This is a genomic window from Scytonema sp. NUACC21, from assembly GCF_054684315.1.
Map to the genome: position 1 here is coordinate 115,343 of NZ_BAAFZH010000093.1, position 57,671 is coordinate 173,013.

A 57,671-nucleotide genomic window follows, 5' to 3' on the forward strand; every position below is an offset into this window, starting at 1 on the left:
GGGGAGCGGTTGATATCCAAAGGAGCGTACTCCTCGGTATACACTAATATCAATCGAAGTTTTTGCCAAACAGGGCGAGTTTTTGCCTTCTCATGCCAGCTTCGCAGCAGACCCAAAAATTCTTCAGCAATTTCGGAAAATTGGTAAATCCGATCTACGTCATCCAAGCCTAAGACCAGGGAACCCTGTTTGTCATTTAACAGACAATCCTCAAAATAGTCCATGCATTTTAGTTTGCTGTTACCAAGGTGTTTATCCCAGTGTTGTTTCACTTTGTTGTCTGACTCTAGCTCCAGCATTTGAGTAACGCTACTACAGAACCACTGCAAGAATGTATCCAAATTCTCGAAATCTTCTTTTTCGGCTAACCGCAGTTTTAAATCCACCCCTCTATAACCAGGCACTTTTGCTGTATGATTGATTAATTTAGACAAAAGTAGAGTTTTGCCCATTTTGGGGGAAGCCTTAATCCTTAACAGAGCACCAGGTGTCATAATTTCCTTTCGACATAAAGAATCAATAGGAGGGCGCTCTATATAATAGTTACAATCCAAATCTATCGGCTGCATTGGTGTAGCGCCATCTTGGAAAAACCGCGATTGCGATCGCTCCAACACTGCTCGGAAATTCCTTTTACTAACTGATTCTCCCAAGACTTCTGACAGTTTCTTCCAGAACTTGTGGCCAGCATCGCCCTTGAGGTAATTTGCTTGGTATTGGAAGTTTTTTGCCATGTCGTCATAGGTCATATTTTCCCAAGAGCCACGAAGTATAGCTAATTCAACATCATTCAGGTGCCTGTCCTCATGCTCCTGAAATGCTGCCTCTACAACCTTGATTGCTTCTTCAAATGTCATGTATTTACAAGTTGGCACAAGCTACTATCCATTCAAAACCTTAATTCTATCTTATCGTTTTTTCTTTTTGTAAATTTTAACCAAGTCTTGCAACTTACTCCTTGCCCGCTCTAAACTTACCGACTTTTCCAGCAGAGTACGGCACTAACCATCGTTCGATGTTGGTAACCACTGCCCACCCTACGCTTCTACGCTTCATGGTAATATTCTAGCAGTCCGGGAGTCTTGCATTCTTGGTCACAAGAGATTATATTTTTCATATTACATGAAAAATCATGGTTTTTACTCATGGTTTTTGTGGTTGACACTCATGGTTTTTGTGCTTGAATAGAATACAGAAGAAAACAGCCCGTTTGCGGTCAAACTATATCTCCTTCTCCCTGTGTCTGATACCAATTCTCCGTGAAGCTGCACATTATTTTTACCCCTCCTAACCTTCCCTTGTTAAGGGGAGGTGCCGCAGGCGGTGGGGTTCTTGCGAGGCATCTTGATATTGAAACGGTATTAGTTAGGTGCATCTATCTTCTTACGACTCAAAGGCTGTCCTCTCCAAGGGTCTCTTTCTCTCTGCCTTTAAGTAATCAGAATTGAAAACCTACTAGTGCAATAGTGAAAAATGCTCAAACAAAAGTTACTAATTTGACTTAAGATACGGAATTTTCAAAAAAACTGTTTTGATAAAAAGCGGTCAAAACAGTCTTTTTGGGAAAATTATGACCGCTGTTCACTGCCTTAAATGCTTGTAACAATTTAAGGGCTACAAAATATCTACATCCAATTTATATGAAATTCCAGAAAATCGCAAAAGTTTTTCTGTCTGGTTGCTTTAGTTGCGTATTATGGCTTGGCGTCCAGCAGCCAGAATACATCCCTCTAGTTGCAGCATTAGTACCTGTGCTCCTTCAGGTACTGAGTGATGACAACCGAGGTAACGACGATGATGACAAAAATGGGAGTTGAAAAGCTGAATAAAGCTTAAACTGATATCTTGCACCTTTTTAATAAGTGGTGGGCACTGCCCACCCTACCAAGTCATCAGCTTTTTCAATAAGTGGTGGGCAGTGCCCACCCTACGAAGTCATCAGCTTTTCAGCTTACAATTTTCGATTGGGGGCGGGTGGTGCAAGATACAGCATTTTCAGGTAAATGAAGTACATCGGTAGGGGCGCAAGGCCGCCACGCCCTTACAACGACCTGTACCTCATTTAGTGCAATCTGCTGTATGTATAAACCTAGCAATTTTCGGTTGTACCATTTCACATTAATCTTGATACATATAAATTCTGTTCAGAAGCGTTATGGCGCATCTTTACACTACCGATTTGTATTATCTTTTTCGTGAAACGGTATTGGATACAATGTGCAGTAGGGGAGATGGCATTGTTCCCTACTCGCACATTTGCTCTTGTGCTGCCCCTCCCTCAAAAGGTGCAATTGAAGGTTCGTATCGCAAACTGTCCTACTGCTTCCGTTGGATGGGGAATTTTCTGGAATTTGTTAGAGAGGTAGCAAGACGAAGGCAGTTATCTTCGTAATTGCAGCTTTTCATTTTGTATTAATTCATAAAAACCTTTCATCCTTCAGCACCATGCACTTTTACTGCAGCAAAAATCACGCAAATCAAGAAGGTAACCGCTTTTGCACTCAGTGCGGTGAACCATTACCTCTTGCACAAGGGCAGATTGTAGATAGTCGATACCGAATTCTTCGCCAATTGGGGCAAGGGGGATTTGGACGCACCTATTTAGCGGAAGATTTGAAGCAGTCTCCACAACAGTGCGTGCTGAAGGAATTTGCACCCCAAGTTGACGAACCGCAGGATTTACAAAAAGCAAAGGAACTTTTTGAACGCGAAGCTAGTGTGTTGAAACAATTGCACCATTCCCAAATTCCGCGTTTTCACTCAACGCTGCAGGTGCATTTGGGTAATAAAGATTTCTTTTTGCTGGTGCAGGACTACGTAGAGGGTGACAACTACTGGGATTTGTTGGAAGCTCGTATCGCACAGGGGAAAACCTTTAGTGAGGAGGAAGTTGTCAAGCTACTGCAACAAATACTTCCTGTTTTATCTTACATCCACAGTCTCAATGTTATTCACCGCGATATCTCTCCTGATAATTTGATTTTGCGGCGTACCGATAATCTACCAGTACTTATTGACTTTGGTGGGGTCAAGCAATTACCTGCTTCTAAAGGGTTTTGGTTGACTCAACTCAGTGGCAATCGCACTATTTTAGGGAAAAAAGGATACGCACCAGAAGAACAGTTACGTCAAGGGAAAGCTTTTGCTTGTAGCGATTTATACTCTTTAGCGGTGACGGCACTTGTGTTATTGACTGGCAAAGAACCACAACAACTTTACGACACTTATGACGGAAATTGGCGCTGGGGAACGGAAATTAAAGCCAGCCCCAAATTGGAATCTGTTCTAAAAATTATGCTGGCTTATAAACCAAGCGATCGCTACCAAAAAGCAGATGAAGTTCTCAAGAATTTACAACTATACACCCCTGCCAAACCAGCTGTAAACGCTCCAATAACCAAACTCAAAACAATGGTCGTTTCCCCTGGTAGAAAACCCATCAAAACTATAGTTAGCAAACTCCACAATAAAACTCAAGCAGCTGTTCAAAACCTCCCCGTGCCAGCTTGGCTGCGTCCCTTTGCCTTAAGTCTGGTTGGCACCAGCGTTGTTCTCCTAACGTTTGCCGGAACTTGGGCGCTAGTCAATGCTGTTATTACTACAGTATCATCTATTACCGTGCCAAGCATTTCTTTACCCAAACTTCCGGAGATTTCCACACCTGACATCAATCCCTCAAATAATAATGAAGCAAAACGTATCCTTGAAATAACCAGCCGTCGCCAGCAGCTAGGAATTCAAGATGCATTTTTTACACCAATGGTAGATAAAATTTTTTATACCAGACATCCTGAAATTAACGGACGGGCTTTGACAGGTAATCCAGAAGATGCTTCTTTAAGAAATGATTGGTACCGTATTGCGGAAGACTTGTTAAATAAGTTAGAACAGGCAGAACTCGGCACCCAAGTGCGGAGTAAACTCGGAAGATACAGCGGGCGGGATTACGAAACTTGGAGGAGGCAATTAGAGTCAGGACAATTCGGAGACTACAGCATTGAGCAACTTACTAGTGACACAAATAACAAATTTGATAGATTGTTTCCACAGCAACGGCGTAGAGATGAGAAACTTGACTCCCAAACTTACGGTCAAATCTGGTATGCACTAGCTGCCGATCGAGTGAGTAAACTAGAATCTGCAAACTAGGAATGGTTAGTAGTTAGTAATTACTTTATATGTATCCCGTTTATTGCTCCAAAGGACACGAAAATCCCACAGGTAGTCGCTTTTGTCTTCATTGTGGGGAAAAGTTGGATAACCCGGTGAGTTTTGCTGGTATTCAACCGGGACAAACTTTGGGCAATCGGTATCTTATTAAGCGTCAACTCGGTCAAGGAGGGTTTGGACGTACTTATTTGGCTGAGGATAGCAATCGTTTTCGTGAACTTTGTGTTTTAAAAGAATTTTCCCCTCAAGTTCAAACAGCTTACGTTTTACAAAAAGCTGAAGAACTGTTTCAACGGGAAGCCAGTGTTCTCTACAAACTGCAACATCCCCAAATTCCCCGCTTTCGAGAACTGTTCCGCAGTAATTTAGACGGGAAGGAATGTTTATTTTTAGTTCAAGACTATGTAGAAGGGCTAACTTACCGCTCTTTATTAGAAGCTAGAAAACAGCAAGGTTTGCGGTTTACAGAATTAGAAGTACGCTTTCTGTTGCAGCAAATTTTGCCAGTGTTAGAGTATATCCACTCTCTGGGAGTCATTCATCGAGATATCTCTCCAGAGAATTTAATGCTTCGCACCCTCGACCAACTACCAGTTTTAATTGATTTTGGTGGTGTGAAACAAGTAGCTGCAACCGTTGTTTCACAGTATTACAATCAGCCTGATGCTGTAGCATTGCCTCTTCCACCCACGCTTTTGGGGAAAGCAGGGTTTTCTCCTCCAGAACAGATGCAGACAGGGTTAGTTGAGCCTCACAGCGATTTGTACGCTTTGTCCGCAACTGTGCTTGTTTTACTGACCGGCAAACAGCCACAAGAATTAATTGATACCCTAACTCTCACTTGGCAGTGGCGACAGGAAGTTAATGTCAGCCCGTCTTTTGGGGATATTTTAGATAAAATGCTATCTCCGACACCGGGAATGCGCTACCAAACTGCCAATCAAGTTCTGCAAGCACTCAATCCCCCAGCTGTTAGTTTTCCGCCTCCCCCTCCTTCTCCCCCACCAACACCGCCAAAGCAAACAGAACAAACCCTAGCCGTATCTCCTCCACTCCCCTACTCCCCCACTCCCTCCCTCCCTCCCGCCCCCACTCCCTCAACCAGTTGGTGGTCACCCGGTAAAATCATAATCATCGCAATGGTATTGACTATTACTGCTGGTGTAGGTGTGTGGGGGGTGACTCAATTGTTAAACTCCTATCCCGATGGTTCCCTGTCATCGGATGACCCAAAACTTCCTCCTGAAGAACGGCAGCGTAAGGCAAGATTGGAGGAACGACGCCAGCAATTGGGTATTGAAGTAAAGTTTTTCACTGATTTGGTCAATCAGCTTTTCTGGGAGAAAAATCCAAGTTTACGCAACCGCATTCTTACGGATAATCCCGAAGATTTACAACTGAGGGCACAATGGGATGGTATAGCAGACGAAACTCTTTTAAAACTCTCCGTCCTGAGTTCTGGCGCACGCAGACAACTCGGTAGTTTTACAGTTGCAGAACGCGATCGCTGGAAGGTGCAAGTCAACCAAGTGAATGTTGGGAGCCGCTCTTTATTTGATTTAGGAGATGCGGCTTTCTTTCGGCAATTTCCACAACAGAGGGGCAAAAATTTTATCAATCAACCTATTGGACAAGTATGGTACGGATTTGTCAGCGATAAACTCAACGCTATTCTAGCTGGAAGTGCTCTGACTAGAATTCAATTCGATAACGGGGCTACTAGTACCAGAAGAAACGGCACCTTAAAACCAGGAGAGGGTAAAGTTTTCATAGCAGACCTTAGCAAAGGGCAGTTAATGGAAGTCAAGCTGAATGCTAGCCCCAAAATTTTGCTTTCTGTCTACTCTCCCAGTGGTAAAGTCCAAATTTTAGAAGATTCGCAAAAACGTAATTTGTCCCTGAAACTTCCAGAAAGCAAATTTTATGAGTTTGTCGTTGTGTCTGTGGCTTCTAGAGACAGCTTAGATTATTCACTCACCATTAGGGCAGAAAATCCCACTCCACCCCCATCGCCGACACCAACGCCTACCGAAACGCCTGTCGAAACCCCAACACCCACGCCTACCGAAACGCCTACCGAAACCCCGACGCCAACGCCTACCGAAACGCCTACCGCAACCCCGACACCCACACCCACCGAAACGCCTGTCGAAACCCCGACACCCACGCCTAGCCCATCATAAATGTACCAATCAAACGTCATGGCTTCGCAGTTGCGTTCAAGCTTAACAATGTGTTACATACATAACACAATAGTATAGATAATTGATAAATTTTCCTGCGAGTATTTTTATAAGAAAATACTATACACAAAGCCACTCTAAGTATGCGATAATTGCCGTTCTGTGCATAACTGCATGGCAACCTCTTTAGTACCAAAGCTAATTTAAAAGTAACAAAGTAGCGAGGCGTGCATTTAATCATGCCAGAGGTTCATTTTTTGTCGTCTTCTGTGTTTTAAGGGTCAAACATTGGAAATGCAATCTTACCCGGTGGGGGACACACCTTTGGTTCCAGTTGGCAGACACTGCATTTTAGAGCTTTACAACTGTCCAACACACCTACTCAACAATCCTGTGTTTATTAAGCAGGCTCTTGAGGAAGCGGCTAAAGTCGCCAAGTCTACTCTGCTTTCGGAAGTTACCCACCATTTTGAGCCTTATGGAGTAACTGGTCTAGCATTGTTAGCCGAGTCTCACATTTCAATACATACTTGGCCGGAACATGGCTACATCGCGGTAGATATTTTTACCTGCGGTGAACACGCAGAGCCAGAAAAAGCTTGCAAATACCTGCTGCAAGCGTTCCAAGCCAAAAATCATACTCTCTTGACAATTCCTAGAGGGAGGCTATCTCCAGATATCCAAAAGAGACTGGAAGACAGCTTGTTCCTTCAGGTAGCTGGCGAGCGTTAATCAAATCAGCGAAAACTTATTCAGTTATCAGTGTTTGCTGATAACTGATGGGTAAAAACTGACAACTGTCAAGGAGTAAAGAGGGTAATTGTATGTCAGGTAGCAATGTGGGTGCGGATTTTTGGATGAGCGAGTACATCACACCTTGGGATATCTACTCTCATGGAGTGACTGAGGTACTTGCCCATAAAAAAACTATCTACCAAGAAATGTACATTGTAGAGACCGGTACTTATGGTAAGGCACTGGTTCTAGATGGAAAGTGGCAATCTTGCACTGGTGATGAATTTTTATACCATGAACCTCTGGTTCACCCAGCAATGATTTTTCACGGTGCGCCTCGTAAAGTCTTAATTCTTGGTGGCGGTGAGGGGGCTACAGCACGGGAAGTGCTGCGATGGCATACCGTTGAAAAAGTGGTCATGATTGACATTGATGGCGAAGTTGTGGAAGCATGTCGCCAACACTTGAGTGAGATGCACCAAAATGCATTTGACGATGAGCGTTTCCAAGTTATTATCGCGGATGCCCTCGACTTTTTAGATACCACTCAAGAGCAATGGGATGTGATCGTCTCGGATCTTTCCGATCCTATTGAATCGGGCCCATCATTTCCATTGTTTACCAAGGAATACTTTGAGAAAGTCCGTCGGGTACTCGCTCCCAAAGGATTCTTTGTTATTCAAGCAGGTCCGGTGTCTCCTGGAGAATTAACCCTCCACGCCCGCCTCGTGCGGACTCTAAAAGAGGTGTTTTCTAATGTTCAGTCATATAGCAGTTACACTTCTACCTATGGCAGACCTTGGGGATTTGCCCTAGCTTCAGACGAAACAATTGACACGCGACCTGAACCAGAAGCAACTGACCAACTGTTGAAGGAAAAAACAAGCAGTGGTTTTCGCATGCTAGATGGTGTCACTCTTGTCGGTATGCTGCACTTGCCTTTGCATTTGCGGAAAGCGATCGCAGCAGAAACTCAAGTTTACACCCTCGCGGAACCACCGAAATTCTTTGGGCAAGGAGCGATTAAATAAATTGTCATTCGTAATTCGTAATCAAAATTACGGATTACGATTTCATGGCTGGAAAGATAAAGGAAAACGCCTTTACCCGGATTGCTCAATACGATTTCAAAAAGGCTTGTTGATGGGCTGCACAATTCCCGACTTTTTAAGGAAGGGAGGAATTTAATTAACTGTCAGAGTTCTCTCGTTAAGTAGCGACCCCATGCCTAAAAGGCAGGGGCTTGCTGGTTGACTCCACCTGACCAGACTACTCGTTTAGAGCAAGAGTTAAAGTTCCTACCTTGGGATGCTTGCTAGTCCCAAGCTCTAGAACCAAGCGATTAAACAGGATTACGGAGAATAAACCAGTGTCGTTTGGGCAGTACCGACTCTAAACGTTGTCATTCGCGAAGCGTGCCGACGAAGGAGGCATAGCTAACTTTACCCGTAAGGAGTTGCAGAAATGCAAAATCATGTCTTCGTTCTAGATAGCAACAAACAACCTCTTAATCCCATTCCGCCATCACGAGCTAGGGAGCTACTTACAAAACAAAAAGCTGCTGTGTTTAGAATATACCCATTCACAATTATTCTTAAACACGCAGTTGCTAACCCAACATTAAAACCATTAACGGTAAAATTAGATCCCGGATCTCGATTTTCTGGGATTGCGGTTTTAGATGGAGAAAATGTTATTTGGGTAGCTGAATTAGAGCATAGAGGATGGGATATCAAAAAATCTTTGGATTCTAGAAGAGCATTACGCCGCAGTCGCAGGAATCGCAAAACTCGTTATAGGGAACCAAGATTTAATAACCGCAAGCGTAAAGAAGGTTGGCTACCTCCATCATTGATGCATCGCGTTCTCACTATTGAGACTTGGGTAAAGCGGCTTTGTCGCTATGCTCCTATTACCCAGATAATGATGGAATTAGTTAAGTTTGACACCCAGAAAATGCAAAACCCAGAAGTGGAAGGAATCGAATACAGTCAAGGAACTTTGTGGGGATATGAAGTCCGCGAATATCTTTTAGAAAAATGGGGACGCAAATGCGCTTATTGCGATAAAGTTGGTGTACCACTTCAGATTGAGCATATTCACGCCAAGTCTCAGGGAGGTAGCAACAGAGTCAGCAATTTAACTTTGTCTTGTGAGCGATGCAACCTTAAGAAATCTTCTAAATCTATAGATGAATTTCTCAAAAAAGATGGTTCTAGGTTAGAAAAAATAAAACAACAAGCCAAGCAACCATTAAAGGATGCAGCCGCAGTTAATGCAACTCGTTGGTCATTATTTCGTACTTTGAAAAACATCCTACCCACCACAACGGGAACGGGTGGACAAACTAATGACCAATGACCAATGACCAATGACAAATGACAAATGACAAATGACAAATGACATCCACAAAAGTGTTAAAGTAGCCGCTGTTTGTATTTTTTGATTCTATTATGCCTTTGGATTCTGAATTTGCAGATAAACTGCGTGCTGTCGCCGACCGACTGTTTCATCTTATAGAAAGTTTTTCCCAGTCTAAGGTGTTGATTGTGGGAGATTTGACTTTGGATGAATTTCTTACAGGTCAAGTGGAAAGAGTATCTCGGGAAGCGCCCGTGTTGATTCTCCGTCATGAAAATACCAAACAAGTACCGGGAGGCGGTGCAAATGCAGTCTCTAACTTTGCCCGATTGGGAGGGCAAGTCTTGGCAGTAGGGATTTTGGGCAAAGATGAGCAAGGCAAAGCGCTACATGGTTTGCTAGAATCTGCAGGAATCAAAATGGATGGTGTTTTTTTCGATCCCCATCGTCCGACAGTGACTAAAACAAGGATCTCCGGTCATTCCCGTCAATCAGTTACTCAGCAAATAGTTCGGGTGGATCGCAAATCAGATGGTTTACCCGATTGGGATTTGCAGTTACAATTGTCAGAGTATATTAAAAAACAAATTCCTTCAGTAGATGCCGTAGTCTGTTCTGATTATGGTGATGGGACTTTGACTGAGCCTGTCATTTCCGCAGTACTCTCTGGTTCTCGGATTATTGTGGATGCTCAAAAGCATTTGGAACGGTATCGGGGAGCAACGTTATTTACCCCCAATTTACCGGAAGCTGAACTTGCCGTAGGATATGCAATTACTGATGAAACAACCTTAAATCAAGCAGGGCGAGACTTGCTGAAATTGACTCACGCCAAACATATCCTGATTACTCGTGGGGAACAGGGGATGACTCTGTTTAATGATGATGGTACTCAGGAGCGCATTCCAGCTTTTAATAAAACCCAAGTGTTTGATGTGACAGGTGCTGGGGATACTGTAGTAGCAGCACTAACTCTTGGTTTAACGGCTGGGGCGTCTGTTTGGGAAGCATCTGTTCTGGGTAATTTAGCGGCTAGTATTGTAGTGCGGCAGTTCGGTACAACAACGACAACGCCTGAAGAAATGAAGGTAGCTTTGCGACGGTTGTTGGAAGAAAATGCTTGAACCCGCTATAGATTGCGGAGTAGGGTACTTCCGTGGGAGGGTTACCCCCATTGAGGAAAGTGCTTGTTGACCAGAGCAAAAGAGGAGTGTGTGTGATGAGTCGTAGGTTATTGGTAACTGGTGGTGCGGGATTTATTGGATCGAATTTTGTACATCATTGGTTAAAGGTTTATCCAAATGACCGTGTAGTGGTGTTGGATGCTTTGACCTATGCGGGAAATCGTCGCAATTTGGCGTCAGTTGAGGAACAGGAAAATTTTCGCTTCGTCCGGGGAGACATTTGCGATCGCACTCTCATTACAGACTTATTACAAGCAGAAAATATTAATATCATTGCCCATTTTGCTGCTGAATCCCATGTTGATAGGTCAATTTTAGGACCGGGTGCTTTTGTACAAACAAATGTGGTAGGGACTTTTACCTTACTAGAAACTTTTCGCCAGCATTGGGAAGAGAAGGGTAAGCCATCTGAATACCGTTTTTTGCACGTTTCTACTGATGAAGTTTACGGTAGCCTTGGTTCCAACGATCCTGCCTTTTCGGAAACAACTCCTTATGCGCCCAACAGCCCTTATTCAGCGTCTAAAGCTGGTAGCGACCATTTAGCCCATGCTTATCACCATACTTACGGTTTACCTACGATTATTACAAATTGCTCTAACAATTATGGTCCCTATCAGTTCCCTGAAAAGTTAATTCCTTTGATGTGCATTAATGCTCTTCTAGGTAAACCATTACCCGTTTATGGGGATGGTAAAAATGTGAGGGATTGGCTTTATGTGGGAGATCATTGCCAAGCTTTGGACGTGGTTATTCATTTAGGAAAACCGGGTGAAACCTATAACATTGGTGGTAACAATGAGGTAGAAAATATCAACCTTGTGCAAATGTTATGCACTTTAATGGATGAATTAGCACCCAAGTTACCAGTCCATCCTTCAAAGGAATTGATTACTTTTGTTAAGGATAGACCCGGACATGACCGGAGATATGCTATTGATGCCACTAAAATTAAAACACACTTAGGCTGGACGCCTTCAGTCACGATCGCGGAAGGTTTGCGTCTGACTGTGGAATGGTACCTCACTCACCGCGATTGGTGGGAACCGTTGCTTTCTGAGGAGTATCAAGCTTACTACCGAAAAGTTTACGCTTAATAAAGTTAAGTTTTGGTCGTCCTTTGTCATTCGTCATTGGTAAGGCAATTTCTTCAACACATGATGCCATAGCGAAAACTTACAGCTAGATTAGAAAAATCAGGCTGGTGACAAGCAGGTGCTAGATGCTGCAAGTAGAACAAGTGATACAGAACCGTTACCAACTTCAATGCCAACTTGGTAACAACGGGATTCGTCAAACATGGCTGGCATTAGATTTACAAGCCTCGGATGCAGAAAAAAAGCAAGTTGTGGTAAAATGCCTTGCTTTTGGCGGTACTGTACAATGGGATGACCTCAAACTTTTTGAACGGGAAGCACAAATTCTCCAAAATCTCCATCATCCTCGCATTCCAAAGTATGTTGATTATTTTTGTATCGATGACCAAGCCCTCTGGTTTAGCTTAGTGCAAGAATACATACCGGGGGAATCCCTAAAGGAATTACTAGTTCTAGGTAAAAGATTTACAGAAAAACAAGCACGAAAAATTGCCGTTGAAGTCTTAGATATTCTCACAGAACTGCACGAACTCAATCCTGCTGTCCTGCATCGCGATATTAAACCGAGTAATTTAATTTGGGGTGAAGACGATAAAATTTATTTGGTTGATTTTGGTGCAGTTCAAGACAAAGCTTCACGAGAGGGAGTGACCTTTACGGTAGTGGGAACATATGGTTACGCGCCGATGGAGCAATTTGGTGGTAGGGCGGTTCCTGCATCAGATTTATACGCACTTGGGGCGTCATTGATTCATATACTAACAGGTGTTTCTCCATCTGAGTTACCTCAGCGGGATTTACGAATTCAGTTTGCTGAGCGAGTCAGCCTGAGTCCGAGTTTTATCAGCTGGTTGCAGAAGATGACTGAACCTGCACCAGAAAACCGCTTTTCAACTGCTCGTAAAGCATTGGATGTGCTTAATTCCGGTTTGGTTGTACAAGCCCAAGCTTTGCCCTCCAAAGAAATCATAAATAATTCTGGATGCGGTATTGACAATTATGCAGAACCTGTGCCTGAGGAAATTAAAGGATGGAACTGGGGTGCATTTCTATTGCCTTGGTTTTGGGTGTGGCGCAATAAGGTATGGATTGGCTCATTGTGCCTAATCCCACAAGTTGGTTGGATAATGACTGTTGCTCTTGGTGCTAGGGGCAATGAGTGGGCTTGGAAAAGTAGACGTTGGCGCAGTATTCAACACTTTAAAGAGCATCAAAGAGGCTGGGCAATTGCGGGAATTTTAGTCGGCGCACCTGTTAGCGTTATTTTGTGGATTTTTGCGATCGCCGTGTTGTTTGGCTTTTTTGTTTAATTGTAAAAATACCGATTTTTGTAGGGTAGGCATTGCCGATTTAATGTTGGTGGGCACTGCCCACCCTACGAATGATAACGGAGTACTAATTAGCTTGCACAATTCCAACAGGACAAGCAACGTTGGTTCCGCCTAAGCCACAATATCCATTGGGATTTTTAGCAAGATATTGCTGATGGTATGCTTCTGCGTAGTAAAAAGTAGGAGCATCAAGAATTTCAGTCGTAATTTTGCCGTAACCAGCTTTGTTTAGAGCTTCTTGATAGGCATCTCGTGATGCTTGCGCTAGTTTTCTTTGGTCTTCGGAATAGACATAAATTCCCGAACGATACTGGGTTCCTACGTCGTTACCTTGACGCATTCCTTGAGTGGGGTTGTGGTTTTCCCAAAAGACTTTGAGCAATTGAGAGTAACTAATGACTTTGGGATCGTAAACCACGTACACGACTTCATTGTGACCGGTCATTCCGGTACAGACTTCTTGATAAGTTGGATTGGAGGTTATTCCCGCAGCGTAACCTACACCGGTAGTATAAACTCCTTCTAGTTGCCAAAACTTACGTTCTGCTCCCCAAAAACACCCCATGCCAAAGATTGCCATCTCCATACCCTCTGGAAAGGGGGGTTTTAGTGGGTTACCGTTAACATAGTGACGGTCGGGTACTGGCATTTCTTGTGCCCGTCCTGGTAGCGCCTGTTCGGGAGTGGGCAAATCTAATTTTTTACCAAATCCAAATAACACCATTGCTCTTGATTTTGATTTCTGATAAATTCTTTACTTTACTTAATATTATGGACTACCCCGCCCTATTTGTTGAGTGCGGGTTTCCTACCGTGGAACAGGAACACCACTAGCAACATCAGGTTTACTCGACATCGGCACAGACGCATTGACAAAGGGCAGTAGTGGACCGAGTTGTTCTTGCCCACTGACAGCTAAATCGCTGTGACATAAATAAATTTTCTCAGAAACTCGGGCAAGTAAATCTGCCAAAATTCTCTGCAATCGCTGGTCTTCTGCCAATTTTTCATCTTCTGCTGTCCAGGGTTGTCCCATCCTTTCCTTAAGGAAAAATGGAGCAGCAAACAAAGTCGATGCACCACCTTTTGCCCATAATGGCGAACCAGCATCCAGCCAAAAATGCCAGCGGTGAAATCGTCTTGAAGAACGGTACTGGAAGATTGTTGCTAGGGTGACGGCGTTTGATTGAAGTCCAACAGGACGAACGGGGTACGGGTTAGCAGTAATTGTCCCCCGTCTGAGCAGTTGTATGAATTCAGCAATTGTGGAGTAAAAAGTGGGGATTTGTCTCGATCCCTCATGACTCGTCTCTACAGAAGTGGGGGGGATTTGCCGCAGTCTAGTATCAATTTCCCAATAGTGTTGGGCGGTTTCCAACAGTTCCCGCAGTGCTGCTAATTGGTCGTATGGAAGATTGCTCCCATTCCATAAAAAGCGCTGAATTGCTCTGTCTAAAAGAGAAATAGGGCTGGGAATCAGGCGCATCTCCTGTTGCTTTCTCTGCTCTTCCAACCACTGCAGTATCTCGCTGTAAGCTGTAGTCGCTGCGTATCCCAGTCTATCCCATCGGTCAAACGCTGTTACGGGAAGCAAGTTGGGTCGCTCGGGATGTGGTACAAAACAATGGTCTGCTATCAATCCAGCCCGTACTGGATCGATGTGGGGACTTGGGGATAAGGGAGATGGGGACACAGAAGAATGGTTCTCCTCTCCTCCCCCTCTCGGACTCTCTGCATATCCCCGACTCAATACAACCAACATCTCTGCCACTACATCCCTATCTACCAACCGACCCAAACCAGGGTAAACTAAGGCAAGGACAGTCAGTAAACCTCGGACAATAGGAGAACTAATGAGAGGGCGTTGATCGTTAAGGGATTCTACCGGAATATTTTGCTTGGTGAGTATTTCTACTAGGGTGTAACGGGCGATCGCATCCAACCCCGGTGCAATAATTGCTACTTCTTTTGGCTGCACTTGTCCTTGTTTAATAGCATTGACAATGACCTCTGCCGTTTGGCGCAATAATTGGGCTCGAGAAGTTGTTTGAATCGACTGCACTGCTTCTGGTAAGCTCAACAGCACCATAGGTTCTGTCACCAATTCCTGTATTTGCGTCCCCAAGCTATCTACAAGGCTCAAAAGGGGAAGGGGAGTCAAAGTTTCTTGCTGACAATGTGCTGATAATTGTTCCAAGTAGCTGGGATCTGCCCCCAATCCCAAACGCACTACACTCTCGGGATTGAAACTAAATGCTCCTACAGCATCGCCTTCTAACAGTACCGCAAACAATTGACCTGCTACAGCCGGGTAATCCTGCACGTCATCTGCCAAAACAGCTTGATAACGTGTAAAAAGCGCCTGCTGGTAGCTTGAGTCTGCGAGTAAGTGCTGGCTGTAAAGTTCAGTCATAATACCGTAGGTCAGGAATCCCCTCTCCAAACACCAGTTCCGCCAGTCCAGTAGCAAAGATGCTACGAATTCTGGTTCTAGATTTGCAGGAGTTTCCTGCTGTGCCAAAGCTTGTGCTAGGATTTTCTCTATTTCTTCGCAATTTGTGCTACTATAAGCAGCTAGTTGCAATATATCCAGGATGCGCCGTACCAGACGGTACTCGCTCATTCCCACCTGACGCAATCTCCCCTCATCTAAGTGCGATCGCCAGAGTTTCGTTGCCAATTCCTGCTCTGTTTCTGGGCGTAGTCGTACTGGAAACTGTGCCTTCAATTTCAACAACTCAATCAGCAATGGCCAAAATAAAATGACTTCATCTTGAATGAAACCTAGAGGTGTCTTGCAGCGTACTGGATATTTTCCCTCGGTGGCAGTTACAAGTTTATCTGCCAAAGTCCGTCGATTCTCGTCATTTGCAGCCAAGACTAACACACCTGGTTCTGTTTGATAAAGATATAGGCGTTTTGCTACGCCATTGCTGTGTTTTCGCTCTCTAATTTTCGTATAATACGCTTTCTTGCCAGTTGCACTGAGTACCCAACGACAAAACTGTTCCACCAAGCGAGTTGTCTTACCACTACGGCTAGGACCTGTTATCCAAAGAGAATCATAAACCACAAACCACCTCTGGAGATTTGTTAATAGCCCTTGTACGTTAACTTAAGCTTAAGAGATATAAAACAATGTTAGAGAATTGCTGACAAAAATGATTAACTCTATCTATCGGCAAAAAATTTACCCCCTCCTACTTAAAGCTTACCAATGGTACTTACAAACATCAGAGCGTTCTCTCGATGAAGCATACAAGGCTGCCCTGCAGATCAAGGCAATAGAAGATGAGTACTTTAGTGGTAATAAAATTAACATTGTCTCTACTCATGGTCGCAGTGTCACAGATTATTTTGAGTCAGACCTGAAAAAACAATTAAAAATCATTCGGATGCGGCTAACAGAGTTCAAGTTCAGCCGTTTTTTCCTTAGTGAATCCAATCAAAAAATTGCTAGGAAAATGGGGCTTGAATACTCCCACCCTTCCTTAATCTTAGAAAAACTTAAGTTTATCGACGAAGTTATAGGAAAATACAACACATTTGATTCCGATGAAGTAGCTTCCAAAAGTTTATTGTCTCAAGATAAAGTTGTCAGTTTAGAACTGACGTCAAATCAAACAAAACCGCAAATTGTTCCCAAGAATAAACAGGATAATACTCCACGAAGCAAAACCAATACTACTGGAGTGATACCCCGTTCTATTTTTAACACTATCACTCGCTTACAAGTTGAGTTAGATCCAAATGCCGAACAAGATGTTGTTAAAAATTTCCGCAACAATCAAAAACGAACAATAATATCTGTTAGATTTATCCTACTGCTCATCATAGTTCCTATTTTGACTCATCAGTTGTCAAAAGCTTTATTTGTAGGACCAATTGTTGACAATTACTTTAGGAACCATTCTGAAGAAGCTAAAATTTTTCTGAATTCTGAAATGGAAGAGGAAGCGCTAACAGAGCTAGAAAGGTTTGAAGGACTAATCAAATTTAACAGTTTAATTAGCAATAATGAATCCCTGTCTCACGAGCAGATGGAAGTTGAGATAAAAGAAAAGGCTCAGGCAATTGCTGAAGAATTTCGTCATGAAAGCAATAATGCTATCAAAAACGTTTTTTCAGATATATTATCAGTGACTGCTTTCACGTGGATTTTACTGATGAGCAGACGAGAAATCGCCGTGTTAAAAGATTTTTTTGACCATATTGTTTATGGTTTGAGTGACAGTGCCAAAGCTTTTATTATCATCTTATTTACTGATATTTTTGTAGGCTTCCACTCTCCTCATGGTTGGGAAGTCATTCTAGAAGGTATTTCCCGTCATTGGGGGTTACCAGCCAATCATGATTTCATCTTTTTATTTATTGCTACCTTCCCAGTCATCTTAGATACCATTTTTAAATACTGGATATTCCGCTACTTAAATCGAATATCTCCTTCTGCAGTTGCCACTTATCGTAATATGAATGAATAAGTGGATCGGAAAGTACGCTCCTTTTAAAAAACTGAAGCGCAAATCGAACCAAGAACGGGGGGTGGGCAGCGCCCACCTTTTAGTGCTTTGTTGTTGTTCAGACCTAGCACATTGCTAGGGGTGCTCCTGTGGTATGGCTGTGAGCGTGGCACGCACTCGCGTTCTCCCTGACAACTGGGCAAATTTTCTTTAATTATTCTGAATATATCTATATTTCTAAATTCAATTTGGGAACTATAGACTTGAGTAACTCTCTCTAACGAAAGCATGAAAGCTCAGTCAGAGTGATTTTGCCTTCTCTGAATAGTAATTCTACTTAAGATATAGAGTGTTACAATTCACTACCTCAGTATCAATAACGAGAGTAGCTTTGAGTATGTCATTTTTCTTAGCATTTTCGTTTATGTAAAAATGACAATTTAAATTCTCATAATTTTTTAAGAAATATTAAGGTCAACTAATTATGCTAGATAAGCATCACCAAGAAATTGAAATCAGCCATTTAGAAAAAAAAGAAACAATTTTGGTTATTGATGATAGTAAGGCAAATTTAGATTATTTGTATATCACTTTAAATGATGCTGGTTATAATGTGTTAATTGCAATGGATGGAACCAGTGGAATTGAGCAAGCTCAGAACAAACAAGCAGATTTAATATTGTTAGATATTATTATTCCAAAAATAGACGGATTTGAAACGTGCCGCATACTAAAATTAAATCCAGCAACAAAAGATATTCCAATTATTTTCATGACTGCTCTTTCTGAGACAGTACAAAAAGTCAAAGGTCTGAATCTAGGAGCAGTCGATTACATTACCAAACCCTTTCAACAAGAGGAAATATTAGCCAGGATACAAGTTCATTTAAACTTGAGACGTTTGAATCTGGAGTTAGATAAGCAAAAACAAGAATTAGAACATCGAGTTCAAGAAAGAACTGCTGAACTTTCTGAAACCCTTGAAGAACTAAAAAAAGCTCAATTGCAGCTAGTTCACAGTGAGAAAATTTCTTCTTTGGGACAGTTAGTGGCTGGAGTTGCTCATGAAGTCAATAATCCTTTGGGCTTTATTTTCAGTAATTTACACTATGCGGATCAATATGTTGAAGATCTCATTCATTTAATAAAACTTTACCAAAAACAATTTCCCCAACCGGGAAGTGAGATAGAAGAGGAAATTGAGGTTATCGATCTAAATCATATACTGGAAGATTTGCCCAAGCTGATTTCCTCAATGAAATTGGGAACAGATCGCATTCAAGGAATTATGCAGTCCCTCAGAAATTTCTCCCGTGCAGATGGAAATCAGAAAATAGCTGTGGATATTCATGATGGATTAGAAACAACCCTCATGATTTTGCAACATCGTTTAAAAGCTCGACCTAAGCGTCCTATGATAGAGGTCATTAAAGAATATGGGAGTTTGCCTGTAGTGAAATGTTACCCCGGTCAACTCAATCAAGTTTTTATGAACTTATTAACCAATGCCATAGATGCTCTAGAGGATATGGGTAAATGGGAAGATGGAGAGACAGGAAAAGCGAGAGAAAATTTCATTCAGAATATAAAATATCAACCGGAATCTTGTGAAGATGCTAAAATTACACCACCTGCAGAAATCGGGGGAACCTCTGCAACGACGTGGCAGCAAAACCCTCAAGTTAAGATTAGCACAACTTTAAGGGATAGCGAGGTGATAATTCGGATTGCGGATAATGGACCGGGGATACCAGAGTCATTGCAAAATCAAATATTTAATCCTTTTTTTACAACAAAAGCAAAGGGTAAAGGCACTGGATTGGGTCTTTCTATTAGCTATCAAATTATCACTCAAAAACACCGGGGAAAGTTACAATGTATTTCAGCTTGTGGAAAAGGCACAGAATTTGTCATCAACATTCCAATAAACGAAGAAGATGAATGAATTAGTGAAAGGACTGGACTTGGCGATCGCACGCCAGCTGTACGCCCCAGAATTAAACAAACTGCTTCAGACCTTTGATGCCTGGGTAAACTTCAATCAGGCAAGCTTTGATTATTTGTTACTATTGCTTGCTGTCTGGATAAAGGCATTTGAGGAACTGAAGCAAGAGCTAGTGTATTCCCACAACAAGGGTGAAAAGCTTGAGAACTGGCAGCAATTTCTGCAAGTTTGGAGTAGCATATTTGACCAAACATTTGCACAGAGGTTCCGTTCTGAAGATGCCCTTCAGATTCAGGGAAAATTAGTAAACGCAGCAATGACTTGGCGACTACACCAGCAACAGCTTGTGGAAATGTTTCTGAAGATGAGCGACCAACCGACTCGTAGCGAACTTGACGAGATACATCGCAGTCTCTACGAGTTGCGAAAGGAAGTGAAAAGCATGAGAAAAGCTTTGCTACAACCCCAGAGTGATACATAAATTCAGCAAGCAAACTAAAATATAGTCTCTTTCGAGATTACCCACAAGCTAGTGAAGGGCTTTGATACTTTGGGTCACCTACGTGAAGAAGACATTGAAATAGGAGTGACCCCCAAGGAGGAGGTCTACCGAGAGGACAAAGTGGTACTATACCGCTTCGTATCTTCTGACAAGGAGTTCACCTGCGATCGCATCCCCATCCTCATCGTTTATGCCTTAGTCAACCGTCCGTATATGGTTGATTTACAGGAAGGTCGATCGCTTGTTGCCAACTTACTCAAACTGGGTTTAGATATCTATCTCATTGACTGGGGCTATCCCACGAGAGGCGATCGCTGGCTAACTCTTGACGACTACATCAATGGTTATATCAATAACTGTGTAGATGTGATACGCAAGCGCCACAATCTGGCGCAAATTAACTTATTAGGAATTTGTCAGGGGGGAACCTTCAGCCTTTGCTACACTTCCCTTTACCAAGAGAAAGTGAAAAACCTCATTGTCATGGTCACCCCAGTCGATTTTCATATCAATGAGGGCTTGCTAAATGTTTGGGGTGGATGCACTCTGGGGTCAAAGGCTTTGGATGTAGACCTCATGGTAGATACTTTTGGCAATGTCCCAGGCAACTTCCTGAACTTTGCGTTTATCATGCTCAAGCCCTTTCAGTTGGGGGTTAAAAAGTATATGGATGTTCTGGATATCGTTGACAATAAAGAGAAGCTTGTCAACTTTCTGCGGATGGAAAAATGGATTTTTGACAGCCCCGATCGAGTGGGTGGGGCTTCCCGACAATTTCTCAAGGACTTCTACCAAAAAAATAAACTGATTGCAGGTGAAATCAAGATAGGGGAAAAGCGAGTAGATTTGAGAAATATTCGCATACCTATTTTGAACATTTACGCCGAGATGGATCATCTGGTTCCCGGTGCATCTTCCTTGGCTCTGGAAAAGTATATTGGAAGTGAAGACTACACCGTTCGCTCCTTTCCTGTTGGGCATATTGGGATGTACGTCAGCAGTAAGGTTCAGCGAGATCTACCACCAACTATTGCAGATTGGCTTAAGCTGAGACTCCTCTCAGGTGGGAGGTAAGCCAGCCAACAAATAGCTATTATTTTGTATGCAGGATTGAGATAAGCCTCTTTACCTCGATGGAGACTTGATTTTATGTTTTCTTCTCAAGCTAAAAGCAAAGCCAAACGTATTTTGGTTGTGGATGATATAGAAGATAATTTGTCTCTACTAGAGGCAATTTTGACGGAGGAAGGGTATGAAGTTGATGTTGCGAAAAATGGCAAATTAGCGTTAGCTAAGATAGAAGCATCTCCACCCGATTTGGTCTTGAGCGATGCTATGATGCCAGGAATGGATGGCTATGAAGTTACTCGGCGCATTCGGGAGAATAAAAAACTACCTTTTATTCCTATTCTTTTAATCACAGCTTATATAGAAGCTGATATACCACAAGGATTACATTTAGGAGCCAATGACTTTATCCGTAAGCCAATTGATTATGATGAATTAATGGCAAGAATTCAAGCATTTTTGCCTTTGAAAGACACTATGAATTCTCATTAGCAGTTAACAGTTAAGAGTATGGCAAGATGACAGTGAAGGTAGAGCCAACTCCAACCTGGGATACGAGTTCTATTTTGCCTTGCATGAGTTTGACCAACTGCGAGACAATTGCCAACCCCAAACCAGTGCTATCGGGTACGTTAGTGACAATATTTTCAGCACGAAAGAAGGGGTCAAAGACACGCAGTTGGTCTTCTGGTGCAATTCCGACTCCTGTATCACTGACGGCAACAGACAAATGGCTCGCGTCTACTATGTTGCAGGTTAATTTGACGCTTCCTACCTCTGTGTAGCGAATCGCATTGCTCAGAAGATTAGTGAGAATTTGCTGCAATCGCAAAGGATCTATCAGCACTGTTTTGGGAGCGCGATCGCAATCAACGACTATCTGTATCTCTTTGGCATTTGCTGAAGGCTCCAACATTTTAACGACATCGTCAATCAAAGAGCACACATTTGTTGGCACTGGGTGCAATTCCATCTTCCCTGCCTTGTACCGCGAGATTTCAAGGGCATCATTGATCAAGCGGAGTAATTGTCTGCTATTGCGTACCACTCGTTCAATATGTTCTATGTGGGGAAAGGTGTCCTCAACATCAGTCTTCTTTCGAGAAGAGCGCAAAATCAGTTCCGAGTACCCAATAATTGAATTTAGAGGGTTTTTCAGTTCGTGGGCTAGTTGCGAGACATTTTCCTGATTCGCTTTTAACAAGCGAGTCAGTTCCTGATTGGTGAGTTCTGCTTGACTTTGGAGTTGCTGTAGTTCCCGCAATCGCTCCTCCACATAACTTTTGAAGCACTGGGCTACAGCTTCGTCAATAGTCTCGTCGATCGCACTGTAAACTCGCATCACTTCCCGGACCTGACCCTCTGCTAGGTCTGGCTCTAAGGTAGAAAAGATAACCTGTCGCAGTAGACGGTATTCACGTGCAATTTCTGTTGGAGCAAAACCTTGTGCAGCACGCAGAATGCCATGTTCCAAGCTGTTCTGTACTATCGACTCAATATCGCTTTTCTCGGATTGAGAAACCACGGTTGCCATCGCTTTCAGAACATCAGGTAGGTGATTTCTTATACTTGAGCGTGGTAACTTCTCAGTACTCGAAATCTGTCTATCGAGGCGAACTGCGTCAATCCAGTTTGTTACAATTGTATCTATTTTATCAAGAAGCAATTGACTAAAATTCATTGTAGCTTCGGTGCGGGAAGAAGTGGGTCAGTTTTGCATTTATATTAGGACAAATTTGCCCACAATCCAGCATTGATTTCTTAATTTTTGTATTTGAAGTTACAATTTTGCTTAACATTAAAGCCTTTCTCTAGATAGACGATTTGAAGCCGATCGCAGAGTTAGATTATTAAGGAGTCAAAGGCGTTAAGTTGGTGAAGTAAAACTTTTCATGAACAGCACGGAATAGTAAAGGTTTTCCCTAACGATAGTAGCTTCAAATTTGAAAAACTCCCCAAGATATTTATTGGGGATTTTCTTTATATCGAGTTAATGGTTCACTGTTGAATGTTCACCGGAAACAGCCAACATTCAACTATTTGTTGATTCACTGTCGCAACATATTGAAATAGCTTTCCCAAAATTGCTTCTGGGTTTCGATAGACATACGGGCTAACAAAGCCTGTAATTCCAGAGAACTTGCAACAACGCTTTCCTGGAACTTCAGAGTTTTATCCAAAGGCTCGCGAAAATTTGGTGTGTTAAAGCTCTGCATATTCGGCATCATAAATGTCCAACTATTGTAAATGCCTCTTTGGATTTCGCTAAATTGTCTCAAAGCTTGCTCAAAATTATTAAACAAATCCATTGGTGTTGCTCCTTTTACTTACTTATATGATACAGATTTTACAACCTCAAAAACGACTCAATCGTATTTGCAAATTATCTCTAATGATTGATGTGAAAAAAGAAAAATTTACAAAAATAATTGCGGATAAAATTGTGCCGATAAACCTTTTTATTGGTATAAATTATACGTGGAAAAAATACCCAGAAATTGCCTATTTAGGCAAGCTGCGGATGTTGGTTGAGTAAGTTGTATTTACGAAGGCACAAGTACAAATGGAACAAGCCTATATTGTCTCAGCAATACGCACGCCACTGGGTCGGTTTGGAGGTGCCCTAGCTGGTTTTGCTCCAGTGGATTTAGGTGCATTCGCCATGCGGGAAGCCTTGGGGAGGGCGGGAATACCCGGAGAAGCTTTAGACTTGTACATTTTTGGCAATGTACTCAGGGCAGGTCACGGACAGTCATTGCCCCGTCAAGCAGCTTTCAAGGCAATGATTCCCCAAACGGTGAACGGGTATGCAGTAGACATGGTGTGTTCGTCGGGAATGATGAGCGTCATGAACGCTGCCACCGCTATTCGTTCTGGGGAAGCCGAAATCGTACTTGCTGGTGGAATGGAATCCATGTCCCAAACCGGATTTTTCCTCTCACACCGAGCAAGATGGGGTTACAAAGTCCTCCTAAGTAACCCAGAGCAACTCACGGACATTTTACTTTACGATGGTTTGACCGATCCCACCACAGCTGAAGCGATGGGAGAGCAAGCTGAACGGCTGGCAGCCGCTTACCAAGTGACGCGGGCTGACTTAGACCAAGTTGCCCTCTATTCACAGCAAAGAGCAACCCTTGCTACGGAGCAAGGCTACTTCAAAAAAGAGATTGTACCCTTCTTCCCGGCTTTCTTGAAGCTACTTTATCCTCACTGCGAACACAACTGAATATGTTTGGACAGTACAAGGTGTTGCTCGACTCTTTAACGCAGTTACAGATGCCAACCCTTGTCGTTTGGGGTGCTGAAGACCTGATTTTTCCTATAAAACAGGCTCAAGAAGCAGTCAGTCGTCTACCAAGAGGACAACTTGTTTTGATACCAGACTGCGGTCACCTACCCCAAATCGAGCGTCCGGAAGAATTTACCGAGGCGTTAAACCAATTTCTGGCTGGAGTTAATTTCCAACAGATTGGAGCACGATCGCCTGCTTAGTTAAAATAAAGCCTCCGTGGTGCTTCGGAGGCATTTATTAAATGCTGTGCATGTTTGTTCTACATTGTTACCAATGCTATCTGCGCTTTCTGGACTCTAGTTCCTCCCTCAGTCAGAACCCTAATTAAAAATTAATGTGTTGATGAATACATAGCAGATAAGCCTATTCATCTTTCAGCAAGTTTATAAAATAGATAGCTGGGTACTTGTAAGCATTTGTAAAGCAACAAAAAACCCCCAACATTTGTTCATGGGGGCTAAGAACGGTTGAATTAGGAGAACACTGACTGCTATGTTCAACTTGATACTATCTACCTCATATCTGTAAAAGTCCCTCCCAAAGTTAGAAACTTAGTTACAAATGACCGTGTTAGTGAATACAAAGGGTCAAGCACAAACTTTAAACAATAAAGAAATGGAGAATTAGTTACTATGCAACTGAAGCCAATCAATCAGCAGGTCGTTGCAGTCGTTGGGGCTTCGAGTGGTATTGGACGTGAAACCGCCATCCAATTTGCCAGCCGAGGGGCGAAAGTGGTTGTTTCTGCCCGCAGTGAACCAGGGATCGATTCCCTAATCGAAGAGATTCGGGGCTTTGGCGGTGAAGCAACTGCCGTGCTCGCCGATGTCACGGTATTCGAGCAAGTTCAAGCGATCGCAGACAAAGTTGTGGAAGTGTACGGGCGATTGGATACCTGGGTACATTGCCCTGCTACTGTTGTCTTTGCCACTTTCGACAACACAACACCAGAAGAATTTCACCGAGTCATTAATGTCAGCTTGATGGGGCAAGTGTACGGTGCAATGGCAGCACTTCCCCATCTCAAACGTGAGGGGCGGGGGGCGCTAATTCATATTTCTTCGGTTTTGGGTAGGCGAAGTGTGCCCCTTCAAAGTTCTTATTGTGCAGCAAAGCACGGTATGGAAGGTTTTCTCGAATCCCTCCGCGTTGAGTTGCAACATGAAAAAATACCTATCAGTGTGACGAGTATTTTACCTGCTGCAATCAACACTCCCTTTTACAACAAATGTCGCACCAAGATAGGGGTAAAACCGGTGGGATTGCCTCCCTTGTATAAACCCAGTCTTGTTGCTGACGCTATCCTCCACGCTGCCGAACATCCTACCCGCGACATCTTGGTTGGCGATGCAGCTAGGGTATTGGATTTTCTACAGCGACTCTCGCCTTCATTGGTAGATTCTTTATTGGAGCGTGTCGGCTTCCGGCTGCAGCGTACTTCAGAACCCAAGCATGAAGATGCACCTGACAATCTCTACAGCCCTGTTCCAGAATACGACAGAGTTGAGGGAGACTTTGGCAATTTGGTTATACCGAGTTTTTTGGATTGGGTCGATAAGAACATACTCATTAAGTTGAGTTAATTTTTAGCGCCGATAATAGAAGAAGCTAGGGACTACCAATAATTCTTAAGAAATGTTTTGACCGAAAAAATAGGACGATAGCCGCCTATGTGCTGACTGGCAGATTAACCATGCCAGTCAAATTTTTATGTTGAAAACTTGTATTCACAGTTACAAATAAAATTAATAATAAATGAATTGAGTGGTTAGAGACAAATATGTCGGTTGACAGAAGGTTTAAATAACGAATTAATAGTATTTTCACTGTAGTAAAGGGGAATTGTCTGACATCTTACACCTTCTTTATAAAGGTTGGGTGGGCACTGCCCACCTCTAGATGAAAGGGCATCTCTGTAAAGGTAAATAACCTTTAATTTCTAAGAAGTGAATCAAACAGAAAAGCTTTTTTACTAGATATCGAACTTATTGTGAGTACTAGTAAAAGTAAGCTAAGTAGGTAGGTATGTTTTCATTAAAAAATAAGGAAATTTATGGCACTTAGCATTATTGTTCATGGTGGGGCAAAAACCATTACAAAGAACAAGGTAAAAGCGAATAATGCAGGCTGTTTGGCTGCTGTAGAAGCAGGTTGGACAGTGCTGACAAAAGGGGGTAGTGCAGGGGAAGCTGTAGAAGCAGCTATCCGCGTTTTGGAAGCAGACCCTACATTTAATGCTGGTATAGGTGCGGTTCTCAACCGTCAGGGAGAGGTAGAGCTAGACGCAGCAATTATGGAAGGCGCTACCTTGGGTTGGGGTTCGGTAGCCGCAGTTCAAGGTGTACGCCATCCAATTTCGGTGGCACGCAAGATTATGGATCGAAAATCCATGCTGCTTGTGGCACGAAGTGCAGAACGCTTTGCTGCAGAGAATGGAGTTCAAATGTGTCCCAAAGAAGACTTAATCGCAGATGAGCAAAAGCAACAGTGGGAGGAGAAGTCAGAAGTTATCGATCGCCCAAACACTGTAGGCTGTGTGGCTTTGGATAGTAACGGCACCTTAGTTGCCGGCACCTCAACAGGAGGCACGACGAATCAGCCCGCAGGTCGTGTCGGGGATAGTGCAGTTGTTGGCTGTGGTTTATACGCCGATAATAAACTAGGTGCTTGCTCAACTACCGGTGATGGAGAGTCGATTATCCCAGTGGTATTATCCAAGACTGCTATTGATTTCCTGACTGGAGACAGACACCCAGACGAAGCAGCACAGATGGCGATTAACTTTTTGATATCTAAGGTTGCAGGAGAAGCTGGCTGTATCCTCCTAGATCCTCAGGGACGCGTTGGTTGGGCGCATAATTCATCAGACATGGCGTGTGCTTATATGACCGAGCTACAAGACAAGCCGATGGCGTTTACAAAGAGATAAGCTGAAATTTTTCATCTTGGTCTTTTGCACTTATATTGACAAACCACTTAGCACTTTTCTAAATAAAAACTACCTAACTTCATCTTGTGGGACTAACTTCATCCTGTGAGACTAACTTCATCCTGTGGTCCGGGCGTACGTTTAAATCCTCAACCACGATAATCGCGTGGTTTTTGCATAAGTAGTTGGTGATTTTATGAAGCGTATCTTTGCTCTTGTTGGCTACACGAGCGTGGCATACAATTAGTGAATGCTTGATTGGTGCGGGATGCAAAAGCTTACAAGGTTGTGAAAACCTTTAAACACTTAACACAAACTAATCGTAAAAACTGAATACTGTCTAAGCCTCGTACTGAAAATTGTTTCAGTATCTCTAACTAGGGATTAGTGGTGAGTCAGTGCTGCAGGAGGGTTAGCCCGACCTAGGCGACTGGCTATCCCGTTGGGTCAAGGAAACTGAGTCACGGGACAAGGGAACCAAGCAGCAATGTGCAACGAAATTGAGCCAACTTATACCGTAGAGTTGGGTTTGTCCAGATTTGTTAACGTACTAAAGCCTAAGCCATTCAAACAATTCATCTGCCGCACGGATATTGCGATAAAAGGTCAGGCTATGGCATTTTAAATAGCAACCGCCTCTATGTCCCCGTCGGAGCAAAAACATGTTTCCTTGAGCGATGGATTCATTTGTCTCTTTGTTAATACACATCCATTCAGAGTAGATAAATTCTCCGCGAAACATAACGAGAGGCCAAACCATTCTTACACCTGGTTGAGCGGTAATCGCCCACCAATGTAGCTCTATATTCGTCACTTCTTCTCTGCTATCAAAAGAGCCATCAGCACAGAAGTAGATAAGCGGATCGGTATACTCACCTGCTAAAATATCTCCACGTCCTTGTCGTTGGGCTTCACAATGGGTTGGCCACCAACTCTTATTTTCCTGTTCTATCTGCACTAAACTATAGTTTGGAGTTATTTCAGGCAAAGTTTCTTCACGAAGACAAATATATTCCTCAGCATCATTTAACAGTTTGAGCGCTAGCTCATTGTCAACTAATTCTAACTTTGAATAATTTGCTGACAATTCTTGATAGTAGTTGATTAACTTCATGGGTTCCAAACATTCACCTTATTAATTATTAAGATTTTTTGAACTAAATAACCTCCTTATCAAGTAACTAGAGAATTTAGTAAATCAAGTTACAGGCTCTTGAATGCAAACGTATTACTAAACGCGATCGCGCCACTAACCTTTACTTGTAAGCTAATATGCATATAAGTTACATATTGTCTGATAATGAGCATTATTTGTGTTATCAATAATTAATCACCAAAGACTAAGTATGTCACTTGAACGCACAGTAGCCTAGAAAATAATAAGCTTCTTAGCCTATAATTTCTCTTAGGATAGGTGTGGAAATGCAAAATATGAGCTAATACATTTGCTAGCGTTCTTTGCTTTCCACAGTAGCGAAGCTATCGCTTAAAACCCGTTTTCAATGTCGTTTGGCAATCCATAAGCGAAGAACTCACTCAAAATACCTTCCAAATTAACATCCATATCAAAGGCTGCAAAACCGTATTTTTCAACAAGAGTGTTGATAGAATCTAGGCTTGAAGATTCTTGCTCAGAAATGGTTGTAGCTGTGTTAATACTCATCGTTTTCTCCTTATACTTGTTCTAGATAGTAGAGGTAACAATGTAGTTGGTAAATTCTGTTTGTTGATTACTCAATCAGTTGATAATCAGAAGATGTCATAGTCTCTGCTCAACCAACACATTGTCCGAGGTGCTATGAATTTCAGTTTGCTACTACAAAAGAGCTTTGACAAGAAAAGATAATAAAGTTAGAGAAAAATCAGTCGATGCCTCAAATCGACAATACAGCAGATTGCAACAAGGTAAAGTACAGATTGTTGTAAAGGTGCGCCTACCAACAACCCTTACACCTTTTTCGGAGAGGTCTATTCTAATGTGGGGATTCCCTCCCTACATCCTATACCCGCAGCTTACACCAGATTGTTTCTTGAAAGATAATAAAGAAAATCTTAAAAAATTTATAGATTTAACGGCTGAAAAGCTCTGGGAACGAGGAGTGGCAGAAGTTACCACTCAATATCGGCTTTTTTCTAACTTTATTATCTTTTCTTGTAAAAGCTTGGATGCAGTAGCAAACTAAAGTTCATAACGCGTCTGCCGATGTGTTGGTTCAGCAAAGAGCCTAATCTCTTGCTTAAGAGGATGATTTCATCCACAGTTATAACACGACCCATAACTAGGGCTGGAAATCGGTTTGCCAACCTCACTGGTGTCTAAACTTTATATGGGATAGCATCAAATATCCTGTTTCTCAGATTTTGCACTACCGTCCCCCAAGCGAAAATCATAGGCTAAAAGTTTATTGTTTCGTAGGTAGAGCTATCCCGCACACCCCTTTCCACTTCTGGGCATACAAAGTGTAAAATTTGTTGCTTATTTAACCAGTGAGGAAATTAATTGTAAGTAGTAGACAAGGTTGAGAAGAATTTATGCCATTACCTCAAGGTCCAAAAACTCCTCCATTCGTACAATTGCTCCAATGGATTACCAACCCCTTTGACTACATGGAGTCCTGCGCCCAACGTTATGGTGACATATTTACTCTTAGGATAGGTTTAGGTTTCCGTCCCTTGGTATATGTAAGCAATCCCCAAGCCTTACAGCAAATTTTGACGAACGATATGGATAAGACAATTGGAGCACCAGGGGAAGCCAACACAATTTTTGAACCATTTTTAGGAACTCAAGGAATCATGACCCAAAGTGGCATTCGCCACACCCGTAAACGTCGGTTGTTAATTCCTCCCTTTCATGGCGAACGGATGCGGGAATACGGTAGTTTGATTGAAGAGATTACCAAGCAGGTATTTTTTAGGGGCGAAGTATTTGCTTCTAACAACAAAACTAAAGGAAAAAAACAAGCAGGAAATGTTTCTCGTTTAGAGATGGACAAACCATTCTCCGTCCGAGAATGTATGCAAGCTATCTCCATGAGAGTCATCCTACGCGCTGTGTTTGGTCTGAGTGAGGGAGAACGTTATTGGCAAATTGAACAACTCCTTCATAGCATGATGGATGTTATCAGTTCTCCCCTTCAAGCCAGTCAGCTTTTCTTTCCCATTCTGCAACAGGATTTAGGGGCATGGAGCCCGTGGGGTAGGTTTTTACGCAAAAGACAGCAACTTGATGAACTGCTTTACGCAGAAATTAGAGAACGCCGCGCATATTCTGACCCTTCGCGTATTGATGTCCTGAGCTTACTTATGTCTGCGCGGGATGATGCGGGAGAAGCGATGACAGATTTGGAATTACGCGATGAATTGATGACACTGTTAGTTGGGGGTTACGAAACTACAGGCACAGTTATGACGTGGGCATTGTATTGGATTCACCAGCTACCATCTGTACGGGAAAAGCTCCTTGAGGAACTCGACAGTCTCGGTGACACACCAGATAAAAGCGACATTGTTCGGCTACCTTATCTTAGTGCTGTTTGTTCAGAAACCTTGCGGATTTATCCTGTTGGTCCGCTTCTTTTCCCCAGAGTCGTGCGTTCGCCAATTACACTACTAGGGCACGACTTAGAGCCCGGTACAGAATTACTCGGCTGTATTTATCTCACTCATCAGCGAGAAGATACTTATCCCCAAGCGAAGGAATTTAAGCCAGAACGATTTTTGGAAAAGCGATTTTCTCCCTATGAATATTTACCCTTTGGTGCTGGTGCTAGGCGTTGTGTTGGCGATGCCCTTGCCCAGTATGAAATGAAAATAGTATTGGCAACTATTCTTTCTCAGCTAGAACTATCACTAACCAATAGCCATCCTGCACGGATTACACGGCGGGGATTCCTATCAGCTCCTGATAATGTAGAGATGGTTGTGACTGGACAACGTCAAAAGCAACCACGTCTGCTTGCAATTAAGTAAATCGTAATTCTTCAGACAACTTCGGAAATTAATCACTGGAAGAAAAGCAGAGAGCAGTGGGGTGGGCAAGTCTCTCGCTACTCTCTCCACTGGACAGGTGTTTGAGAACCCTAAAACCTATAAAAAGCAGATTGTTTGTTCGTCAAATTATCGGAGACAAGAAAACATGAGTGCAACGTTGTCACCCAAAACTTCAAATCGCTGGATAATGGGATTGGTGATTGCAACTACCGCTATTATAGGTGGAACTGTTTTTTACAGCATTTCTCAATTTGGACAAGTCAGTCAAAGTTCTTCATCAAAGGTTTTAAAAACAACACCAAGTGTAAAAAAGATTACTGCTTTGGGACGACTGGAGCCAGAAGCAGAGGTAATGAACCTGTCTGTACCCGTAGCACTAGATGGCGATCGCATCTCTCAACTACTTGTCAAAGAAAGCGACATAGTTAAAGCAGGACAAGTTGTGGCAATTTTGGAGTCACATGCTCGGTTACAAGATGCACTACTACTAGCTGAAAAACAGGTTAAAGTGAGTCAAGCTAAACTTGCTCAAGTAAAAGCTGGAGCTAAAACAGGAGAAATTCAGGCACAGCAAGCAGTAATTACCCGTTTGCAGGTAGAGTTAGCAGGAAAGGTAGCTGCCCAAAATGCTGCAATATCTCGTTGGCAGTCAGAAGTCCGAAAAGCTCATGCTGAGTATGACCGCTATAGACGGTTGTATCAAATGGGAGTGATTTCCATTTCTAACTTAGACAGCCAGCGTCTCAATGCGGAAACTGCACAAGCACAGCTTAATGAGGCAAAAGCACTACAGAACCAAACCATAGGAGTACTGAAGGCAGAATTGAGTGCAGCTAGAGCAACCTTAAGTCGCATCGCTGAAGTCCGCCCGGTGGATGTTCAAGCAGCGCAGACTGAAGTAGAGACAGCACAAGCAGCAGTTAAACGTGCTCAAACTTATTTAAAACAGGCTTATATTCGCGCACCAATAGCAGGACAAATTCTCAAGATTCACACGCAAACTGGAGAAAAGGTTGGCAGCGCGGGTATTCTAGAATTGGCACAAAATAACCAAATGGTAGCAGTAGCAGAGATTTATCAAACTGATATTGGTAAAGTTCAGGTTGGACAGCCAGCAATTATTACGAGTCAGGCATTTTCAAAGGAAGTGCGCGGTGTCGTTTCGCAAATTGGCTTACAAGTAAATCGACAAAATGTTTTCAGCACTCAACCAGGGGAAAATTTCGATCGCCGAATTGTTGAAGTCAAAATTCGTTTGAATCGTGAAGATAGCAAGCGAGTCGCAGGTTTAACTAACTTACAAGTCCAAACCACATTGACACACTAATACCTATGTTTTGCAGGTTATTTCGTAAAACCCCATTAGCATGGCTCCAATTGACGAAGAAAAAAACCCGTTTGTTAGTTGCTGTAGCTGGTATAGCCTTCGCTGATTTCCTTATGTTTACCCAAATGGGGTTTGAGGGTGCCCTCTATGACAGCTCTATGGCTCCACAGAAAAGCCTTAATGCAGATTTAGTATTGCTAAACCCCCAGTTTGAAACCGTATATACAGTAAGAAGTTTTGCTAAAGATCGATTGTATCAGGCACTGAACGTTGAAGGGGTAGAATCAGTAAGTCCGTTATATATTGCTTTAGGTGTGTGGACGAATCCTAAAACTCAGCTTAAGCACACAATCTTAGTATTTGGTATAGATCCAGGAACCAAAGCATTAAAATTCCCCGAGGTTAATCAAAACCAAAGTCAGCTTCAGATGTTGAATAATGTTATCTTTGACCAAGCTTCTATACCAGAGTATGGCCCAATTCCCGAATTATTTAAAAAGCAATCAACCGTTGAAACTCAATTAAATGATATTAACGTGCGTGTAAGTGCTTTATTTACAATGGGTGCCTCTTTTGCAGCCTCTGGTAATGTCATTACCAGTGATTCAACTTTTTTACATATATTTCCTGCTCGCAGTTCTAATCAAGTTCAAGTCGGTTTGCTTAAATTAAAACAAAATGCAGATAGAAAACAAGTTGCAGACAATTTAAAACTATATTTACCGAGTGATGTAAAAGTGCTAACTGCTGAAGAGTTTGCTGAGAAAGAAAAGAGTTATTGGGTAAATGTCACACCCATCGGATTCATTTTTGGTCTCGGTGTGATGGTTTCTTTCATTGTCGGTGTCGTCATTGTTTATCAAATTCTTTATTCAGAAGTTGCAGATTACTTGCCAGAATATGCCACGTTAAAAGCAATGGGTTACAAAAACCGCTATTTTTTAGCAGTTCTTGCACAAGAAGCTTTGTTACTAGCTATATTCGGCTACATTCCAGGTTTCATTTTTGCAATAGGACTTTACCAACTAGCAGCCAGTGCTACTATGCTCCCAATTTTTATGACAGTTACACGGAGTTTAACAGTATTTATCTTAACAGTTGTGATGTGTTTTGTTTCGGGAACAGTGGCGATGCAAAAACTGAAATCTGCCGATCCATCTGATATTTTTTAAAAGCCTCCAAGTCGTTAAGAATTTTTCATCTCACCCGTGTCAAATTCAACTGCTCCTAGCGCTTTTAGGGTAGTAATAGACGCTTCGGTTAAACCTGTAACTCCCATAATGTTCATGCGTTCATAAAGTCTTTCCGCTTTGAAAATTTTTAAGCAATCACCTGTTTCTATGTCCCATAATCTGATTGTCTCATCTTCACTACTGCTAGCCAAAGTTTGGTTATCAAGACTAAAGACAATTGACCAAATCTTACCCAAGTGCCCGTGTAAAGTTCTTTTACATTGACCAGTACTAACATCCCACAGCTTAACTATATAATCATGACTGCAACTAGTTGCTAGCGTTTTGCTATCTGGACTAAAGGTAACTAATTGTAATGAACCTGTATCTACAGGCAAAATTTTTAGGCATTCACCAGTGCTGGTACTCCATAATCTTAACGTCTCATCTGAACTGATGCTGGCTAACAACTCACCATCCGAACTAAAAGCAACTGACCAAACCCAACTCGTATGCCCTTCTAAAGTTTTTTTGCACTGACCAGTGCTAACATCCCACAATTTGACTGTCTGATCCCAGGAGCCACTAGCGAGTATCATGCTTTGAGGACTGAAAGCAACTGACCAGATAGCAGCGTCATGCCCCTGGAGAGTTTTCAAAATTCGACCCGTGTTAACATCCCACAACTTAATTGTTTGGTCTTCGCTTCCACTAGCTAGTATCTCGCTGTCGGAAGAAAAGGCAACAGAAAGCACCTGGTTGGTATGCCCTTGGAAAATTTTCAAAACTTCACCGCTGCGACTGTCCCACAATCTCACCGTGTTGTCGTGACTACCAGTTGCAAGTGTCTGACTTTTAGAGGAAAAAACCACTGAACAAACCGCACCTTTATGCCCAGTAAGGGTTTTCAAGATTTGACCCGTTTTGACATCCCACAACCTCACTGAGGAGTCATGACTACCACTAGCTAATATTTGCCCATCCCTACTGTAGGCAATGGAGAGTATTTGATTTGTACATCCCTGAAAAGTTCTGAGACATTGACCACTACTGACACTCCACAACTTCACTGTTTGGTCGTTACTGCCACTTGCTAGAAAACCGCCTTGTGGACTGAATGCAACTGAAAAGACCCAACCAGAGTGCCCCAGAAGTGTTTTGAGGCATTTACCTTTACTAACACTCCACAATTTAACCGATTGGTCATTACTGCCACTTGCCAGAATGTCGCCCTGTGGACTGAATGCAACTGAATAAACTCGATTGGAATGTCCTTGAAAAGTTTTGAGACATTCACCAATCTTAATATCCCACAACATAATTGTGTGGTCATCACTTCCACTTGCTAGCATTGTACCTTGAGGATTAAAGGCAACGGAACGTACTCCATCGTAATGTCCCCGCAATATTCTTTTGCACGCACCAGTGCTAATATCCCACAACATGATTGTGTGGTCATCACTGCCACTTGCTAGTGTTTGTCCATCAGGACTAAAAGTGACTGACAATACCCAATTTGTATGCCCTTGAAGAACTCTTAAACATTCCCCATTTGAAACATTCCACAACCTTATTGTTTGGTCATCACTACCACTTGCTAACATTTTACCATTTGGACTAAAGGCAATTGACCAAACCTCATTATTATGTTCTTGGAAGCTTTGCAGGCATTGACCTGTATTCACGTCCCATAGCATCACGCTATTATCAGTACTGCTGCTAGCAAGGGTTTTGCTATCAGGACTAAAAGCAAGCGAAGTAATCCAATTGCTATGCCCCTTACAAATAAGAATTTGTTTTCCATCCGTAAATTGATACAAGTGGATTTCACCGTTGCTATCACCAATTGCCAACAGTTTGTTATCAGGGCTGAAAGCTACCGACCAAATGCTACCGAAAGTTTCCGCAAAAACAGATTTAGATAGATTGGCATTTTGGAAATTGACATCATGTAACTTTACATTCCTGAAATCTGCTTGCCACACATTTAGCTGAGAAAAATCGTATTTGCTTAAATCTGTTTGAAGTTGACAAAGTATATTGAAAATATTTCCTGCCGTATACCCTGGTTCTAACGGTGATGTTTCTCGCAACGTTACTAGTATTTTATTTAAATGCTTTTCCAGGATTAATTTTCTTTTTAAAGTTTTAACACTCTCATCTATAATTGGTTGAAGAATAAGACGAATTTGACTATCTCTAATATAATCTTTCTCTTGTGCCTTTATTAAGGCATATAAGTTTAAAATTTCAAATTTATTTTCACAAATTCCTTGAGCAATATCACTTATCAATCTCTCAGTCACATACTCCATTACTACAGATTGTAGCGTAAAGAGCGCAGCAGTTTTTTCAATCAGACTTCTCCGTACTAAAGATTCCACTGCTTCCAGTAATTTTGCTTGTGGTACTGGTGATACAATATCTTCTCGTAATTCTAAAAGCGATACTGGCTCACGATTAATGCTAAGCCAGTACATAATCTCGATTTCTAAATTTGACAACCGCTCAAATTGCTGATTTAAAAGTTCGCGGAAATCGCCAAAAATGATGGCACTACATTTCAAAAATTCAGAAATACTGCCATCAAACACGTCTTGAATAGTTGTAGCAACTACTTTTAAGGCTAAAGCGTTGCCTCCATAGTAGTCAATTAGTGCCTTTAATTCCTCTTCTGAGCCAGAAAGCCCCTTAATTTTAAAAATTTTCTCTCCATCTACAGCTTTCAGACCCTTTAGTTGTAATGAGCGAACCAGGAGTTCTTTTCCCTCAAGTGGTACTAAATCCTTAGGTTTTTCCCGACTGGTTAGCAATAAACAACTTTGATGAGGAACTTCTCCCACCCGTCTCAAGAGTTCACCATACTCTTCATAGCCCTCTTTATATTGTCCTGCTTGACTACCACGGCACAAAATTGACTCTGCATTATCTAAAATTAGCAAACAACGCGATGAACGCAGGTAATTGAGCAATAATGCTATTCTCTCGCCTACACTTTCTGGTAAATTAGCTTTTGTTTCTTTTTCTTGGGAAAAGAATTGGATCGCTTGAGCTAGAATCACTTTAACTGGCGGAGTATCTCGTAGCGATCGCCACATAACATACTTGAACTTATTTTGAGTCTGTTTTGCTAGTTTTACAGTTAGAGAAGTTTTACCAATTCCCCCCATACCCAACACTGCAACTATTCGACAACGCTCATTAATAATCCATTGCTCTAGTTTAGCAAGTTCTTCTGTACGCCCATAGAAAGTCGAGACACAAATTGCTTCTCCCCAATCTTGATTTAGAGGGACAACATCCTCTTCAATTATCTCACGCTCGGATTCTGGGTACGAATAGTCGCTTTGATTCAGTTCTAAATCAAACGCCTTAAACAAATAAACAAGTGTTCGTTTATCAACTCCCTCTTTACAACCCAGTATCTTTCGTAGGGTTACAGCAGTTAATCTAGTGCGTTCAGCTAAGTCTTCAAATGTATACTTACGTCCAGAGTTCTCCTCAATTTCTGCCCTAAGTTTCGCATTTTGAAGCTTTTGCCACCCTGAAGGAGTAAGGATCATACCCCGACTGCGTCTTAAGTTATGTTTCTTCATAGGCTAAAGTTTAACTATACATCAGAAAAAATGGCGTTGCTAAATAAAGTTTGAAACTCCAAAACTGATTGTGTGAACTACCCACACTGACCCGGAGTACCGAGTACAGTGTTGGCTTCCAACTTCATAGAAGAATGCCTCATCTTAGGCTTGCGCCCGCGAATTGGTCTGACTTCCTCTCCATTGGCGGAACGCCTCCCCCGTCCCAGAGGAGGACAACATTCTGACACCTTCCGCTCTAATGTTCCGTGCAGCATTACCGTCGCGATCGTCTCGGAGTACCGCAATGAGGACAAGTCCACTGCCTCACATCCAAAGGCAACTCAGCAATTTGATAATGACAATTAGAGCAGAGTTTGGAACTAGGAAACCACCGATTTATCTCTACCAAAACCTTGCCGTCTTTTTCAAGCTTGTAGGCTAAGAAGTTGGTAAAAGTTCCCCATCCTGTATCAGATATTGCTTTCGCTAGTTTGTGGTTGCGAAACATGCCCAAGACGTTAAGGTTTTCGACTACTACAACTTGATTGCTGTCCACAATCTTTCTAGATAGTTTGTGTAAGTAGTCTTGGCGGACATTGCTAAGTTGTTCGTATACCCTAGCTACAATTTTTGTTGCTTTTCTACCACGATTACTACCTTTGACCTTACGAGCAGCAATGCGTTGTTTCTTGGCTAATTTCTTTTCATATTTAGCTAGATGTTTTGGATTTGGATATTTGGAAACCTTTTCGCCATCGTAGGTAACAGCAAAATCCGCAATACCTAAATCAATCCCAATCACCTTGCCATCAGTCTTTGATGTTGGATAATCGCCCGAGTACTCCATAAGCACACAAGCATAGTACTTACCCGATGGGCACTTACTTACAGTGACAGTTTTGATAGTTCCATCGAGAGGTCGGTGTATCTTTGCTTTGACAACACCTAGCGATCCTGGAAACTTCAAACAGTCATTGATTTGTTCTACCTTCTGTGGATACTGAATAGATTGACGGTGGTGCTTTGACTTGAATCGTGGATATTTCGCTCTCCCTTCAAAAAAGTTTTGATATGCACGACTCAGATTCAAACTAACAGATTGCAAAACCTGTGAGTAACATTCTCCTAGCCATTCAGTCTCTTTATCTTTTTTGAGTCCTGGTAATAGAGAATTGAGTCCTGATTGAGACAAGCCTTTGCCAGTTGCCTTATAGGTTTCAATGCATTTATTCAACCCATAATTCCACCACCAACGCGCACAACCAAAGTGTTGTGCAAGTACTTGAACTTGTTTATCGGTAGGGTACAGCCTGACTTTTACAGCTTGTCGTCTCATTTAAACATCTCCCAAACATCGACCTGTTACTATTATATAGTATTTTCAGTAAAATTTATCAAGAAAACATTGGCGACTCCTCATACACCTTTCTCCTTAAAGCAAAGGGCTTGCCTTTGGAGAAAGATGTAATCGTCGTCACCCGCCAGAGCAATCCCGCCACTGATTTGGAGTACCAAATGAGCGTGGGGGACTTACGGCGCACGAGTTAACTTTAAGCTTCCATGACCGATAGCACGCCGTTGTGAGCCACACTCACAATTAACCGTTTTCCTGTAAGGGCATTCAAATCTGAGTAATTCTCAAAAATCCAACGGTTAAGGGGACGTTCAACCAAAGTTTCCAGTAAGGTTTTGATTCGCCGTCCCCCAAAGAGTAAATTGTCACCTTCTTTCATATAAACGTTCAATACTTCTAAGATGACTGGTTGAAACAGTACCTGCAGCTGATATTTATCCCAGGCAGATTCAGCTAGCTGTCGGAGAAACTTCTGCCCAATTTGCCAAACAAACTCCGGACGTAGTAGGTCAAACACCACTATACTGTCACCCAAACGGTTTAATAGTTCCGCACGACCAATACGACTGGTAAAGTGCCAATGAACTTCGGCGCGAAAATGGGCTTCTACCTGAGCATAAATGAAGGAATTGACTCCTTGGTGTTGCACCTCGGTCATAATGCCATTACGAATAATTGCTCCAGTTTGCGGGTCTGTCAGGTCGGAAGCACCGATATTGCTAGTAAAAATAATTATCGTTTGATTGAAGTAGGCTGTTTGTCCTTTGTCATCTGTGAGGCGACCATCCTCTAAAATTTGAAGAAATTTATCTAAAACTCTGGGATGTGCTTTTTCAATTTCATCAAACAGCAAAATACTGTAAGGACGCTGTAAAATCCGGTTTGTTAGTTGTCCTCCCTCTTCATAACCTACAAAACCAGGTGGTGCCCCTGTTAATTTCTCAGCTGCATGTTCTTCTTTGTACTCGCTCATATCAAAACGGGCAAATGCTTGCTCATCTCCAAAAATCAGTCGTGTGAGTGATTTGGCTAACTCAGTTTTACCCACACCTGTAGGTCCAACAAAAAAGAAAATTCCTTTTGGCTTGCTATTGCGACCGCTGACATTACTCAAACTGATGCCTACTTTTGCGCTAGTTAGAAGATTGGTCACAGCTTCTACTGCACGGGGTTGACCGATCACAAATTTGCCGAGTTCTTCTCTGGCATAGGCAATTTTATCAGCACTGATTTGCTCAAAAGGTTCATCGCATTGTCCAAATTTGTAGAAGTCTACTAAGCGCAACACTGTTTTGGCATTTAGGGGAATGCGTTCTCGCCAAGAGGTATGACGGATAGCTTCTAGATCCATCGTTTGATAATCTTCGGTTAAAGCAGCAAATTCCTCGGCGGCAAGTTCTAGATCTGAGGGTTGTTGGAGACTGGGACGTTGGGCGTTTAACAGATGCCCTCCATAAAATCCCTGTTGCCCAAAGCGTAAAACAAATTGCTGGCGTTCTTCTTTGTTGGGACGGGTGACTTGAACTAAAGCTACAAAAGGATTGCTTGTATAAAACCAAGGTGGTACTCGTCTGAGGTCACTGGCTAGGAGAATGAGAGTGTTGCGATAGCCAGTGAGATTACCTTCAGCAATGATGGATGCTTCCAATGTGCATTTTTTGAGCAACATCAAAAGATGACGTTCGTCTGCTGAGTGTCGTTCTGGATCGGCGGTGAGCATATCTCCCAAATCTGCGATCGCCACTACTGAGGTTTTTGGTTGAGAAAGAGCTGCCCGCAGATGACTAAAAGTTATTTCCGGTGACAGATGACTGGTTGTCAGCCGTTGTTGTACCACCGTTCCAGGGTTAGCACGAGACGGCGGCTGCATGGGGTCTGCGATCGCACTGGGAGTGGAGTCATGTCCGAGACGTTCCCGTTGTTGTTCTGCCAGTCGTTGTCGCGCTAATTCTTCAAACATAGGGCGCATTTCTGGCTGAGGAAAAGTCAGACCATCTATCGGATCGTAACGAACAATCAAATCGAATCCCAAACTGAGGAAGTAGCTATTGAGGAAGCTTGCCATGTTCTGATAACTACCCTGCCAGAGAAATTGGTCGTGAATGTTACTGTAAAGAATAAAGTGTTGACGGCGATATAAATGCTTTTCAAAATCTTGAATCCAACGGGCAGAAATCGAGAACATAGCAAATAATACTTAATATACAGTTAAGGCAGAATAGCAGAAAGTGCTTTACAAAGCTTGGATTTTACTCTGAAATCAACTAGAAAACTAAATATTTTAGACTTCTGTAACAATATTAATTTTCTAAAATTCTCCATTCTTTTCAAAATTTCTGCTGTCTAACTGCTGCAAACCCTCCACTTAAAGCTTTTGGTGGGCATTGCTCTCCTGTATTTCCTCATACTTTAATTCCTCCTTGCTTCTGCCTGCAGCCCTGAGCGTTTCGCTTTGACTATCTGTAGAAAGACTTAAATCTTGAGAAACTTCTACTGGAAGCCGTATGAGTATTTCTGTGCCTTTTCCAATTTCCGATTTACAGTGCAATTGACCGCCATGTTGCTCCACAATTATAGAATAACTAATAAATAATCCCAATCCTGTTCCTTTTCCTACTGGCTTTGTGGTAAAAAAGGGGTCGAATATGGAACTTTGATTTTCAGATGCAATACCGATTCCATTATCCGCAATCCGAATTTCAACCCATTTTGTATTCTGGGCTTGAGATTCTTCACTAAAATTGCTTAACTGCGTACTAATTTTTATAACTGGATGAAAGGGTTCTTCCCAAGTTTTTAGCTTTTCTTCTATAGCATCTACCGCATTGCTTAAAAGATTCATAAATACTTGATTGAGTTGTCCTGGATAACAACTTACTAGAGGAATTTTTCCGTACTCTTTCTTCACTTCAATAGCAACTCGGTTGGTTTGTTTTTTGATACTGCTTTGTAAAATGACTAGTGTACTTTCTAAACCTTTGTGAATATCGCCTTGCTTAGTATAGGCTTGGTCGTAACCTGAAAAATAACGCATTGATAAGACAATATCTCGAATTCTTTCCGCTCCCACTTGCATTGACTCAAGTACCTTCGGGAAATCTTTCAGCACAAAATCGAGTTCAGAAACTTGTATTATCTTTAAAATTTCTGGATGTGGTTGAGGATAATACTTTGCGTATAATTTGATAATTTGTATTAGCACTTCCATGTAATCAGAAGCATAATCTAGATTGCCATAGATAAAGCTAATAGGATTGTTGATTTCGTGAGCTATACCTGCAGCTATCTGACCCAAACTAGACATTTTTTCACTTTGTACAAGCTGTGTTTGAGCCAACTTTAGTTCATCTAGAGCTTGCTGAAGTTGTTGAGTTCTCGCTTGTAACTGTGCTTCTGAACGTCGCAGATCTACTTCGGTTTGCTGGCGAATTTTAATTTCTTGTCTGAGTTCGTCATTTTGCTCTATGAGTTGCTGATTTTTCTGTTGAAGCTCAACTTGCAGTCTACGAATTGTCAGTTGATAATCTATTCTTGCCAAAACTTCTTCAAGTTGAAATGGCTTGGTGATATAGTCTGCTCCTCCCAACTGAAATGCTTTAGCTTTGTCTAGCCCTCCAGTTAAAGCACTTAGAAAAATGATAGGAATATCGCAAGTCTGAGAATTCAGTTTCAACTGCTGGCAAACCTGGTAACCATCCATCTCTGGCATCATAATATCAAGAAGAATGAGATCTGGTGGCTGTATCTGCACGGCTCTCAGCGCTATACTCCCACTAATTGCTTGTCTAACTTGATATCCGTGTGAACGGGCAATGGAGGATAAGACTCTCAAGTTATTTGGCTCATCATCAACTATGAGTATGTCAACTTGTGAATCTGTTGCTGGAGATGTGCGTGGCATAGAGAGTAAAGGTTTTCAGCAATTTCTTGTGCTTCCTAATCTCAGAATATAGTATTTTTACTTAATTCCTTGTATTCTTTATCACATTCATAACAGACAATTTTTCATACTCTTGAGTATATATACTCTGAAAAATCAAAAAATAAGATAAAAAATTAAGGCAGAGTTAGGTTTTGACTAAGATACTACGCGATTTAACTAGCTACCTTCTATAAGATTTCATGAAGTTGTTAGGGCGTAATACCTTACACCCGTACTTGAATCGCGGTGCACATCATTTTTCTAAAGATGCGCTTTGGCTCAATTGTGCAAAGACGCGCCATGGCGCGTCTCTACATTACCGTTCCGATCGCGGTTGTGGTTTTCTCAACCCTACGGCTTCATGAGTTGGGCTTACATTTTACCGTTCTGCATGACTTGCTGAAGGTGGTGGCGAATTTCTTGTGCTTGTTGAATGTCAGACTGCCGCAACTTCTGGAACAACTCTACACAAGGCTGAGAACCAGCTTGCTTGGCATCATTGATGTAAGCATCATAAGCTTTGATTGCTTCAGCCTTATTTTGTAAAACGGTGAGGAAATCGTATTCTAGGTTGCTAACGGGATTTTGAGTTTGATTGTTGTTTCCTGCGGTTTGAACCATGAGATTCACCCTCCTTTAATTTTCTTATTCCCTTCTACTTGTATAAAAGGAGATCTTCATCTGTCCAAAAGAGTATACGTAAATACTCCTATCAGTTAAGAGAAATCGCTAATAACTGTCTTCTATCGGCTGCAGGAGCGGCGAAGATGGGCTTTGTTTGTGTAGCCCTACACTACTTTTTCGCTCTAAAAATTATCAATTTTTGAATAGGATGTGTTCTAGAGTATCAGTACAAAAATCAGAAAAACCTAGTTTTTTAAGACGCGCCATGGCGCGTCTCTACATTAACTGATTTCGCTCAAGCAATTTCCTCGTAGCGACGTGAATGCTGAAATTCCCCGCTTTCCTGCTGCCTATTATCTTCACAATATGTAATAGGACAAAGCTTGGTATTAGCACTTATGCAATCCATGTGCGGTGTCTTAGCACACACAATCAATAACCCACCTAATATCAGCAACAAACCACAAATTGCTGCAGCTTGAATCCAAGAAATTTCCAATGCACCATGAACAACAACTTCTCGTAGTAAGGACACGATTGTAACTTCTACTGCAACTCCAACAGAGATACTATGCTCTTGCAAATAAACCATTAGCAATCGGAATAACTCAACCAAAATCAAAATGAATAATATTTTGGCGGTTACTTGTTTGTAGTCGAGTGTTTGTGTGAGGGCGATCGCTATCCCCCACAACTGAATGAGCATGACCGCGAATAAGCCCAAACACAGGACAATCACAATTAGGTCTTGAAAAGCTTCCATGTTGCGAACTATCCAGTGTCGATCCATCCAGCGATTGGAGAATAAGAATTGACTTTTGAGGCGCTTTTTCATGAATATTTCGATTCCAATTGGGAGAACATCAAATCACACCAGCCAGTCTAGCCAATATTTTTATTGTGCCTTGTTGCGCCTTAACGCGGTTGATAATTAGGTTGATAATTAAAGTTCTGTGCCTGTTGCAACAATTGTGCTGCATTATTTGCCCATTGAGAATTCCCTTGAGCTTTGTATAAATCTCTTGCATATTGCAATACTTTTACTGCTTCTAAATATTGCCTTAACTGTATAAAACTCAACCCCGCACCATAATAAGCATTGGCATAACTCGAGTTAGCTTCAGCCGATTTTCTAAAAGCTTCAAGTGCATCTTTAAACTTACTTTGGTTAAATAAAATTGTCCCTAAATGGTAATGAGCTTCTGGATATTTTGGATTGATTCTCACTGCCTTACGAAATGCCTCTTTTGCCTTATCAAATTTACCTTGTTGTAAATAACACCATCCCAAATGATAAGCTGGTTCGGGAGCATTTTTACTATATTCCATTGCTTTTTTAAACGATAAAATGGCTCTGTCCCAATCTCTTTGCTGCTCTTGCACTAGCCCTAAGTTATAGTGAGCAACTCCTAGTTTGGGATCGATTTCTAAAGCTCGTCGCAAGTAATCGTTTGCTTGCTGCAAATTGTATCCTTCCAAAAGCGCTCCACCTAAGTTGGCATAGGCTAGGGCAAATTTGGAATCGGCTTGTGTAGCCTTGTAAAATGCATCTGCAGCTGGTTGAAGTTGTCCTACTTGTCGCAATGCTAGCCCTAAGTTGTAGTGTGCTGCTGCTAAATTAGGATCTATTTCGGTGGCTTTGCGAAATAAGGCGATCGCGTCTGGTACTCTCCCCACTTTTATCGCCTGTAATCCTTGGTCTAAATAATCTGTAGCACTACTATCCACATATTGTGCCAGTAGTGGTGGAGGGGACAAGGGGGTGAGGGAGAGACTGGGGGATGGGGAAAAAAGACTTTCAGCTAAGAATATTAAACCTACTAAGGTAGGAAGGCGATATTGATAGACCAATACTCGCAGAATGTTTCTGTTTTTTAACACTTTTCGTTACTTTTACTTTACAAACTTTTTGTGACCAACAGGGTTATTCATATAAGTTTAATTTTATACAATATTATTTGTAACATTTAACTTTTATTCCGTCAAAGATTACAAGAGAATACGATTTTTATCCGTACCTCTTAAAGAAGAGATAATCTCAGATTAAAGACAGGATAATCTTTGGAATAACCAGCTTGGAACCCTTATATAGCTTACGATAACGCGGCTAGATGTCCCTAGCTGCATGGGAGGATTTATGTAGTAGCCCTGAAGCGTCGGTGCTGAGAGAACAACACAAACGGTTCGAGCCTCCGGGCTGGCTTACGGACAGCCCGGAGGCATTGCTTGTTTTTGAGCTTGAGCGAGATTCAGTTGTTACTTTTCACCGTGAGAACTAGCGCATTTCTACCAAATAAATGGAATCAACCGAGAGCTAGATTGCTCATACTCTGCATACTCTGGGTATTTGAGAGACATTGCCTGTTCTTTTTGAGATATACGCCAGAGATAGATGACAAAAATGTATCCCGGCACTAAATAAGCCCAAAAGGAGCCAGCTACAACACTAAAACTTAAGTACCGCAGTAAATCTGCAAAGTAATTGATGTTGCGAGAGAAACGCCATATGTTATCGCGCACTAACCCAGCTTTATACTGTTTGGCAGTGAGCTTTTGGACATCGGCAGTAGCATTCATCAAACTGCCAAAAATGTAGAGGACAAGTGCAATAGCAGCTGTTGCCATTGATAAGGGAACGGGATTGATAAATGCTAAGTATCCAGGTAAGACGTAAAAAAACCCTACAATCAATAGTGTAAAAATGAGCGTTCCTACTCCAGCTGGCTCATTAAATATCTTTTGTCGCTCTGGAAAAAACCACTGTTCCAGCAACCACCACAGACAGTAGCTAATATGCAGGCACATATATATAACCTGCCGCCAGTCTTGGATACCGAAAACAACAGCAAAAGCTACCAAACAAACAATTGTCACGATCTTTGCAAAATTAATCGCTTTTAATACAGTCACTCCAGGTTTTTCAGCATTGACAGTGTTTTGCATAATTTATTGCAATAAAATTTGTTAACATTTTCCTAATTTTATATAAAAAAGCGCAATGCTGCTCCCGACGGATCGCTTTACTTAATTTTGAATCAAGCACCTGGAATAAAATAGTCCAAAAGACGATCGCCTGAATCAGCACGAATCAAAGCGACAACAATATCAGGTAAAGTTGCGAGGCCCGGATAAATCAGATAGCGTGATTCCCAACGAGGATGGAACTTGTCCTTATATGCATGCAATCCTTGGAAATTATAAAACCTTTCCAAATGATTGTATAGATAGCGCAAGACTTTTTCTAAGCGTCGAGATTCCTGTGTTTCACCTACTCCAGCAAGAGCCGAAAGACCGATGTTAAATCCATCATAGCCTTGCTCTTTGTAGTGCTGAAACATAGAAATAAACAAAAAGTCCATTGTGCCATTCTCCGCAGACTTTCGATGTCGCATTAAATCAAGAGTGATTTCATTAAGCTGATACTCTGACAATATGTTGGCAAAAGCAACTATTTCACCGTGGGAGGTTTGGACTGCAGCAATTTCACACTGTCGTAGATAATCCTCATCAAACCAACCTAGAGAAAACTTCTTTTCTGAACCTTGTACCATTTGCAGCCATTCATCGCTGATTGTTTTTAACTGACGTAATAAGCCATCGGAGATTGGTGGTTGGAAAAACTTGACCTCGTAACCCTGCTTTGTCATTTTATTAACTGCGGCTCTCAGATTTTTTCCTGCTTTCCCCTGTAAGGTAAAAGTATGAAGATCGACTACTGCCTCTTCTCCTATCTTTAATACTTGAAATCCTAAAGATTTATAGATATCTATGTTATCGGGCAAAGTTTGGTAAAATGCAGGATGCCAATCATTTTGTTGGCAAAAAATTTGGAAACTAGTAATAATTTCTTTGCAATCTTCAGGTGGTCCGATAGGGTCGCCTAAAGCAATCGCACCCCGTCCCTTAGGAACATAAGCGATCGCACTCTTACCAGAAGGGCTAAAAAAGTAACTTTTATCGCTTAATAAAGTCAGTGCTGCTAAAGAAGAGCGTCCATATTTTTCTACAATATCACGTGCCTGTTGCCGTTCTCTCAAGGTTGCGGTATCCCTAAGAAAAACAGGTCTTAATAACATAAATAGTGCATAAGTGATGGTACTTGCAGCAATAATATAAATAGAATCAGCAAAAAAGTCACCAAATCTTGTCTTTGGCTGCAACCCTGCATTATCTTCTGTAAAAAACATTGCCAGAGTTTGACCAATGGCTTCACTCCAGTTAAAGTTTTCCGAAAACTTGCCATCTAATAAGTAAAACCCGATAGTTCCATATGCTAAGGTAAACAACAAAGCACCAAATAAGACTTTTATACCCTGTGCTATGGACGGACGATCCGATCTTGCTTTAAAAAGGTGGCGCATCAAGAGTAATTGCACCAAAAGAACTCCTGATAGAAGACTTTCCTCATAGTCCAATCCCTTAATTAAATGGCTGACAATCGAAATCACGAGCAAAGCAATTGTCAATAACCATGCAACACGTTTTCGACGTAATAAATTAGTTGCAAGTGTCAGCAAAATAAACCCGGTTAGTGCCGCAAAGATATGACCACTAGCACGAATATCAAAGGGAAAAAATTCCTTTAACCAGTTTGTGCGAGCGTGCAAATTAGGAGTCACGGCTGACACTAAATTGACCACTCCGACCAAACCTGTCAAGAGCGCTGCACTCCAAAGTCCAATCCGATTTTTTAAATCAGTAGTCATTGTTAGTGGTTAGTAGTTAATGGTTGGTTGTTAGTAGTTAGTGGTTGGTTGTTAGCGGTTATTAGTTATTGGTTATTGCTACTAAATACTAACTCCTAACCAATTCTTTATTAAACTGTGCCCCTACATAGGATAGCGAATCTTTGAGGTGCTTGTGAAAATAGTTCCAACCGACATCCGGACCAGATAAACCGTGCCCTCCAGGGAAGGCATAAAAGACGTTTTGTATACCTAATTTATTTAAAGTTACCTGGAAGGCTTTAGTAGAGGCAAGTAAATTAGTGTCATTTTGACCGGCATCCAGATATATTCTTAATTTCTTTTTATCCTGGACTGGTAACTGTTGCACAATTTGTTCGGGACTGTTTTGAGGACCGCTATCATCAGTAAAATACCCGCTATGGCTAAACAAAATATTAAAATTATCGAGATAGCGTAACCCGATATTAAACGCTCCCCATCCTCCAGAAGATAGACCTCCTATTGCCCAAAACTTAGGGTTGTCTAAAGTACGGTAGCGTGACTTCACAACTTGTACGAGTTCCGAACCAATCAAAGTCCCCAATTTACCGTTAGGTCCATCATAATAATCAGGGTCGAACAAAGGGCTTGAACCCCGTTTATCATTTCCATCTGGTGTAATCACGATTGATGGCGGTAGTTTTCTATTTTGGTAGAGTTCGTGTAAGACATTAAAGATTGCATATTTATCATAGTAAGCACGGGCATCATCATGACCTCCATGTAGAAGGAAGATGACTGGATAGCGCTTTTGGGGATTTGTGTTATAGTTCGGGGGTAAAATCACGCCGTACTGTCTTGCTGTACCCATTGCCTGACTGTTAAAAGTTTTTAACTGAAAACTCAGTCCAGTATCCGCCTGTTCTTGTGGTGGGTCGAATTGTGGCGCACCTAGTATGAATACATACCAGTAACCTACTGCAGTTAGAATGGCAAATGAACTGACAACGCCAATTAAGACTTTAGATAACTTCATGGTTTCTTAAAACCTAAATTATCAGGTGCTTGTTGTATTGCTAAAATTTTAAACTGCTCCCCTACAAATGTTAACGAATCTGCTAAATGTTCGCGCCAGTAACTCCATGTATGGCTTCCGGGAAACTGTCGAAATATATGATAAATTTTTTCTTCGATTAAAACTTGACTAAATTTTTTAGATTCGTCAAGTTCTTCATCGGATTTTCCCGTGTCTAAGTATACTCGTAAACGTTTTTGAGCTTGAGGGGAAATGGTTTTGATATAAGAGATTGGGCTGTTTTCCGGTCCACTCTTATCCTGAAAGTAACCACTATGACTGAATAAAATCGAGAAATTATTCAAGTTATGCAATCCCACATTCACTGCACCCCAACCTCCAGAAGATAATCCACCTATTGCCCAGAAATTTGGGTTTGGTAGTGTACGATAACGGTCTTTAACGACTTTCACAAGTTCGTCACCAACTGCTGTGGAAACCTGTCCGTGAGGACCATCAATATATTGGGGGTCCCAGTAAGGGCTAGAACCACGTTTATCGTTACCATCTGGTGTGATGATAATACTAGGTGGCAACTTACCTTGTGCATAAAGTTGCTGTAGTGTCGTTAAGGCATTTCCCTTTTTCTCTTTAAACCAATCGTAAGGATCTCCATGTCCACCGTGAAGGAGGAAGATCGCAGGATAGCGTTGATTTGGATGTTCCTCATAGCCAGGAGGTAAAGAAACGCCGTAGGTACGATTTCCCCCCATCGCCTGACTACTATAGGTTTCAATTTTATACGTTAAAGGGTTCGCTAAGTCACTATCAGTTGGCTGTGGTGGAATTGGTAAAGCTGGCGTTTGCGGAATTACCTGTTGGGGTGTCTGTGCTTTAACATCTCTTAAGTTATTACAACTTGCTAGAGTAAGTAGTGAAGCTAGCAGTAAAATATTAGTTTGTTTGTGGTTCATAAGGAGTAAACTTGCTCTTGTAAATAATTGGTAATAGCGCGGTTTACCGACTCCCAACACTCTGCCATGACCAAATGTCCTGCTTTATCAAAGTGCAAGTGAGTGGAATTGACGAAACATCGTGCTAATTCGTCTCCCATTTGGCGCGTAAACATTGGGTCAAGACCCCCAGTAATGACTAAGACAGGAATGTGCAAATTCTTAGGTGAAGGGTAACGTGTAAAAAAGTCGTATCCCCAGAAAATTTCGAGGGCTTTGTACGCTTGGAAGTCTTTTGGTGCTGGATTTTCTGCAAAAAACTGTTCCATAACGCTGTGGCGGTAAGAGGTCGATAACAAGTTGGAGATTTTTTGTACCGCAGGCAAATAATAGAGATATCTGCCACCCCAAGCGAAAAACTTTATCAGCGGAATTTCCCACCAAGGTGCTAGGTTGTGAGTTCCACCTGCGATCGCAATTATGCCACTGACGGAGTTATGTTGAGCAAATTCCAAACCAAGAGGAACGCCGTAGCTGTGGCAGCACAATACTGGTGAGTGAATGTCAAATTTGTGTAATAATCTTTGTAAATCCCGACGGTGCCGCCCAATGGAATAGCGAGAGTAAGGGCTAGACTGTCCGTGTCCCGCCAAGTCGTAGGCTAAAACTTCCCAACCCTGGTTTTGAGCGAACTCATACTGACAACGAAAGTTGAAGCGGTTACCTGTTCCTCCATGAAGAAAAACGACAGTGGGGTTTCTTCCCGGACTGTAGCACACCTGCAAATGCACTCCCCGCCTCAGGTGAATTGTAGAACCAGCTAAGGCATCTAGAAAAGAGTCATTGGTCATTGGTTACTTAATCATTGAGTTAGCAATTGTTAATATTTTGTATACAATGTCTCTACAGAGTCAGGCGTTTATTCCTGAAGTTCATATACTATCTGTGTTATGGGATGAAAAATGGTGTGACTCCGGTAATCGCACCATTTGAGTAAATGGACTCTTCAACAATAGATCGAGAAAGTAAAGAAGTCGGAAACAATTGAAGATGTGCTCTAAACGATTGCGACTATTGGGGAATAGCCAACATTAACACTCTATTTTATGAGCAAAAAACTCCAACTCAACCTCAGTTCCCTATTCAGCTTAGTGCTTCTGGTCGTCTGCCTGTGGGCGATCGCAAGCGAACTCCGTGAGTATAATTACCGTGATGTCTTCCAGGCTTTAGCAAGAATACCCAAACAACGCTTAAGTTTGTCGATTTTATTGACAGCTTTAGGCTATGTAGTCATGGTCGGGTACGATATTTTAGGCTTTAGCTATATTGGTCGTTCCCTGAACTGGACAAAAGTTGCCTTCACAAACTTCATTAGCTCTAGTTTCAGTAATACCATAGGTTTTGCGCTGCTAACCGGTAGTGCAATTCGCTATCGTTTCTATTCATCCTGGGGAATCTCGGCACTTGCCATTGCTCAAGTTATTGCCTTCGCCAATTTCACGTTTTGGTTGGGAATGTTTGCTGTTGCTGGAATTATGTTCCTCACCAATCCTCTCAAAATTCCCGCTCAACTACATTTGCCTTTTTTGACTGTGCGTCCTGTTGGTATTCTTTTCTTACTACTGGTGGGTGTTTATCTGTTGGCGAGTTTCTTTATTAGAAAACCAATTCGCATGCGATCGCCTTTGGCGCAAGCTGCACCCAGCTTATCGCAAGAGTTTCGCTTTCCATCTTTCAGGATATCCTTAGCCCAAATAGTTGTTTCCAGCTGTGACTGGATGTTGGCAGCAGCAGTTCTTTACATTTTGCTTCCTCCCAATTCACCATTCTCCTATTTTGATTTCTTAGGTATCTATTTGCTAGCTATGGTTGCTGGTGTCGTCAGTAACGTTCCTGGAGGTTTAGGAGTTTTTGAAACCGTTATTTTGCTAATATTATCTTCTCACGTTTCTGGAGTATCAGTTCTAGGTTCAATGCTTGCTTATAGAGGAATTTACTATTTTTTACCAACACTTATAGCAGGGGGAATGCTGGGATGGTATGCACTTAGACACGGCACTAAAACATTATCAAATAAAAGTAATAATTAAGACCAACATATTCATTCATTATAATTATTGATTTATGAAATGATTTACAAGGTAGGTTGGGTTTCGGTCCTCAACCCAACATTTAATCAAATTGTTAATGTCCTACCTACATCTGACTCAAATTCTTGATATCGTACCTCAAACCCCAAATGTTTGTAGGGTGGGCACTGCCCACCATTTGTTATGCGACATAACCCTACCTACATCAAATCAAATTGTTAATGTCTTACCTCAACCTCCAAATGTTTGTAGGCTGGGCACTGCCCACCATTTGTTATGTGGCATAGCCCTACCTATATATTTAGTGAATCACCTAGAGGTAAGAGAATCATAATGAAATTTTTTTCAACCCATTTAAGACAGTTGATTGAGATAACACATAATTCACTAATGAAGCAGCTGCAGCTGAGGCTAAAGCTTGATGCTTGCCATTTTTTTTCCCATCTGCCCAATCACAAATAGATTTAACTAAAATCCATGCTGTACCCACACGTCCTGATGCCGCACAAAGACCCGCTCCTTCCATTTCTCCACCAATTGCGTCTGGAAAAGTCTGAAAAAGCTTTGCTTTGAAGTCTGGGTTATCTACTAATTTTTCACCCGACAGAATAGAACCAATAATAACCTTAGAATATGAACCATCAGGACGTAAAAATTTCCAATTTTGGGAATTTTCAAACCGATTAAGTAGTATCGTATTACTAGGGGGAATACTGCCCCGATACATTATCTCCTCTCCGATGCGTTGTTGTTCATAAGAAATTATTTTGGCAGCAACTAATACATCTGCAATTTTTTGTGTTTTTGCATCTTTTCCAAATGCAATACCAACCATAATCACCGCCTTCGGCTGCCATAGACGTTGAGCTTGCTCTGTTGCTAGAATAACTGAACCTTCTCCAATTGAACCCATACGGCATTTAGTAACAACCGCTGCAAAAGCCCCAAATTTTCCTAAATAATATGTCTCTGCGCCTGAGTAAAGTAACCGCACTTTCTTTTGGGGAGAAAAAGGTTTGAGATAGCGTGTTACTGACTTTAATTCTACATCTGTTGCAGTGATAATAATAACATCAACTATTTCTCTATAATTTTCTGACTCTTCTTGAGTCATTATTTTAGTTTCTGGAAGAGTTTGAATAAACCAAGGTTGTTCTTCTTCGCGATACTCTAGTAGTTCTTGTTCAGAATTAGACGGGATAGAGCCACTGTCAGAAGGGACAGTAATTATCTGTTGATTGGTTTGTATCCTTAGTAGGTCACAAGCAACTCCGTTCATGACAGACTCAATTATGAGTTTATTAAAAAAGACAGGAGACTGTGATGTCAGCTTGCTTAGGTCTTTAATCCATTGCTTCAAAGAGCTTTGTACTACATTTTGTAACTCAATCAAAATAGTTTCTCTTTGTTTGCGCTCCAGCATTATCTCTAACAAACAAACTAATTCAGCATTACCTGAATGCACCGCAAGATAGACTAATTCCTCAATGCATTCAGCTAAAGCTTTAGCATTCATTGGACTTTTTAAAACATTTTCTAAATTCTCAACTCGTTCTAGTAAACTCTTTCTAAGTAAGGTAGATTTAGACATATCTACCTCTATTTCTGCTTGGGTCATGACAAATGCCAGATGAACAGGAGACCGCCAAGTTAATTTGCGGTGTTTAAGCCTGAGAAAACCTCCCCAAAATGCCTCTTGCCAGATGGTTAAATCGGAAAATTTAGGAATTTGTGGACATTCAAAATCTAATTGGCAGTTTGGAAATGCTTTAGTAGATTCTACAACTAAATTTTTCACAGCTTGTTGAGCATTACCAGACAAGGAGTTCCAACTGTTTTCCAAGGGACCGAAACAACTGGATAAATCTTCAAAATCTTCTACTTCTTGATAAATTAATTCAACCAGAGAAGGAACTCCATCAGCTAAGTCTCTTAATTTTACTGCTTGTTCAATTCCAATTTCATCAAATCTCCCTTGAACTTCCCTATAAGATAGTCCCTGAATAAAATATCGTTTTGCAATATTGAAAGGGGATTCTAAATCAGAGGGTTTATGACAGCAAAGATTCCATAAACGAACGCCTCCAACTACCAGAAATCGCAGTTTTTCACCACCTAAGTTAGGAATTCCTATTTGCTTATGGTATTCGCGCAGTAACAGTAGTAAGTCTTTTAATGGTTGCTCTGAAACATCAGCTAAAGCATGTAAAACAATAACCAAATAATTGGAATCTGAATTTTTTCCCAAGATATCTAAAGCACTTCTGAGGCGAAAGATAACAGGATATTCTGCCTCTTGCTCAAGCATTTGCCGAATTTTGTTGGCTAACTCTGGTTGCGGGGAAATTTGGGTAGATGCATCAATTACGTTGTTGAGAAATATCTCCATGAACTGTTCACTGTTTTGAATTCCTTGTGGAAGAGCTACCGCAAGGAAATTCATACCAGGTAAAGGAGACTCTTTCCTGGTTATTAGGTTAACCAATGTTCTACTACCACTACCACGTTGCCCTAACAAGGCAACATAATCTGATTTTAGAATTTCACATAAATCTTTTCGTAACTGTAGGCGCTCAATTAGGGTTGGCATTAACCTGCCCTCTCTTTATCTAATTTTGATTCCAAAAGGGATTCAGGGTCATTAGCTTTTATAGCATCAACTAAATAACTAGATAATACGCAGTAATGACCATTTCTTAATTTTTGTAAGACACCAAATCTTCTAAGAAAATCCAATGCTCTATCGAGTTGCTCCCTTTTTAAATCAATTCCATGTTGTTGGAAAACTTTAGTAATATCTGTTCTTTGTACCTCTCCTTTCATAGCAGTTAAGACAGTAATCGCCATAGAATCCCATGTTTGACCATATCTGTAATGCTCAAACACAATATCCAGAAAATCAGGAAATTGCTCAACCTCTTCAATCGCTGCATCACTGATTTCCGATGCACCACTTTGACGAAGACCATCTAGCAGTTGAAGACAAAACTCTTGGATTAAGACTGCCACACCTGCTGTACCTTTATAAATACGATTTGCTTGAACATCAGACACATCAAATCCCAATAATTTCATAGGTCTCTGAATCAAGTCTGTGGCAGCTTCTTGTGTGAGTCCTGTCAGTGTAATTTCTTCTGCAAAATTGCGAAATGGTCCACCTTCTATGGCAATTGCTTCCCGCAGTTTGGCATGTCCTGCTAGAAAGAACTCACAGTAACCTTCATTTTGCAATGCCCGCATTGTCTGTCCTAAATTTGCTCCGGTTGTTAGATCCTCCTGAATCATTCTGTCTACTTCATCTAACAGAAAGACGAGGCGGCACTCCTGCTTATTTTTACTGTAGCTTTTCAAAACTAAAGACCAATCTTCTAGAGCCATTCCCGTTGAAGACTCTTTACCCAACGGATCTAATGTGTCTTTAAAGAAGGACTTGAAACCGAAAAAAGTCAGTGGACCAATGACCTTACACGACCGTTGCTGCAATTTCTCCTTAAGCTTCTCCAAAAAGGAGGTTTTGCCACTGCGGTGAGCACCAATAATAATTCCCCCTCTTTGATCGCCACTCGTTATGCGTGCCAGTTCATTCTCACGTCCAAAAAAGAGTTTAGCAATCCCCCTGGTTTTATAGGGTAGCATACCCGGTAAAGCGACTACGTTGATTTGCCCAAATAAAAACCTAGCTAACCAGACAAGTAGCTCGTTTTCTGGGGTTGCAATCATTTCCATCAAAGACGAGGAACTCAACCAAATAACTTGCAATGGCGTTAGTCCATAAGAGCAAGTATCGGTGACTGAGGCAAAAATTAAGAAAGCTCCATCTCGTTGTTGAGTAATTTGTTTGAGTTGGTTATTAAGTGTAGGATTGGTTTCTTGACACAAATAAAAAATTGCATTTTGTGTGGGAAGTTGCAGACCAGTTGAGGGAAGAGAGATTTCCCAAAGACTTCCATTGGGGAAGTGTGGAGATGAAATGGGAGTTGAGTCTGTAGCCCCCATCCGCCGCATAATTGCCAGCGCTAATTGCTGATAATTTCGGATAGATTCATGACTAACAGCTAAACCAATCTCTTTAATATCTTCAACTCGTGTTTCAACGGCTTCTAAATCATCGTCCTTAATTCCCAAAACTGAGCGCAACCACTCCAATCTACGACGAGTTTCCTGACTGAGTGGGTATTCTTGCTGTACTGCTTTTGAAAATTCTTCTTCATACCGCTTTAGAGCTTCGTCATATCCTTCTAACTTCAGTTCACCCTTCTTCACAAGAATTGGAGTTAAGAATTCTGACAAACCTCTGAGTGAAATCTCAACACAGCCAAATTCGTAAGCTTCCTCTATAGAAGATCCAGCAGCTAACGCGTTGTAAAAACCAGTTGCAAACTCTAAAGCAGCAAAGTCGCTTATCTCTTGACTAATGCCAATTACATAGGGAATATGTTGCGCGATCGCCTCAGCTTGTACTTTTGAATAACAACCATTGAGCAGCACACATTCCACCAAATCAGCAAACAATTGAAATAACCCTTCCAAAGCCTCAGGGCTCACTAACTTTGTTTGTCCTGTTTCATCCTCAAGGATAAGTCCGTTCTCTTCTGACCCATGTCCGGAAAAATGAATAATCGTTGGTTGATGGTTTAACAATCCACGACGCAAATCATCAACTCGTACTGCCCACTTAGTGACGACTTCCAATTTTTCTCGCTCTTTCGATCTTTTGTGCGCTGCTACAATTTCCCGAACCTCTTCATCCAGCCGTAGTCGATTAGTGCTTGTAGGATTGGCTGCTACAATCAGAATTTTAATTGGTTTTTTAATCTTCATAAAAATTAATTTTTTAATTAATTTGACTTTTCGACTAGTAAAGTTTTTTCAATATAAGACTTGTGCATTGATAGCAAGCTGGATCTATGATTTTAAGCCCATCTTCTGTATTAACTTTTTTATAGCGATGCTTAGTGGGATATCATTATCTTAATGATACTAATATTGTCTGTGAGTTTGGTTTATTGTCTATATAACTTACTTCATCTGGTTAAGCTATGATTCCGGAACCCAAGCAATCCTAAATCCCCTAGAGAAGTTGAGCAATGGACCCAATTTCTTCAAGAAAGCGGGTTTCTGAGGTCTCACAATTCTCGTAAATCAGATATAGCGATATTGTCACATTACGGTATTTATCTTAGTCTTGGTCTTTTTCTCGCAGTAAAGAAAACTGCTTGAGTAGGTTGTCTATCAACATCAAGTATGTCAAGAGCAGCGCGTGCTTCTCTTAAATTGAGAGAAATTAATTTTTCAAATATACATAATCCAATTTCACGATAGGGTTGCAGGTGCTGACGATGTAGTGTTATGGAGATATTTGTTAGTTTTTCTGCTTGTAACGGTAAATTGCTACTTGAATTATTTATCTCTGAACTAGCAGCTTGCAGAATTGCTTGACAAACTTGCGATACTAATTCAAGTTCCCCAGCCGTTAAAGGTTCTAGCAAATCGACCAAATAATAAGCCGCTTCAAGCAATACAGGGGGGTTATTAGATACTGCTTGAATAATCTGCCTCATTTCTGGATTGGGTTTGAAGTCTTTTCTCTGCCAGCGAAAGATACTGGCTACAGCAGTTTGAACAAAATTTGAGGAATATGAACTGAGAGTACAAAGTATGTTTGTAGCGATTTTTCTACAATTTTTTTGACCCCAATTATAACTTGCTGCATAAG

45 protein-coding genes and 1 pseudogene (2 of these 46 running past the window's edge) are annotated in these 57,671 nt (G+C 41.6%); 24 read left to right on the forward strand and 22 right to left on the reverse strand.

What is annotated here, in order from left to right; genetic code table 11:
* Positions 1 to 857, reverse strand: the 5' portion of a protein-coding gene (locus tag ACYRY3_RS26405; protein WP_460204590.1) for an AAA-like domain-containing protein. Its footprint begins 523 nt before the window's first position; the window shows 857 of its 1,380 coding nt (coding positions 1–857); the start codon lies at positions 855 to 857; the stop codon falls past the left edge of the window.
* Between the two features lie 783 nt (positions 858 to 1,640).
* Between ACYRY3_RS26405 and ACYRY3_RS26410 the strand changes: the two genes are divergently transcribed.
* The 9 genes from ACYRY3_RS26410 to ACYRY3_RS26450 all read left to right on the forward strand — a co-directional run bounded on the left by ACYRY3_RS26410 (position 1,641) and on the right by ACYRY3_RS26450 (position 13,040).
* Positions 1,641 to 1,817 carry a hypothetical protein gene (locus ACYRY3_RS26410; RefSeq protein WP_460204591.1) on the forward strand — a complete coding sequence of 59 codons (177 nt, stop codon included), beginning with the start codon at positions 1,641 to 1,643 and terminating at the stop codon, positions 1,815 to 1,817.
* 628 nt (positions 1,818 to 2,445) lie between these two features.
* The gene (locus ACYRY3_RS26415; RefSeq protein ID WP_460204592.1) at positions 2,446 to 4,149 is read left to right on the forward strand and encodes a protein kinase domain-containing protein; all 1,704 of its coding nucleotides are present in this window, start codon (positions 2,446 to 2,448) and stop codon (positions 4,147 to 4,149) included.
* Between the two features lie 29 nt (positions 4,150 to 4,178).
* Positions 4,179 to 6,353 carry a protein kinase domain-containing protein gene (locus tag ACYRY3_RS26420; protein ID WP_460204593.1) on the forward strand — a complete coding sequence of 725 codons (2,175 nt, stop codon included), beginning with the start codon at positions 4,179 to 4,181 and terminating at the stop codon, positions 6,351 to 6,353.
* Between the two features lie 294 nt (positions 6,354 to 6,647).
* Positions 6,648 to 7,085 (forward strand): adenosylmethionine decarboxylase, encoded by a 438-nt coding sequence (gene speD / locus ACYRY3_RS26425; RefSeq protein ID WP_460204594.1) that lies wholly within the window; start codon positions 6,648 to 6,650, stop codon positions 7,083 to 7,085.
* A gap of 92 nt (positions 7,086 to 7,177) precedes the next feature.
* A complete protein-coding gene (locus tag ACYRY3_RS26430) occupies positions 7,178 to 8,119 on the forward strand; it encodes a fused MFS/spermidine synthase (protein WP_460204595.1) in 942 nt (313 codons plus the stop codon).
* Positions 8,120 to 8,552: 433 nt separating this feature from the next.
* The gene (iscB, locus tag ACYRY3_RS26435) at positions 8,553 to 9,449 is read left to right on the forward strand and encodes an RNA-guided endonuclease IscB (protein ID WP_460204596.1); all 897 of its coding nucleotides are present in this window, start codon (positions 8,553 to 8,555) and stop codon (positions 9,447 to 9,449) included.
* 92 nt (positions 9,450 to 9,541) lie between these two features.
* A complete protein-coding gene (locus ACYRY3_RS26440; RefSeq protein WP_460204597.1) occupies positions 9,542 to 10,573 on the forward strand; it encodes a bifunctional heptose 7-phosphate kinase/heptose 1-phosphate adenyltransferase in 1,032 nt (343 codons plus the stop codon).
* A 95-nt stretch (positions 10,574 to 10,668) separates the two neighbouring features.
* Positions 10,669 to 11,730 (forward strand): dTDP-glucose 4,6-dehydratase, encoded by a 1,062-nt coding sequence (gene rfbB, locus ACYRY3_RS26445; protein WP_460204598.1) that lies wholly within the window; start codon positions 10,669 to 10,671, stop codon positions 11,728 to 11,730.
* Positions 11,731 to 11,855: 125 nt separating this feature from the next.
* On the forward strand, positions 11,856 to 13,040 hold the full coding sequence (locus ACYRY3_RS26450; protein ID WP_460204599.1) for a serine/threonine protein kinase: 1,185 nt from the start codon (positions 11,856 to 11,858) through the stop codon (positions 13,038 to 13,040).
* 85 nt (positions 13,041 to 13,125) lie between these two features.
* Here the strand turns inward: ACYRY3_RS26450 and msrA are convergent, their stop codons facing one another.
* Positions 13,126 to 13,785, reverse strand: coding sequence for a peptide-methionine (S)-S-oxide reductase MsrA (gene msrA, locus ACYRY3_RS26455; protein WP_460204600.1), 660 nt, complete (start codon positions 13,783 to 13,785; stop codon positions 13,126 to 13,128).
* Positions 13,786 to 13,869: 84 nt separating this feature from the next.
* Entirely contained in the window at positions 13,870 to 16,134 is a 2,265-nt protein-coding gene (locus ACYRY3_RS26460) for a recombinase family protein (RefSeq protein ID WP_460204601.1), read from the reverse strand.
* An 88-nt stretch (positions 16,135 to 16,222) separates the two neighbouring features.
* Here ACYRY3_RS26460 and ACYRY3_RS26465 point away from each other — a divergent pair, with 88 nt between their 5' ends.
* The 5 genes from ACYRY3_RS26465 (at position 16,223) to ACYRY3_RS26485 (ending at position 21,528) form a co-directional block, all read left to right on the forward strand.
* The gene (locus ACYRY3_RS26465) at positions 16,223 to 17,542 is read left to right on the forward strand and encodes a proton extrusion protein PcxA (RefSeq protein WP_460204602.1); all 1,320 of its coding nucleotides are present in this window, start codon (positions 16,223 to 16,225) and stop codon (positions 17,540 to 17,542) included.
* 463 nt (positions 17,543 to 18,005) lie between these two features.
* The gene (locus ACYRY3_RS26470; RefSeq protein WP_460204603.1) at positions 18,006 to 19,466 is read left to right on the forward strand and encodes a hybrid sensor histidine kinase/response regulator; all 1,461 of its coding nucleotides are present in this window, start codon (positions 18,006 to 18,008) and stop codon (positions 19,464 to 19,466) included.
* On the forward strand, positions 19,459 to 19,947 hold the full coding sequence (locus ACYRY3_RS26475) for a poly(R)-hydroxyalkanoic acid synthase subunit PhaE (protein ID WP_460204604.1): 489 nt from the start codon (positions 19,459 to 19,461) through the stop codon (positions 19,945 to 19,947). The genes ACYRY3_RS26470 and ACYRY3_RS26475 overlap by 8 nt, the downstream gene beginning before the upstream one ends.
* 36 nt (positions 19,948 to 19,983) lie before the next feature.
* Entirely contained in the window at positions 19,984 to 21,042 is a 1,059-nt protein-coding gene (gene phaC, locus ACYRY3_RS26480; RefSeq protein ID WP_460204641.1) for a class III poly(R)-hydroxyalkanoic acid synthase subunit PhaC, read from the forward strand.
* 75 nt (positions 21,043 to 21,117) lie between these two features.
* A complete protein-coding gene (locus tag ACYRY3_RS26485) occupies positions 21,118 to 21,528 on the forward strand; it encodes a response regulator (protein WP_460204605.1) in 411 nt (136 codons plus the stop codon).
* A 10-nt stretch (positions 21,529 to 21,538) separates the two neighbouring features.
* Here the strand turns inward: ACYRY3_RS26485 and ACYRY3_RS26490 are convergent, their stop codons facing one another.
* The gene (locus tag ACYRY3_RS26490; protein WP_460204606.1) at positions 21,539 to 22,717 is read right to left on the reverse strand and encodes a sensor histidine kinase; all 1,179 of its coding nucleotides are present in this window, start codon (positions 22,715 to 22,717) and stop codon (positions 21,539 to 21,541) included.
* A 367-nt stretch (positions 22,718 to 23,084) separates the two neighbouring features.
* Entirely contained in the window at positions 23,085 to 23,345 is a 261-nt protein-coding gene (locus ACYRY3_RS26495) for a hypothetical protein (protein WP_460204607.1), read from the reverse strand.
* A gap of 254 nt (positions 23,346 to 23,599) precedes the next feature.
* On the opposite strand from ACYRY3_RS26495, the gene ACYRY3_RS26500 reads away from it, so the two are divergent.
* The 4 genes from ACYRY3_RS26500 (at position 23,600) to ACYRY3_RS26515 (ending at position 27,260) form a co-directional block, all read left to right on the forward strand.
* Entirely contained in the window at positions 23,600 to 24,265 is a 666-nt protein-coding gene (locus tag ACYRY3_RS26500) for a thiolase family protein (protein ID WP_460204608.1), read from the forward strand.
* A 2-nt stretch (positions 24,266 to 24,267) separates the two neighbouring features.
* Positions 24,268 to 24,531 (forward strand): alpha/beta fold hydrolase, encoded by a 264-nt coding sequence (locus ACYRY3_RS26505; protein ID WP_460204609.1) that lies wholly within the window; start codon positions 24,268 to 24,270, stop codon positions 24,529 to 24,531.
* Between the two features lie 432 nt (positions 24,532 to 24,963).
* Positions 24,964 to 25,914, forward strand: a complete 951-nt coding sequence (locus ACYRY3_RS26510) for an SDR family oxidoreductase (protein WP_460204610.1) — start codon at positions 24,964 to 24,966, stop codon at positions 25,912 to 25,914.
* 470 nt (positions 25,915 to 26,384) lie between these two features.
* On the forward strand, positions 26,385 to 27,260 hold the full coding sequence (locus tag ACYRY3_RS26515) for an isoaspartyl peptidase/L-asparaginase family protein (RefSeq protein ID WP_460204611.1): 876 nt from the start codon (positions 26,385 to 26,387) through the stop codon (positions 27,258 to 27,260).
* A 550-nt stretch (positions 27,261 to 27,810) separates the two neighbouring features.
* Here ACYRY3_RS26515 and ACYRY3_RS26520 read toward each other — a convergent pair.
* Positions 27,811 to 28,374, reverse strand: coding sequence for a hypothetical protein (locus tag ACYRY3_RS26520; RefSeq protein ID WP_460204642.1), 564 nt, complete (start codon positions 28,372 to 28,374; stop codon positions 27,811 to 27,813).
* Between the two features lie 372 nt (positions 28,375 to 28,746).
* Positions 28,747 to 28,923, reverse strand: coding sequence for a hypothetical protein (locus ACYRY3_RS26525; protein ID WP_460204612.1), 177 nt, complete (start codon positions 28,921 to 28,923; stop codon positions 28,747 to 28,749).
* A 166-nt stretch (positions 28,924 to 29,089) separates the two neighbouring features.
* On the opposite strand from ACYRY3_RS26525, the gene ACYRY3_RS26530 reads away from it, so the two are divergent.
* From ACYRY3_RS26530 to devC, 4 genes are all read left to right on the forward strand, one after another.
* Positions 29,090 to 29,443 carry a hypothetical protein gene (locus ACYRY3_RS26530; RefSeq protein ID WP_460204613.1) on the forward strand — a complete coding sequence of 118 codons (354 nt, stop codon included), beginning with the start codon at positions 29,090 to 29,092 and terminating at the stop codon, positions 29,441 to 29,443.
* 349 nt (positions 29,444 to 29,792) lie between these two features.
* On the forward strand, positions 29,793 to 31,232 hold the full coding sequence (locus tag ACYRY3_RS26535) for a cytochrome P450 (RefSeq protein ID WP_460204614.1): 1,440 nt from the start codon (positions 29,793 to 29,795) through the stop codon (positions 31,230 to 31,232).
* Positions 31,233 to 31,398: 166 nt separating this feature from the next.
* Positions 31,399 to 32,580 (forward strand): ABC exporter membrane fusion protein, encoded by a 1,182-nt coding sequence (locus ACYRY3_RS26540; RefSeq protein WP_460204615.1) that lies wholly within the window; start codon positions 31,399 to 31,401, stop codon positions 32,578 to 32,580.
* A 5-nt stretch (positions 32,581 to 32,585) separates the two neighbouring features.
* Positions 32,586 to 33,752: an ABC transporter permease DevC gene (devC, locus tag ACYRY3_RS26545; protein ID WP_460204616.1), complete on the forward strand. Its 1,167-nt coding sequence runs from the start codon at positions 32,586 to 32,588 to the stop codon at positions 33,750 to 33,752.
* Positions 33,753 to 33,766: 14 nt separating this feature from the next.
* Here the strand turns inward: devC and ACYRY3_RS26550 are convergent, their stop codons facing one another.
* From ACYRY3_RS26550 to ACYRY3_RS26580, 7 genes and pseudogenes are all read right to left on the reverse strand, one after another.
* Positions 33,767 to 37,348 (reverse strand): WD40 domain-containing protein, encoded by a 3,582-nt coding sequence (locus ACYRY3_RS26550; protein WP_460204617.1) that lies wholly within the window; start codon positions 37,346 to 37,348, stop codon positions 33,767 to 33,769.
* A 77-nt stretch (positions 37,349 to 37,425) separates the two neighbouring features.
* A pseudogene (locus ACYRY3_RS26555) lies at positions 37,426 to 38,666 on the reverse strand (RNA-guided endonuclease InsQ/TnpB family protein).
* A 214-nt stretch (positions 38,667 to 38,880) separates the two neighbouring features.
* Positions 38,881 to 40,869, reverse strand: coding sequence for an AAA family ATPase (locus ACYRY3_RS26560; protein ID WP_460204618.1), 1,989 nt, complete (start codon positions 40,867 to 40,869; stop codon positions 38,881 to 38,883).
* 180 nt (positions 40,870 to 41,049) lie between these two features.
* A complete protein-coding gene (locus ACYRY3_RS26565; protein WP_460204619.1) occupies positions 41,050 to 42,585 on the reverse strand; it encodes a hybrid sensor histidine kinase/response regulator in 1,536 nt (511 codons plus the stop codon).
* A gap of 393 nt (positions 42,586 to 42,978) precedes the next feature.
* Positions 42,979 to 43,227: a hypothetical protein gene (locus ACYRY3_RS26570; protein ID WP_460204620.1), complete on the reverse strand. Its 249-nt coding sequence runs from the start codon at positions 43,225 to 43,227 to the stop codon at positions 42,979 to 42,981.
* 298 nt (positions 43,228 to 43,525) lie between these two features.
* Complete coding sequence (locus tag ACYRY3_RS26575) at positions 43,526 to 44,065, reverse strand: phosphate-starvation-inducible PsiE family protein (RefSeq protein ID WP_460204621.1); 540 nt, start codon at positions 44,063 to 44,065, stop codon at positions 43,526 to 43,528.
* An 80-nt stretch (positions 44,066 to 44,145) separates the two neighbouring features.
* Positions 44,146 to 45,090, reverse strand: coding sequence for a tetratricopeptide repeat protein (locus tag ACYRY3_RS26580; RefSeq protein ID WP_460204643.1), 945 nt, complete (start codon positions 45,088 to 45,090; stop codon positions 44,146 to 44,148).
* A 251-nt stretch (positions 45,091 to 45,341) separates the two neighbouring features.
* Here ACYRY3_RS26580 and ACYRY3_RS26585 point away from each other — a divergent pair, with 251 nt between their 5' ends.
* On the forward strand, positions 45,342 to 45,509 hold the full coding sequence (locus tag ACYRY3_RS26585; protein WP_460204622.1) for a hypothetical protein: 168 nt from the start codon (positions 45,342 to 45,344) through the stop codon (positions 45,507 to 45,509).
* Between the two features lie 7 nt (positions 45,510 to 45,516).
* Here ACYRY3_RS26585 and ACYRY3_RS26590 read toward each other — a convergent pair whose 3' ends face one another.
* The 5 genes from ACYRY3_RS26590 to ACYRY3_RS26610 form a co-directional block, all read right to left on the reverse strand.
* Complete coding sequence (locus ACYRY3_RS26590; RefSeq protein WP_460204623.1) at positions 45,517 to 46,173, reverse strand: methyltransferase family protein; 657 nt, start codon at positions 46,171 to 46,173, stop codon at positions 45,517 to 45,519.
* Positions 46,174 to 46,265: 92 nt separating this feature from the next.
* Positions 46,266 to 47,936 carry a phosphatidylglycerol lysyltransferase domain-containing protein gene (locus ACYRY3_RS26595; protein WP_460204624.1) on the reverse strand — a complete coding sequence of 557 codons (1,671 nt, stop codon included), beginning with the start codon at positions 47,934 to 47,936 and terminating at the stop codon, positions 46,266 to 46,268.
* Between the two features lie 88 nt (positions 47,937 to 48,024).
* The gene (locus tag ACYRY3_RS26600; protein ID WP_460204625.1) at positions 48,025 to 48,933 is read right to left on the reverse strand and encodes an alpha/beta hydrolase; all 909 of its coding nucleotides are present in this window, start codon (positions 48,931 to 48,933) and stop codon (positions 48,025 to 48,027) included.
* Complete coding sequence (locus ACYRY3_RS26605; RefSeq protein WP_460204626.1) at positions 48,930 to 49,886, reverse strand: alpha/beta hydrolase; 957 nt, start codon at positions 49,884 to 49,886, stop codon at positions 48,930 to 48,932. The genes ACYRY3_RS26600 and ACYRY3_RS26605 overlap by 4 nt, the downstream gene beginning before the upstream one ends.
* Positions 49,883 to 50,716, reverse strand: coding sequence for an alpha/beta fold hydrolase (locus ACYRY3_RS26610; protein WP_460204627.1), 834 nt, complete (start codon positions 50,714 to 50,716; stop codon positions 49,883 to 49,885). Before ACYRY3_RS26610 ends, ACYRY3_RS26605 begins: the two co-directional genes overlap by 4 nt.
* A gap of 255 nt (positions 50,717 to 50,971) precedes the next feature.
* Between ACYRY3_RS26610 and ACYRY3_RS26615 the strand changes: the two genes are divergently transcribed.
* Positions 50,972 to 51,955, forward strand: coding sequence for a lysylphosphatidylglycerol synthase domain-containing protein (locus ACYRY3_RS26615; protein ID WP_460204628.1), 984 nt, complete (start codon positions 50,972 to 50,974; stop codon positions 51,953 to 51,955).
* Between the two features lie 328 nt (positions 51,956 to 52,283).
* Here the strand turns inward: ACYRY3_RS26615 and ACYRY3_RS26620 are convergent, their stop codons facing one another.
* From ACYRY3_RS26620 to ACYRY3_RS26630, 3 genes are all read right to left on the reverse strand, one after another.
* Complete coding sequence (locus ACYRY3_RS26620) at positions 52,284 to 54,545, reverse strand: 5'-methylthioadenosine/S-adenosylhomocysteine nucleosidase family protein (protein WP_460204629.1); 2,262 nt, start codon at positions 54,543 to 54,545, stop codon at positions 52,284 to 52,286.
* On the reverse strand, positions 54,545 to 56,776 hold the full coding sequence (locus ACYRY3_RS26625; RefSeq protein WP_460204630.1) for a CHAT domain-containing protein: 2,232 nt from the start codon (positions 56,774 to 56,776) through the stop codon (positions 54,545 to 54,547). The genes ACYRY3_RS26620 and ACYRY3_RS26625 overlap by 1 nt, the downstream gene beginning before the upstream one ends.
* A 353-nt stretch (positions 56,777 to 57,129) precedes the next feature.
* On the reverse strand, positions 57,130 to 57,671 hold the 3' end of the coding sequence (locus tag ACYRY3_RS26630; RefSeq protein WP_460204631.1) for an AAA family ATPase. It continues 3,781 nt past the right edge of the window; only the last 542 of its 4,323 coding nucleotides appear in the window; its start codon lies off the right edge, out of view; its stop codon occupies positions 57,130 to 57,132.

Coding starts and splice junctions, on each gene's coding strand:
- ACYRY3_RS26575 (WP_460204621.1), bottom strand. CDS start 44,065: ATGAAAAAGCGCCTCAAAAGTCAATTCTTATTCTCCAATCGCTGGATG.
- ACYRY3_RS26470 (WP_460204603.1), top strand. CDS start 18,006: ATGCTAGATAAGCATCACCAAGAAATTGAAATCAGCCATTTAGAAAAA.
- msrA (WP_460204600.1), bottom strand. CDS start 13,785: ATGGTGTTATTTGGATTTGGTAAAAAATTAGATTTGCCCACTCCCGAA.
- ACYRY3_RS26550 (WP_460204617.1), bottom strand. CDS start 37,348: ATGAAGAAACATAACTTAAGACGCAGTCGGGGTATGATCCTTACTCCT.
- ACYRY3_RS26430 (WP_460204595.1), top strand. CDS start 7,178: ATGTCAGGTAGCAATGTGGGTGCGGATTTTTGGATGAGCGAGTACATC.
- ACYRY3_RS26615 (WP_460204628.1), top strand. CDS start 50,972: ATGAGCAAAAAACTCCAACTCAACCTCAGTTCCCTATTCAGCTTAGTG.
- ACYRY3_RS26510 (WP_460204610.1), top strand. CDS start 24,964: ATGCAACTGAAGCCAATCAATCAGCAGGTCGTTGCAGTCGTTGGGGCT.
- ACYRY3_RS26590 (WP_460204623.1), bottom strand. CDS start 46,173: ATGCAAAACACTGTCAATGCTGAAAAACCTGGAGTGACTGTATTAAAA.
- ACYRY3_RS26605 (WP_460204626.1), bottom strand. CDS start 49,886: ATGAACCACAAACAAACTAATATTTTACTGCTAGCTTCACTACTTACT.
- ACYRY3_RS26610 (WP_460204627.1), bottom strand. CDS start 50,716: ATGACCAATGACTCTTTTCTAGATGCCTTAGCTGGTTCTACAATTCAC.
- ACYRY3_RS26565 (WP_460204619.1), bottom strand. CDS start 42,585: ATGCCACGCACATCTCCAGCAACAGATTCACAAGTTGACATACTCATA.
- ACYRY3_RS26515 (WP_460204611.1), top strand. CDS start 26,385: ATGGCACTTAGCATTATTGTTCATGGTGGGGCAAAAACCATTACAAAG.
- ACYRY3_RS26520 (WP_460204642.1), bottom strand. CDS start 28,374: ATGAAGTTAATCAACTACTATCAAGAATTGTCAGCAAATTATTCAAAG.
- rfbB (WP_460204598.1), top strand. CDS start 10,669: ATGAGTCGTAGGTTATTGGTAACTGGTGGTGCGGGATTTATTGGATCG.
- ACYRY3_RS26525 (WP_460204612.1), bottom strand. CDS start 28,923: ATGAGTATTAACACAGCTACAACCATTTCTGAGCAAGAATCTTCAAGC.
- ACYRY3_RS26600 (WP_460204625.1), bottom strand. CDS start 48,933: ATGAAGTTATCTAAAGTCTTAATTGGCGTTGTCAGTTCATTTGCCATT.
- ACYRY3_RS26420 (WP_460204593.1), top strand. CDS start 4,179: ATGTATCCCGTTTATTGCTCCAAAGGACACGAAAATCCCACAGGTAGT.
- ACYRY3_RS26490 (WP_460204606.1), bottom strand. CDS start 22,717: ATGAATTTTAGTCAATTGCTTCTTGATAAAATAGATACAATTGTAACA.
- ACYRY3_RS26475 (WP_460204604.1), top strand. CDS start 19,459: ATGAATGAATTAGTGAAAGGACTGGACTTGGCGATCGCACGCCAGCTG.
- ACYRY3_RS26500 (WP_460204608.1), top strand. CDS start 23,600: ATGGAACAAGCCTATATTGTCTCAGCAATACGCACGCCACTGGGTCGG.
- ACYRY3_RS26620 (WP_460204629.1), bottom strand. CDS start 54,545: ATGCCAACCCTAATTGAGCGCCTACAGTTACGAAAAGATTTATGTGAA.
- ACYRY3_RS26505 (WP_460204609.1), top strand. CDS start 24,268: ATGTTTGGACAGTACAAGGTGTTGCTCGACTCTTTAACGCAGTTACAG.
- ACYRY3_RS26450 (WP_460204599.1), top strand. CDS start 11,856: ATGCTGCAAGTAGAACAAGTGATACAGAACCGTTACCAACTTCAATGC.
- ACYRY3_RS26440 (WP_460204597.1), top strand. CDS start 9,542: ATGCCTTTGGATTCTGAATTTGCAGATAAACTGCGTGCTGTCGCCGAC.
- iscB (WP_460204596.1), top strand. CDS start 8,553: ATGCAAAATCATGTCTTCGTTCTAGATAGCAACAAACAACCTCTTAAT.
- ACYRY3_RS26595 (WP_460204624.1), bottom strand. CDS start 47,936: ATGACTACTGATTTAAAAAATCGGATTGGACTTTGGAGTGCAGCGCTC.
- ACYRY3_RS26495 (WP_460204607.1), bottom strand. CDS start 23,345: ATGGATTTGTTTAATAATTTTGAGCAAGCTTTGAGACAATTTAGCGAA.
- ACYRY3_RS26535 (WP_460204614.1), top strand. CDS start 29,793: ATGCCATTACCTCAAGGTCCAAAAACTCCTCCATTCGTACAATTGCTC.
- ACYRY3_RS26410 (WP_460204591.1), top strand. CDS start 1,641: ATGAAATTCCAGAAAATCGCAAAAGTTTTTCTGTCTGGTTGCTTTAGT.
- ACYRY3_RS26585 (WP_460204622.1), top strand. CDS start 45,342: ATGTCCCTAGCTGCATGGGAGGATTTATGTAGTAGCCCTGAAGCGTCG.
- ACYRY3_RS26415 (WP_460204592.1), top strand. CDS start 2,446: ATGCACTTTTACTGCAGCAAAAATCACGCAAATCAAGAAGGTAACCGC.
- speD (WP_460204594.1), top strand. CDS start 6,648: ATGCAATCTTACCCGGTGGGGGACACACCTTTGGTTCCAGTTGGCAGA.
- devC (WP_460204616.1), top strand. CDS start 32,586: ATGTTTTGCAGGTTATTTCGTAAAACCCCATTAGCATGGCTCCAATTG.
- ACYRY3_RS26625 (WP_460204630.1), bottom strand. CDS start 56,776: ATGAAGATTAAAAAACCAATTAAAATTCTGATTGTAGCAGCCAATCCT.
- ACYRY3_RS26570 (WP_460204620.1), bottom strand. CDS start 43,227: ATGGTTCAAACCGCAGGAAACAACAATCAAACTCAAAATCCCGTTAGC.
- ACYRY3_RS26540 (WP_460204615.1), top strand. CDS start 31,399: ATGAGTGCAACGTTGTCACCCAAAACTTCAAATCGCTGGATAATGGGA.
- ACYRY3_RS26485 (WP_460204605.1), top strand. CDS start 21,118: ATGTTTTCTTCTCAAGCTAAAAGCAAAGCCAAACGTATTTTGGTTGTG.
- ACYRY3_RS26465 (WP_460204602.1), top strand. CDS start 16,223: ATGATTAACTCTATCTATCGGCAAAAAATTTACCCCCTCCTACTTAAA.
- ACYRY3_RS26560 (WP_460204618.1), bottom strand. CDS start 40,869: ATGTTCTCGATTTCTGCCCGTTGGATTCAAGATTTTGAAAAGCATTTA.